This is a genomic window from Rhodothermus marinus (assembly GCF_009936275.1).
Lineage (GTDB): Bacteria > Bacteroidota > Rhodothermia > Rhodothermales > Rhodothermaceae > Rhodothermus > Rhodothermus marinus_A.
The window spans coordinates 1,209,179-1,266,849 of record NZ_AP019797.1 but is presented as its reverse complement, the minus strand read 5'-3'; the positions used below and the strand labels follow the sequence as shown (position 1 = coordinate 1,266,849).

Here is a 57,671-nt window from a genome sequence, read left to right as displayed (position 1 = left end):
TCATCAGACGGGTCACCCGTGCCACGTAATCGAAATCCACACGGTCGGGCACGTCGCCGTAGGCGATGCCGTTCTCGACGCGCACGTCCTGATGCTGGCGCGTGTAGGATTCGTTGGGCTCGGTGAGTCGGACGGCCGCAAAGCCGCGCTCGTTGAACGGAATATGGTCGCCGCCCCTCAGGAAGCGGTCGCGCCGGAAGATCAGCTTCACGTGGAGCTCGGGCACATAGCGCGCGCCGATCTCGTGCAGGTAGCGGGCAAGCTGGCGGGACGGACTGTCGTTTTCGCCGCCGATAGCCTGGCGCAGACGGGCCTGCTGCAGCGTTTCGGCCGAGGGCACTCCTTCCGAAAAGACGCGCACCGTCCGGTTGTCGCGCACGCCGTTGTCGCCCTCGGTATTGCCGATGATGTCCAGCGTGAACATCCCGGCCACGTTCCAGCCCAGCGAGTCGGCCATGGCCGCCAGATGTCGGGCGCCGAGGAGCCCCTGCTCCTCGGCCGCCATCGCCACGAACAGAATCGTGGCCGGAAAGCGCTCACCGGCCAGCACCCGGGCCATTTCCATGACGGCGGCTGTCCCGCTGGCGTCGTCCGAGGCGCCCGGCGCGTACGAAAGCGAATCCATCACGTCGCTCACGCGGCTGTCGTAATGGCCGCTGACGATGAAAATGCGGTCGTCTTCAGGATCGGTGCCGGGCAGGCGAGCGATCACGTTAACGATCTCCACGCGCCGATCCACACCGCGGCCGTCCGGTCCGTACCAGAAGCGGTCGAAAAATACCTCCATGCGTCCGCCGCCGGCCGCCGCGTAGCGTTCGAGCGTTCGTTTGATCCAGCGACGGGCGGCCCCGATGCCGAACGTATCGTTTTCGGTCGGCGAAAGCGTATGCCGCGTACCGAAGGCGGCCAGCCGGCGGATGTTCGCCTCGATCGAATCGGCCGAGACGCGCGCCAGCAACTGCTGGATGTAAGGATCCGGCTGCTTCGTTACCGGCTGCGTCTTTCCTGCCAGTGTCCATCCGGCCAGTAGCAGTACGATCCAGAGCCGTTTCATGCCCCCATCCTGAATGCCGGTCAATTTTTTCCAGAACATACAAAACGGCCGAATAAAGTAGGAGCGGACCGACGCGATCACCCCGCATGTTCGACGGGGCGGTAGCATTTCTGGGGAAGAATCTCATAGTTTCCGGTCGCAAGAATGCTCTGCGCCGGAATTTTCCATGCGACGCTGGACGTCCATCCTGCTCGGGGCCGTTCTGACGGCGGCCTTCATTGGTCCGGGCACGGTCACCACAGCGGCGGCCGCCGGGGCCGGCTACGGGCTGGCTCTACTGTGGGCGCTGACGTTCTCGACGCTGGCCTGCTGGACGCTGCAGGAGGCGGCCGCCCGGCTGGCCATCTGCTCGGGACGTCCGCTGGCCGAAGCGCTGCGCGATCAGTTCGACGGCTGGAAAGGCGTGGCCGTCCGATTGCTGGCGCTGGGCGCCATCGTGCTGGGCAATGCGGCCTTCGAGGTGGGAAACGTACTGGGCGCCGTGGCCGGACTGGAGCTGGTGTTCGACGTGCCTCGCCGTCTGCTGGTGCTCGGCGTGGGTTTGCTTTCGGGCACCCTACTCTGGTTCGGCACGCTGCGCATGTTGCCACGCGTGCTCGGCGTCTTCGTGGCGTTCATGGGCCTGGCGTTTCTGATCACCGCCCTGCAGGTGCATCCGCCCGACGCCGCGCTGCTGCGCCATCTGGTCTGGCCCGCGCTGCCGGAGGGCGCCGGCCTGCTGGTGGTAGGGTTGATCGGCACCACCGTCGTACCCTACAACCTGTTTCTGGGCTCCGGGCTGGCCCGGGGCGAGCCGCTGGACACTACGCGCTTCGGGCTGGCCGTGGCCATCGTCGGCGGCGGCCTGATCTCGATGGCCGTGCTGGTGGTCGGCACGGCGGTACAGGGCACCTTCACCTACGCGGCCCTTGCCGACACGCTCGGTCGGGTGCTGGGCACCTGGGCCCGCACCCTGTTCGCGCTGGGACTCTTTGCGGCCGGCTTCACGTCGGCGCTGACGGCGCCCATCGCCGCCGCCATCACGGCCCGGGGCCTGCTGAGTGCACCGAACGCCTCGGAGCACGACCGCACCTACCGGCTTACCTGGCTGGTGGTATGGGGCAGCGGCGTGCTCCTGAGTCTGCTGGACCTGCGGCCGATCCCGGCCATCATCACGGCCCAGGCACTCAACGGCGTGCTGCTACCGATCGTGGCCGTATTTCTGTGGATCGCCACCAACGATCCGCGCCTGATGGGACGCGACGGCCTCACTTCGCCCGGGCTGAACGTGCTCGCCGGCCTCTCGGTCGGGATCGCCGTGTTGCTCGGCCTGCGCAACCTGCTGGCCGCATTGCAGGCGGCCGGCGTGGGTCCGGTACTGTCGGAGTCGCTGCTGCTGAAACTGGCCGGCGGCATTACCTTCTTTTTGCTACTGCTTCTGGGTCGCTATCTGTATCGACTGCGTCGTCTTGCCCCATGAGCATCCGCGTAGGTATCGACATCGGAGGGACCTTTACGGACTTTGTCGTTTTCGACGAAACGGACGGGCGCCTGACTACCTTCAAGATCTTCTCCACGCCGGACGATCCGGCGCGTGCCGTGCTCGAAGGCCTGCAGCAGGTGCCAGCGGCCGCACGCCAGATCGTGCACGGCTCGACCGTCGCCACGAACGCCCTGCTGGAACGCAAAGGCGCGCGCACGGCCTTCGTCACGACGGCGGGCTTTCGGGACCTGCTGCATATCGGCCGTCAGAACCGGGCCGAGTTGTACGATCTGGCCGCCCGACGGCCCGAACCGCTCGTGCCACGCACGCTGTGCTTTGAAGTGCCGGAACGCGTGGGTCCCGACGGATCGGTGCTTCAACCGCTGGACGAGACGGCCATTCCACCGCTGATCGAGGCGCTTCGGTCGGCCCGCGTGGAGTCGGTCGCCGTCTGTCTGCTTTTTTCTTTTGCCCACCCGGACCACGAGCAACGGCTGGCGCGCGCACTGCGGGAAGCCGGCTTCGTGGTGGCGGCCTCCAGCGACATCCTGCCCGCTTTCCGGGAGTACGAGCGGGCCAGCACCACGACGGCCAGTGCCTACGTGGCCCCCGTGCTGGATCGTTACCTCGGCCGCCTCGAAGCCGCGCTGGGCGGCACGTTGCGCGTGATGCAGTCCAGCGGCGGCCTGATTCATGCCCGCGAGGCCCGCACCCAGGCCGTCCGCTGCGTGCTCTCGGGACCGGCCGGCGGCCTGATCGGCGCCCGCTTCGTGGCCGAGCTGTCCGGCACCCGCCACCTGATCACGTTCGACATGGGCGGCACGTCCACGGACGTGGCGCTGGTGCCCGACGCCCTGCCCCTCACCACCGAAGGTACCATCGGCGGGCTTCCCATCGGGATCCCGTTGCTCGACATCCACACGGTCGGGTCCGGTGGCGGCTCCATTGCGCGGGTCGATCCCGGCGGCGCCCTGCGCGTGGGGCCGGAAAGCGCCGGTGCCGATCCCGGTCCGGTCTGTTACGGACGCGGCGGCATCGAACCCACCGTGACCGACGCCCACCTGGTGCTCGGCCGCCTGCGGCCGGATGCCTTTCTCGGCGGCCGCCATCGGCTGGACGCCGAAGCCGCCGAGGAGGCCCTGACGCGACTGGCCCGAACGCTGCGCCTGGACGTGCCCCCCGGCCTGACGCCCGCTCAGGCGGCCGCCCGGGGCATCGTGGCGGTGGCCGAAGCCCACATGGCCCGGGCGCTCCGCGTAATCTCGGTCGAGCGTGGCTACGACCCGCGCGATTTCGTGCTCGTCTCGTTCGGCGGCGCCGGCGGCCTGCACGCGGCCACGCTCGCCCGGGCGCTGGGCATTCGCCGCGTGCTCGTGCCCGCCCAGGCTTCGGTGCTCTCGGCGCTGGGCATGCTGGCCGCCGACGTGGTGCGCGACTATGTCCAGACCGTCATGCTCCCAGGCACCACGTCGTCGGAAGAACTGCGTCGGCGTTTCGATCCGCTGGTCCGCCAGGGACGCGAGGAGCTACGCGCCGAAGGCTTTGCGTCGGGTCAGATCCGGATCGAACGCCTGCTCGACGTCCGCTATCCCGGCCAGAGCTACGAACTGACCGTGCCCTTCGGCCGCGGCTGGATCCGTGCCTTCCACCGACTGCACCGGCGGCGCTACGGCTATGCCACGCCGGACCTCGTGCCCGAGATCGTCAACCTGCGCGTGCGGGCTACCGGACCGATCGCGCCGCCCGCGCTCCCGACGGTCGAGGCGGGCGATCCCGTTCCGCCCTCCGAAGCCCTGCTGGACAGGACCCCGGTCGTGCTCGAGACGAGCCGGGCGGACGTCCCCTTCTTCGACGCCACCCGCCTGAGCGCCGGCAACCGACTGCTCGGTCCCGCCGTGCTCGTACGCCCCGATACGACCATTTACCTGCCCCCGGAAACCACCGCCCACGTTGACCGCTTCGGCCATGTCTGGATCGATACCTGAAATGGACCCGGTTCGGCTGGAAATTTTTCGCCACCTGCTGGCCGCGGTGGCCGAGGAAATGGGCGCCGTGCTGCGCCGCACCGGCTTTTCGCCGAACATCAAGGAGCGCCGCGACTATTCGTGCGCGCTGTTCACGTCCGATGGCGAACTGGTGGCCCAGGCCGCCCACATTCCCGTACATCTGGGCGCGTTGCCGCTGTCGGTGCAGGCCTGTCGCGAAGCATTTCCCGAGCTGAAACCGGGCGATGCCGTGCTGCTCAACGATCCGTTCCGGGGTGGCACGCACCTGCCGGACCTGACGCTCGTTTCGCCGGTGTTCGTCGAAGGGAAGTTGCTCGGTTTCGTGGCCAGCCGCGCCCATCATGCCGACATCGGCGGCATGGCACCGGGCTCGATGCCGCTGTCGCGCGAAATCTTTCAGGAAGGGCTCATCATCCCGCCCGTTAAGCTCATGGAGCGCGGCCGCCCGAACCGGGCCGTGTGGGAATTGCTGCTCGCCAACGTGCGCACACCCGACGAGCGGCGCGGCGACCTGCGTGCGCAACTGGCCGCCAACGAGCGGGGCGTCCGGCGCCTGCAGGAGCTGGCCGCCACCTACGGCCCCGATACGCTCCAGGCGGCTTTTTCGGCCCTGCTGGATTATGCCGAGCGGTTGATGCGCACCCTGCTGCAGACGCTGCCTGACGGCACCTGGCGCTTCGAAGATGCGCTCGACGACGACGGGATCGGCGAAGCGCCCCTGTGGATCCGGGTCAAGCTGACCATCGCGGGCGACACGGCCACGATCGACTTCTCCGAGACCGATCCCCAGTGCGCGGGTAGCCTGAACGCCGTCCGTGCCATCACGGTCTCGGCCGTGTACTATGTGTTCCGGGCCTTGCTGGGCTACGACGTGCCGGCCAACGCGGGCTGCCTGCGCCCCCTGCAGATCGTTACCCGGCCCGGCACGCTCGTCGATGCTCGACTACCGGCGGCGGTCGCCGGCGGCAACGTGGAGACCTCCCAGCGGATCGTCGATGTGCTGCTGGGCGCGCTGGCGCAGGTCTGCCCCGATCGCATTCCGGCCGCCTCTCAGGGTACTATGAATAACCTGACGATCGGCGGACTCGACCCGCGCACCGGCCGTTACTACGCCTACTACGAGACGCTGGCTGGCGGCGCCGGGGCCCTGCCCGATGCCGATGGCACCTCGGCCGTGCACACGCACATGACGAACACGCTGAACACGCCCGTCGAGGCGCTGGAGTACGCCTATCCGCTCCGCGTAACGCACTATGCGATCCGGGACGGGTCGGGCGGCGCCGGCCGCCATCGGGGCGGCGACGGGCTCATCCGGGAGATCGAGCTGCTGGCGCCGGCACAGGTTACCTGGCTGACCGAACGGCGGCGACGGCCGCCCTACGGACTGGCCGGCGGCGCGCCGGGCCAGCCCGGCCGCAACCTGTGGATTCACCGGGGCGAGGTGCGCCAGATGCCCGGAAAGACCAGTTTTCAGGCCGAAGCCGGCGACCGCATCCGCATCGAAACGCCCGGAGGCGGCGGCTGGGGCCCGCCTGCATAGTTTTCAGGTTCCGGAGCAACCGCACCGCAATGCGGTGCAACCCGATGCAGCGATTTCACAGCAGGCGTCTCGCTTTATTGAAGCGCCTCGATGCGGATTTTGCGGAGGCCCAGTTCGGCCACCGAGCGGCCATCGCGGAACGGCATCCAGAACAGCCCCGAAAGCCCGCCCGTACGCATCTCACCGGCCCGCAGCGTATCGGCCACCCAGGCTACCTCTTCGCTTCCGTCGTCAGCCCGGAAGACCACCTGAAAGCGACAGGCCACCGGAAAGTCGTTACGATTGTGCAGGCGGAGCACCACGCCCTCGTAGGAACTGCCTCTTTCCGCGTAAAACAGATAGGTAATCTCCACGCCCCGGTAAGTCAGCAGCGGTTTCCAGACGGCCGTCCACCAGGATTCTTCCTGCGCGATCGCCCGCAAGCCCATCAGGCTCCACACAACAGCTCCCAAAAGCACCGTTTGCAGCCCCCCACGTCTCACTGTCTTCACCCGCCTTGCTGCACTGCCTTAAAGAAAAGGGCCGCCCCTTGTGTCGGCCCCTTACCGAAGAAATTTCGAGCGTTGATCTCAGAAGCCCTTTGCCTGCTGTTCGATCAGCTGGCCGAGGCATTCGACGGTACGGGCGTAGCCCGGTACGAAGTGGCCGTTGATCAGCACGGTGGGAACGCCCCGCACGCCGATCATGCTGGCCTGCCGGCTCTGCCGTTGCATGTATTCGTTGAAGACACCCTCGTTGATCTGCCGGGCCAGCTCATTTCGGTCCATGCCGATCTCCTCGGCGATGTCGAGGATTTCTTCCAGCGTCAGTCCGCCCGAGCGCTGACGTGCGAACTGCGCCTCCAGCATGGCTTCATATTTTCCTTCCCGGGCGGCGGCGTACAAGGCGGCCACCTGCGGAATGGAAAACTGCCAGAGCGGGATCGGCTTGAAGACGAAATAGGCCTGCAGCCCGTAGCTTTCCACTACCTGCTTCATGATCGGGTGCAGGTGCTTGCAGTGCGGGCAATTGGGATCGAGGTATTCGATGACGACCACCTTCGCGTCGGGATTGCCCGCCGTGGGGTCGTTCATCATGATCAGGTCGCGGAAGTAGCGCACCGGCGGCCGCTCTGTATCGAAGCTGCAGGTCTGCGTGGCCGGTTGCGCCTCGGTCACGGCGTCGGCCGTGGTGGTCGAGGTTTTCGGCGAAAGCGCGTCGTTCAGGTAGACGTCGGCGCCCATGAGCAGCAGCGCGGCCAGCGCCAGTCCGCCCAGGGCCAGTCGTTCGGTGCGGATGCGTTCCGGTCGTTCCATAGTAGCCGGTCGAAAGGTGAACAGTTCGTAGGCCTGCAGGCCGGCCATCGTCAGCACCAGCCCGGCGGAGACCAGGCACAGCGCACAGAACGTGGCCAGCTCGAATGCCTGATAATAGAGCAGGTAGAGCGTGTAAAGCAACCCGACGCCGAGCAGTCCAGCCCGGATCAGCTTGTACCGATGCCGGTGCAGGGCCGGACGCAGCAACGCCAGCGCGCTCAGCAGCGCCACGGCGGCGTAGAACAGTGCGCCCCAGATCGTATTCGAGACGCCCAGCAGCGTGCCGGCCGCGCTCTGCACCACCGAGGCGCAATCGAAGGCCTTTTCCAGCGGTGCCAGGCTCGCCACGCCGAAGCAGCCTTCTTCGAACTGGCGCTGCTGCTGCACCCAGAGGTGCGTCGTGTCGAGCAGGCCCAGCAGCGCCAGGCCAAAAATCAGGCGGTTGAGTCCGGCCCGGCGGTTGCGCAGGCGTCCGCGCAGATCCGACAGATTTCGAGCTGCCATCACTCCGGCAAGATCATTTCAGGCTTCAGGGTTAATGAAGAAAATTACGTCAGGGTTTCGATTGCGCATCGAATGTCGGTAACTTCCGGAATGTATTTTTGAAAGCAGGGTCCGGTAGCACCGAGAGTGTCGAACGATCCGCCGGTTATGGCCCGCCGTAATCACGTCGATCCGGCCCAGGTTTTTCGGCTGTTCTATCCGCGCACATTGCTGGCCTGGACGCAGAACTTCGACTGGCGCATCACGGGCCGCTGGATGTTTTACTCGGCCATTATCGGCGTGCTGGGTGCGCTGGCCGCGCTGGTCTTCGGCGAGCTGGTAACCCTGCTGACCCGGCTGATCCTGATCGAAGGGGCCGGGTATCCGGTGCCCTTCCCCCGAGGCGAAGGCGGCACCGACATTTTCGATCTGGAACAGGTACTCCATCCTGCCCGTCGCTGGCTGCTGCTGATCGCCCCCGCGGTAGGCGGTCTGCTTTCGGGCTGGATCGTCTTCACCCTTGCGCCCGAGGCCGAAGGCCACGGGACCGACAGCGTAATCCGGGCCTTTCATCGGGGGCGTGGCTTTATGCGCCTTCGCGCCGGGCTGGTCAAGATCGTGGCTGCGGCGCTGACGATCGGATCGGGAGGAAGCGCCGGCCGCGAGGGGCCGATCACCCAGATCGGCGCCACGCTGGGGTCATGGCTGGCCCAGCGGTTGCACCTGAGTGAACGGGAGCGCCGGCTGTTTCTGGTGGCCGGCATGGCGGCCGGTCTGAGCAGCATCTTCCGCTCACCGCTGGGCGGTGCTTTCTTCGCCGTCGAGGTGCTCTACCGCGAAGACATCGAGAGCGAGGCGCTCATGCCCGCCATCGTGGCCAGCATCACCGGCTATTCGCTCTACACGAGCATCGAGCGGTCCGGGACCGTCTTCGTCACCCCGCGCTTCGAGTTCGTCAGTCCGCTCGAACTGCTCCCGCTGATCGGCTTCGCGCTCTGCTGCGCCATCGTGGGCATTTTTTACGTGCGCGTCTTCTACGGCACGAAGCGCCGCATCTTCGATCCAATGCCCCTACCGCCCGCCCTGAAGCCCGCGCTGGGCGGCCTGCTCGTCGGCGCGATCGCCTTCTTCTTCCCGGCCATCATGGGCTCGAGCTACGGCTGGCTGCAGCAGGCCATCGATGGCAACCTGCCGCTGGGCTTCATGGCGCTGCTGGCCCTGCTGAAAATTTTCGCCACCTCGCTGACGATCGGATCGGGGGGCGCGGGCGGCACCTTCGCCCCGTCGCTGGTGATCGGCGGTATGCTGGGGGGACTCTACGGGGAAGGGTTGCACCGGCTGTTTCCGACGCTGATCACCCAGCCCGAAGCCTACGTGTTGATTGGCATGGGGACGTTCGTGGGCGGCGCGGCCAACGTGCCCATCGCCGCCACGATCATGATTTCGGAGATGACCGGGAGCTACTCGCTGCTGGTGCCGCTGATTTTCGCGGGCGTGATCACCCACCTGGTGGCCCGCCGGTGGAGCCTGTTCGAGGAACAGGTGCGCACGCACAACGACTCGCCCGCCCACCGTGCCGAACTGTTGCCCGATCTGCTGCGCCAGATTCCGGTGGCGGCGGTCGTCGAGCGCGTGCCTTACTTCCACACGGTCGAGCCGGGTCATACGCTGCGCGAGATGCTGGACGTGTTCACGCGCACGCGGGAAGTCGTGCTGCCCGTCGTGGCGCCCGGCAGCGGCCGCCCGCCCCGCTACCTGGGGCTGGTGCTGCTTGAAGACCTGCAGTCGCTGCTGCGCGAGGCCGACGCGCTCAGCCCGCTCATCGTCGCCCAGGACGTACAGGTGCCCTTCGAGGCCGTACGACTGTCCGACACGCTCGAAGACGCCCTCAACCGCTTCCTGGAGACGCGCTATCCGGAGCTGCCCGTGCTGGACGAGCGCGGCGAAATCGTGGGCTTCCTGCGACCGCACCAGCTCATCAGCGAATACCACCGGGCCCTGCTCCGCCACCTGCAGCAGACGCCGGAAGTCGAGGCCCGCTCATGAGCGAGCTTTTTTCCTTTCAGGAACAGGACCTGCTCTACCGGCTCGCCCTGGCGGCGGCCGGCCTGGTCATCGTCTTCGTCCTGGTACGCGTGAGCATCCGGCTGCTCACGCGCCGCATCGACGATCCGGACCGCGTCTATCGCATCAGCCGCCAGATCCGACGCACCGGCGCCGTCGTCATGCTGGGGCTGCTGCTGGTGATCTTTTCGCCCCGCCCGACCGAACTGGTGGCCATCCTGACGGTCGTCGGCGCCGGGCTGGCCATCGCGCTGCGCGAAGCGCTCCTGAGCGTGGCCGGCTGGCTTCGGATCGTGCTGGTCCACCCCTACCAGCAGGGCGACCGCATCGAGATCAACGGCGTGCGCGGCGACGTGATCGACATCCGCGTCATGCGCACCACGCTCATGGAAATCGGCGGCTGGGTGGACGCCGACCAGAGCACCGGCCGGCTCGTGCACGTTCCGAACGCCTGGGTCTTTCTCTATCCGGTCTACAACTACACCCAGGGCTTTCGCTTCATCTGGAACGAGCTGTCGGTGACGGTCACCTTCCGAAGCGACTGGCAGGCCGCCCGCGACATCATGGAATCGCTCGCGCGCGAATCGACGGCCATCGTCGAACGCCAGGTGGCCGAAGAAATTCGCCAGATGTCCCGGGAATTTCTCGTACATTACAGCATCCTGACGCCGTTCGTCTACGTGCGCATCGTGGAGAACGGCATCCAACTGACGCTGCGCTACCTGTGCGAGGCACGCAAACGTCGGGGCACCGAGCACGCGCTGACGGTCAGCATCCTGGAAGCCTTCCGCCGGCACGGCGGTATCGAACTGGCCTACCCGGCCGTGCAGGTGGCCCTGCCCGACACGCCCCAGTTTGGACCGCTACCGCCGACCGACCATGACGCCTCAGGAACTCGCCCGCCTGATCGACCACACGGCGCTTAAACCCGACACCACGGAAGCCCGCATCCGCACGCTCTGCGACGAGGCGCGCCGCTACGGCTTTGCAGCGGTCTGCGTCAACCCCTGTTACGTGCCGCTGGCCGCCGAACTGCTACAGGGTAGCGCGGTGGCCGTCTGCACCGTGGTGGGCTTCCCGCTCGGGGCCAACCGCACGGCCATCAAAGCGGCCGAGGCTGAACAGGCCATCCGGGACGGGGCGGCCGAGCTCGACATGGTGCTGAACATCGGCTTTCTGAAAAGCGGCCGGCTTCAGGAAGTGCTGGAAGACATCCGCGCCGTGGTGGACGTCGCCCGGGCGGCCAGGCCACCGGCAGGACGCGATCGGATTCTGGTGAAAGTGATTCTGGAAACGGCCCTGCTGACCGATGCGGAAAAAGAAACCGCCTGCCGACTGGCGCTGGAGGCCGGCGCCGATTTCGTGAAAACGTCCACGGGCTTTGCCGGCGGAGGTGCCACCGTCGAAGACGTTGCGCTGATGCGTCGGGTGGTGGGCGACCGGATGGGCGTGAAGGCGTCGGGCGGAATCCGCACGCGCGCGCAGGCCGAAGCGCTGGTGGCCGCCGGGGCCAACCGGCTTGGCACCAGTGCAGGGGTCACCCTGATTCAGGACACGGCTTCCGATCCGGAAAGCTACTGAGGCCATGAGCGATGCAGCGGCCGATCGGTACGAGACCGCCCGCGCGCTGCTCCGCCGCTACTGGCGACACGACGATTTTCGTCCGGGCCAGTGGGAAATCATCCAGGCGGTGCTGCAGGGACAGGACGTGCTGGCCGTGCTGCCGACCGGCGGCGGGAAGTCGGTCTGCTATCAGCTCCCGGCCCTGCTGCTGGACGGCCTGACGCTGGTCGTTTCGCCGCTGCTTGCGCTCATCGAAGACCAGGTGGCCCGCCTCCGGGCGCGGGGCATCCCGGCCGCCTTTCTGCACGGGCAACTCGCGCCGCACGCGGCCGAGCAGTGCTGGATCGATGCGGAGCACGGCGCCTACCGTTTGCTTTATGTAACCCCTGAACAGCTCACCACCGCCCGTTTCGAAGCACGGGCCGGACGGCTGCGCGTGGCGCTGCTGGCCGTCGACGAAGCGCACTGCGTCAGCGAATGGGGGCCACAATTCCGTCCTGCCTACCTGCATCTGCCCGAGGCCCGTCGGCAACTGGGCGATCCCCCGCTGCTGGCACTCACGGCCACGGCCACCCCGCGCGTGCGCCAGGACATCGTCGAAAAACTGGCGCTGCGCACCCCCCGGATCATCGTGCGCGGCTTCGACCGGCCCAACCTGGTCTGGTCCGTGTTCGAAACCGCCGCCAAAGCGGAACGCGTCCGGGCCGTACTCCGGGGCGTGCCCGGCCCGGGCATCCTGTACTGCGCCACGCGGCGAAGCGCCGAACGCTGGACCGAGACGCTACGGCGGCTGGGCGTCGAGGCGGTCTGCTACCATGGCGGACTGTCGGCGGCCGACCGGGCGGCCGCCTCCCGGGCCTGGCGGGAGGGACAGGCCCGCGTGGTAGCCGCCACCAGCGCCTTCGGCATGGGCATCGACCGGGCGGACGTCCGCTTCGTTCTGCACGCCGAACTCCCCCCATCGCTCGAAGCCTACTACCAGGAGGCCGGTCGGGCCGGACGCGACGGTCGGAAAGCCTACGCCGTGCTGCTCTTTCAGGAGAAAGACATCGACCTGCAGCGCCAGTTGATCGCCCTGAGCTATCCGGCGCGCGACGTGGTGGCCCGCATCTACGAGGTGGCCTGCAGCCTGGCCCAGGTGCCCGTGGGCACCCGCCCGAACCATCCCGTGCTGTTCGACGCCGAACGTATCGCCTGCATCGTGGGCGTCCCGCCGGGTGCCGTGCGCCACACGCTGGAGCTGCTCACGCGCCAGGAAGTCTGGGAGCCGATCTGGCTGCCCGCCCACTACGTGCTGCTGCGCCTTCGGGGGACGCCGAACGACTTTCGGCGCTTTGCGGCAGCCACGAACAACCCGCGGCTGGCCCGCTTCGTCGAAGCGCTGCTGCGTGCGATCCCGGCCGACGCCTTTTCCACCTGGTGGCCGGTCAGCCTGCGCCGGCTGAGCCGCCGCACCGGGGTGGAACGCGAGCGGCTGCTGCGCGGCCTGGATTTTCTGCGGGAGCGTGCGTTGCTCGACTGGCTCTCGTCCGACCGCGCCCGCCTGGTCCGCCTCAAAATCGCCCGCCCTCAGCGCCTGAGCATCGACGACCGCCTGCTGCGGCAGGCCCGCGAGCAGGCCGAAGCGCGCCTGGAAGCACTCGTCCGCTACGCCCGCACCACGAGCTGCCGCCGCCACTTTCTGCTGACCTACTTCGGCGAATCGGCGCCCGAGCGGTGCAACGCCTGCGACGTGTGTCTGAAGCGATCCGGACGTCGGAATTCCCCCGACCTGTAGCAGCGGCTCACCGTGGCGTGGCCTCGCTGCCGTAGTGCTCCAGCATCAGCCGCTCCTGGATCTGCTGATAGAGCTGACGAAAAGCTTCGGGATCGCGTGCGTAGTGCTGCAGCCGACGGGCCACCGTGGCCGAATCCAGTCCGTAACGGGCCAGTACCGAATCGCGAAAGGCGGGCGTCACGTCGCCCACCACGGCCTGCCGGGCCGAAAGCAGGTGCAGCTCGACGAGCACGTTCACCAGCGTGCTATCGACCGCCGTCGTTTCGGATCGCGTTCCGCCACAGCCGGCCAGCAGCAACCCGGCCGCCAGCAGACCAATTGCCATACGATTTGTCCTTCGCATGAAAATCAGAGATTGCAGGAGCAGGCCATGGTGTCTGCTCGAAGATACCGCCTACGAACCCTTCGCTTCCATGGCAAAATACGCTTCCAGTTCCGCCTGCACCACAAAATCGACCTCGTACTGACGCTCCCACTGCACCGCCACCCATTCCGGCCCCTTGAGTGTCGGTTCGTCGGCACTGGCATAGATGGCAGGTAGGGACAGTGCCGCCAGCACCTGCTGCACCAGCGTGGTCTTCCCTACCTGACGCGGTCCGGCTACTTGACGGGGCTCCTTCAACCGCCGCAGCAACTCCACATAGTGCGAACGCCGGTAAGCAGGAAGCGGATAAACTTCCGACGTTGCCAGATACAATTTACTCAATGTGCTGAGTAAATTTACTCAATACACTGAGCAAATTGCAACGACGCTCCTGGTGTGCGTCATATGATTTCCGGGAAATCATAGTGCATGTGAGAAAGCACGGGCGCACACTGCGGTGCGCCCCTACAGATCCTTGGCGTTTTCCCTATCCCGTAGGGGCGGACCCCTGTGTCCGCCCGATCATACCCGCCGGATCACGTCCGCCACACGGGGTGTGGCCTCCTCATGCACCAGTAAATCAGCGATCCCATATCACGCCGGCATCTTCCCAAAAAAACAGCGGCGGGCCGCCGGAGCAACCCGCCGCCGAACAGGGTCTATTCCGCGAAAGGGCTCAGGGAATCACCTTGTTGAGCGGGTATTCGATGATGCCCTCGGCGCCGGCGCGTTTGAGTTCGGGGATCAGCCGGCGCACTTCTTTTTCTTCGATGATCGTTTCGATGGCCACCCACTCCTCGCCATCGGCCGCCAGCGGCGAGATCGTCGGCCGCCGCATAGCGGGAAGCATTCGGACGATCTTCTCCACATCGTCCTTGCGGGCATTCATCTTCAGGCCCACCCGGCTTTCGGCCCGGATGGCCCCCTCCATCAGCATCGCGATGTTTTCGATCTTGCGACGCTTCCAGGGGTCCTGCCAGGCCTGCTTGTTGGCGATGAGCTGCGTGTTCGACTCCATGAGCACCTCCAGAATGCGCAGCCGGTTGGCCCGCAGCGAAGCGCCCGTCTCGGTCACCTCGACGATGGCATCCACCAGCTCCGGGCACTTGGCCTCGGTGGCCCCCCAGGAAAACTCCACCTCGGCCTCCACGCCCCGCTCGGCCAGCCAGCGCCGGGTCAGGTTGACCACCTCGGTGGCGATGCGCTTGCCCTGCAGGTCCTGCACCGAGCGGATGTCGGAGTCCTCGGCCACGGCCAGCACCCAGCGCACCGGCCGCATGCTCTGCTTCGAGTAGATGAGGTCGGCCACCGTGACCACGTCGGCGCCGGTCTCCATCACCCAGTCCTTTCCCGTAATGCCGGCGTCGAAAACGCCGTCTTCGACGTAACGGGCCATTTCCTGAGCGCGCACGAGCATGGCGCTCAGCTCCTCATCGTCGGTCGAGGGAAAGTAGGAGCGCTCGCTGACGCTGAACTTGAACCCAGCTTTTTCGAGCAGCTCCAGCGTGGCCTGCTGCAGACTTCCCTTGGGCAGACCCAGCCGCAACACGCGACGGGGCTGTTCGTCAGGCCGTTCCGTTCGGGTCAGCGTAGCCGTTTCGGTGGACATAGGGCAACGTCTGGTTTAGGGTTGTTGACTACGGAGAAGCGGGTGTTTCGGACGCCACGTCCTCGCGCGTCCGAAACGTATAGGCAATGACTTCCATCTGGCGCAGAAACTCGCGCTTTTCAAAACCGGGCGCGAACACCATCCCGTCGATCATGTAAATGCGTCCGCTCTTCTGATCGTAGAAGGTGTAGTTGACGAACGGGCCGCCCATGCCGGCCGGAAACAGTCGCCCGTCGTCCAGCTCGGTCACCATGTGCCAGAGCCCGCGCGTCTCGTAGCCGTAACGTCCCAGAAAATCGATCTGGCGCGTCTCGAGTGGCTGGCGGTAGTCGATCTGCACGAAGCCTCCGGCATTGCCCTGCAGGTAGCGGCGCGTGAGTGAGTCACGCGTGGCATAGATCCATTCGGGCGTCAGCTTCGCCGGATCGGCGTTTTCTTCGTAATAGACAAACAGGCTCCGCCAGGTGTCGGGCAATACACGCCGCAGCCAGACGAAACGCGTCGTGTCGAACACCAGCACGTAATCGTGCTGCACGTTCACGGCAAAGCCGTGGTGGGCCATGAGCGTGTCTTCGATGTCGAACTGGCGGCCCTTTTCGAACATCTCGATGGCCAGCCGCTCGCGGGCGATCGCGTCGAAGTCTTCCCGCAATTTCGGCGTGGCCCGGCGGATCGCCTCGACCAGTTGCGAGTCGGTCTCGGCGACGATGAAATAGACGAGCTGGCGCCGTCGCCACAGATCGCGTCGAGGTACGACGGCGGGCGCTCCCATTCGAACGGTCTGCAGCGCTTCGGGTGAAAAGGCCTGCTGCACAAGCCGCGAGATCTGACTCGAATCGCGCAGGGCGGCCACGAACAGTACGTTTTTGAACTTCTTGACGCGATCCAGATCGTCCTGAGTGCGCGGTTCAATGGGACGCAATTGGAAAAACGGCTCCGGATTGGGCAGCGTCTGCACGTAGTAGCCCAGCGCCATGCGCAGCGCCTCGCCAACGGGTCCGGTCCACAGCGTCGAGTCGATCACCACCTGAATCTCGCCGTTTTCGCCGATGGCAAGCGGCCGGTAGTCCACGTTGCCGCAGCCGAGCAGAAACGACAGGCATGTGATTCCGAAAAATAAAGCAGGGCGCCGGGGCATGACGATCTCGCGTCGGGTGAGCGTTACGCGCGTGGAACGTTGCCGCATGGCTCAGGTGCCCACCTGGACCGGCGTGCCGTACTTCAGCGCATGCACGAACCGGCGCACGGACGCCAGCCGCTCCTCCGGCGTAAGCGCCGGATCGTCCCAGAGCCGCTCGACCAGTCGGATCAGCGCCGAACCCACGATGAAGCCGTCCGTGTGGCAGCTCAGGCGCCGGGCGTCTTCGTGCGATTTGATGCCAAAGCCCACGAGCAACGGATTTTGCTGGATCTGGCGGCGGGCCCGCTGCAGGTAGGCCTCGACGGCCGCATGATCGGGCAACTGGCTTCCGGTCAGTCCGGTCACCGACACAGCATAGACGAAGCCGGTGGCGCGCTCGTCGATCGCCCGGATGCGCTCGTCCGGCGTGTTCGGGGCGATCAGATAGACCATGGCCAGTCCCGCCTCGCGGGCGGCTTCGTCCAGTTCCGCGCTTTCTTCCGGCGGCAGATCGGCCAGGATCAATCCGTCCACGCCCGCCTGTGCCGCATCGCGGCAGAAGGCCCGGTAGCCGTAGCGATAGATCGGGTTGACGTAGCCCATGAGCAGCAGCGGCGTCTGGCTCCGCGCCCGAAACCATTCGGCCGTGCGGAAGGCGTCGGTCAGGCGCACGCCGTGGCGGAGTGCCCGCTCGCTGGCACGCTGGATCGGCACGCCTTCGGCCAGCGGATCGCTGAAGGGCATGCCCAGCTCGATGAAATCCGCGCCGGCCTCGTCGATGACCTCCAGCAACGGGCGGGTGCTCTCCGGATCCGGAAACCCGTTCGTCAGAAACAGGCCCATGGCCTTTTCACCACGGGCCCGCAACGTTGCAAACATCGATTGCAGGCGGTCGATCATGTTTCTGTTCTGTCGTCAGCTGATGAAATACCGATCCTGTTGCCAGCGTGCGGGATTCTCTGCAATGTAACGGCGAATGGCCTCCAGCGCTCGCCTGTTCCGCACAATGTGTTCGTAATAGTTGCGTTGCCAGACAGGAGTCCCCGGCGTTCGACGCAGCCGATTGATTCGAGCCGTTACCGCCGCCTTGTAAGAACGCACGATCGTCGGGATCGAACCGGCCACCGGTCGGCCAAAGCGTTCCTCCTGCTCCGGCACCGGCTCCGGAATTCGATCCGGAATGATCAGAAGCCCGTGTACGTGGTTGGGCATTACCACGAATGCGTCCAGTCGGACGTGGGGAAAATGCACCGGGATCTCACGCCAGCAGGCGACGGCCACCTCGCCGAAACGGTTGTGTACCAGTCGGCCGTTGTGCACCTGCCCGAACAGGCAGATGCGCCGATACGTGCAGATGGTGAGAAAATAGATTCCGGGCCGGGTATAGGGATACCCCTGCAGCCGGATCGAACGCCGGTGATGCCGTTCAGGGTCGTATCGCGACGGCATGGCCGGTAACGGGCCGGTCGGCGTGCCAACCGTACCGCGTTGTTCGTGTTTGCGTGATTTTTGTATTTGTTCGATTGTAGGGGCACGGCATGCCGTGCCCCTACAATGGCATGCCGTGCCCCTACAATGGCATGCCGTGCCCCTACAACAATACGGTTATCAAACAATTCGGAATCGTGCAATGGTGCCCATGTCTTTGTCGCCGCGGCCGGACAGGTTGACCACCACGACGGCGTCCGGTCCCAGCTCGCGGGCCAGGCGGGGCAAAAACGCGATGGCGTGCGCCGTTTCCAGCGCCGGAATGATTCCCTCGGTACGGGCCAGCAGCCGCACGCCTTCCAGCGCCTCCTCGTCGGTGGCCGTCACGTAGGTGACGCGCCCCAGATCCTTCAGGTAGGCATGCTCGGGACCCACCCCCGGGTAATCCAGCCCCGCCGAGATGGAATGGGCCAGCTGCACCTGACCGTCGTCGTCCTGCAGCAGATAGCTCATGGCGCCATGCAGGATGCCGGGCCGCCCGCAGGTGAGCGTGGCAGCATGACGACGGTCAAGCCCCTCGCCGGCCGCCTCCACGCCGTACATGCGCACGTGCCGGTCGTTCAGGAACGGGTAGAACAAGCCCATAGCGTTCGAGCCGCCGCCCACGCAGGCCACCAGTGCGTCGGGCGTCTCGCGGCCGATGCGTTCGGCCAGTTGCCGCCGCACCTCGTCGCCGATCACACGCTGAAAGTCGCGCACGAGCATCGGGTACGGGTGCGGTCCCACCACCGAGCCGATCAGGTAGAACGTATCGTGAACGTTCGTCACCCAGTCACGGATGGCCTCGTTCGTGGCGTCTTTGAGCGTGCGGCTCCCGCTCTCGACGGGCCGCACCTCGGCGCCCAGCAGCTGCATGCGCAACACGTTCAGGTGCTGGCGCTCCACATCCTCGGCGCCCATGTACACGACACACTGCATCCCGAAACGGGCGCACACCGTGGCCGTCGCCACGCCGTGCTGTCCGGCGCCCGTCTCGGCGATGATCCGGGTCTTGCCCATGCGCCGGGCCAGCAGGATCTGGCCGATCGTGTTGTTGATCTTGTGGGCGCCCGTGTGGCACAGGTCCTCCCGCTTCAGGTAGATCTGCAGCCCGCCCAGCGCTTCGCTGAGGCGCGGTGCGAACGTGAGCGGCGTGGGCCGGCCCACATATTCCCGGAGCAGGGCGTGGTATTCCTCCCAGAAGCCCGGATCCTGACGCGCCTCGGCATAGGCTGCTTTCAGCGCTTCCAGCGCCGGCACCAGGGTTTCAGGCACGAACGCCCCCCCGTAGGGGCCGAAGTGTCCGGTAGCGTCCGGCGCGTCGTAGGTCAGCAGTTCGGTTTCGGCGGTCGGCATGGTCTGCGTCCCCTGCAGGAATTTTACGGTAGCTCGTTCAGCCTATGGGGCCTCCCTCGTGGCGGGGCGATGAGATGATCCGAGGCGGTCGGACACGCTCGAATCCCGGTCTTTTTTTCCCCTTCCGGCTTCACTCAGCAGCCTCCGCTTCCAGTTGTTTGCGCAGCGCGTGAAACACCTCGAAAAAGCGGGCCAGCTTGTCGAAATCCTTCTTGCCCGGGGCGGCCTCGACGCTGCTCGACAGGTCCACGCCCAGCGGACGCATCGTGCGGACGGCCTCCTCCAGGTTGTGGGCCCCGATCCCGCCGGCCAGCAGGATCGGATAATCGGCCGACAGCTCGCGCGCCAGCCGCCAGTTGAACGACTCCCCTGTTCCACCCCATAGGTTCGTCTTGTGCGTGTCGAGCAGAAAATAGGTCACCCACGGGCGGTAGGGCTCCATGAATGTCCGCAGCTGCTCGGCCGATGCGTCGTGCACCACGTGGATGGCCTTGATCACCGGCGCGTCGATCTCGGCGCACCATTCGGGCGGCTCGGTGCCATGCAGTTGCACCATGGTGAAGCCCACCTCCTCGATGGCCCGGTTCACCGCGTCGGGCGTTGCGTTCACGAACACACCCACCTTTTCGGGCCCGTGAATCCACTCGATGATCTCCCGGGCCACCTCGGGGGCCACGTAGCGCGGACTTTCCGGGTACTGAATGAACCCCAGAAAGTCCGCGCCGGCCGCCGCACAGTACCGGGCGTCTTCCAGATTCGTAATGCCGCAGATTTTGACCTTCAGCATGGGTTCTGTTGGGCTCAAACCGCCATACGGAGCATGTCGGGCGTTGCAAGGCGCCGCTGCACTTCCCGGCGCAGTCGTTCGAGCGCCTCGCCCGGATGGGGTGCCCGCATGAACGCCTCGCCGATCAGCACGGCGTCGATGCCGTGTCGACGCAGGTGCACCAGCTCGTCGGCCGTGCGCAGGCCGCTTTCGGCCACGCGGACGATCCGCTCGGGCACGTGCCGCAGCACCTGCACCGCCCGGTTGACGTCCACTTCGAAGGTGTGCAGGTCACGGTTGTTGACGCCCAGTATTTCAATTTTATCCAGATCGATCCGGTCCAGCTCCGCCTCCGAATGCACCTCCACCAGACACGACAGCCCCAGCTCGGTCGCCATGGCGTGCAGCTCGTGCAACTGCACCGGATCGAGCAGCGCGGCAATAAGCAGCACGGCGTCGGCCCCATAGGCCCGCGCCTCGACGATCTGGTAGGGGTCCAGAATGAAGTCCTTCCGGAGCAGCGGCAGATCGACGGTGCGCCGCGCCGCCTCCAGGTGCTCCAGACTCCCCTGGAAGTAGTCGGGTTCGGTCAGCACCGAGATGGCCTGCGCACCGTGCCATTTGTACTGGCGCGCCAGCTCCGGTACGTTGAACTCGCGTCGGATGATGCCCTTCGAAGGCGAAGCCTTCTTGAGCTCGGCGATGATGGCCAGTTCGCCGGTGCGCAGCGCCGGCGCCAGCGGCAGCGTGGGACTCTGATAGTGGGAACGCTCCTCCAGGAGCGCGACGGGCACGCGACGTTTGCGTTCTTCCAGGCGTTCGCGTACGGTCCGGGCAATCTGTTCTAAGATCGTCATGGCTGTTTCCTCCTGGCTACGGTGAACGATTTTCAGACGACGATGCAGCGAAAGCGAACCGAATCGATCGCTGACGTTTTCGCTTCTGGCCCCCGGCGGGGCCAGTAGTAGCATCGCCGCCTGCTAAATCGTTCATCGTAGCAGGTGCGTCGGCCTAACGGGCCGGGCTCCGTGGTCGCATGGTGCATCGCGCGATCCATGGCACTAAGCGGCAGGTTGGCGGGCAGCCTCACGGGCCACCCGGTTCGACACTTCGACCAGCTGCTCCAGGCGTGCCAGGGCCGCGCCGCTGTCGATGCTTTCGCGGGCGGCTTCCAGACACGCCTCGAGATCGTCGCCGAAACGACCGCTCACGTAGAGCGCGTAGGTTGCATTCAGCAGCACCACGTCGCGGTGCGGACCGGCCTCGCCTTCGAGCACGCGGCGCAGCAGGCGGGCGTTGGCTTCGGCGTCACCCCCGCGCAACTGCTCCAGCGGCACGCGGGGCAGTCCGAGCGCTTCCGGTTCGACGCGTCCGGCCCGGGGCGCCTCGTCGCCCCGCCGGTACTCGTAGGTGGCCGTGGGCGCCGAAAGCGACAGCTCATCGAGCCCGTCTTCGGCATGGACGGTCACCACGTGCTCGGCGCCGAGCCGGGCCAGGATGGCCGCCATCGTGGCCGCCACGTCGGGCCGGAACGCCCCCACGAGCTGGCGCCGCACGCCGGCCGGGTTGCAGAGCGGCCCCAGGATGTTGAAAAACGTCCGCACGCCCAGCGCCCGACGCACCGGCATCACGTGGCGCATGGCCGGATGGAAACGCGGTGCAAAGGCGAAGGCAATGCCCACTTCCTCCAGGCAGCGCTCGACCCCCTCCGCCCCCAGATCGATCGCCACGCCCAGCGCTTCGAGCACGTCGGCCGAGCCGGCCTGCGACGAAACCGACCGGTTGCCGTGCTTGACCACGGTCACGCCGGCTCCGGCGCACACGAAGGCGGCGGCCGTCGAGATGTTGAACGTGCCGGAGCGGTCGCCACCCGTACCGCACAGGTCGATTGCATGCGGATCGTCCACGCGCACGGGCACGGCGTACTGGCGCATGACGCGCGTAAAGCCCACCAGCTCGTCGAGCGTCTCACCCCGCGCGCGCAGCCCCATGAGCAGGCCGGCGATCTGCTCGGGCGACGCCTCGCCCCGCATCATCAGGTGCATGGCCGCCTCGGCCTCTTCCTGCGTCAGCGTGCGGCCCTCGGCCAGCGCGGTCAGGTAGGGTTGCATGGCGGTCTATCGTTGCGTTTGCGGGATCGATGTCGCACGGGCCTGATGCCATGCCTTCACCTGGCGCAGCCAGTTCGTGATCAGGCGCGGCCCTTCAGTGGTGAGCACGCTTTCCGGGTGAAACTGCACGCCTTCGATCGGATAGTGCCGGTGGCGCAGCCCCATGATCACCCCGTCCTCGGTCCAGGCCGTGATCTCCAGCACGTCGGGCAGCGTGTCGCGATCGACCACCAGCGAGTGGTAGCGCGTGGCCGTGAAGCCCTGTGCCGCTCCCTCGAAGATTCCGATCCCGATGTGGAAGATGCGGCTCGTCTTGCCGTGCATGAGCGAAGGGGCATGCACCACACGCCCGCCGAAGACCTCTCCGATCGCCTGATGGCCCAGGCACACGCCCAGGATCGGCGTGGTCGGTCCCAGTTCGGCAATGACGGCTTCCGTGATGCCCGCCTCGGCCGGACGCCCCGGTCCCGGCGAGATCAGGATCGCCTCGGGCTGCAGGGCCCGCACCTCGTCGAGCGTGACCGCATCGTTGCGCACCACGCGCAGATCCTGCGTGTGCCGCCCCAGCAGATGCACCAGGTTGTAGGTAAACGAATCGTAGTTGTCGATCACCAGAATCATGACGCCTCCGGACGATAGGTGGCGTAGTTCAGCCCGACCAGATCCCGCACCTGCTCCATCATCTCCTGCGCCCGCCGGCGGCCCTTGCGGGCCCCCTCGCGCAGCACGTCTATCACGTAGTCCGGATGCTTCAGCAGCTCGCGCCGCCGCTCACGCGCCTCGGCAAAGTGCTCGTCGATGAGCCGGATCAGCTCCTTCTTGGCGTCGCCGTAGCCGTAGCCACCCCGCCGGTAGGCTTCGGCGATCCGGTTGCGCGTTTCTTCGTCGGCGAACAGCTTGATCAGCGCAAACACGTTACAGCGATCCGGATCCTTCGGCGCCTCGAGCGGCGTCGAGTCGGTCACGATCGACATCACCTTCTTGCGCAGCGTCTTGCCCTCGTCGAAGATGCCGATCGTGTTGCCGTAGCTTTTCGACATTTTCCGGCCATCAATGCCCGGCACCACGGCCACCTCTTCCCGGATGAGCGGCTCCGGAATGGGGAACAGCGGCCGATCCGGCGGGCAGAACGTCCGGTTGAAGCGCTGCGCGATGTCGCGGCATATCTCGATGTTCTGCTTCTGGTCGGCGCCGACGGGCACGAGCGTGCCCCCGTAGATCAGGATGTCGGCCGCCTGCAGCACAGGGTAGTTGAAGAGCCCGGCATTGGCCGGCAGGCCCTGGGCCACCTTGTCCTTGTAGGCCACGCCCTTTTCGAGCGTGGAGACCGGCACCAGGTTGTAGAAGATCCAGGCCAGCTCGGTCACCTCGGGCACGTCGCTCTGCACGAAGAGCGCGGCCTTTTCGGGATTGAAGCCCAGGGCCAGGTAGGTGACGGCCGCTTCGAACGTGTAGCGCCGCAGCGCCTCCCGGTCGTGAATGGTCGTCAACGCGTGGTAGTTGACGATGAAGAAGTACGATTCGTACCGCTCGTGCAGCTCCAGATGCTGGCGAATCGCCCCGAAGTAGTTGCCCAGGTGCAGCTCGCCGGACGGCTGGATGCCCGAAACCACGATGGTCCGGGTGGCCGCACCGGCCGGCTGCGCCGTCTGCGGGGCCGTTGCCGTCGTTGCCGTACTCATGACGTCGCCAGGGTCGCTGGTTTCGGGTAGCGTCGGGCTACTTCCTGCAGGTAACGCAGGCGCTCCTCGCTGTGCTGACGTACCAGGTTCAGCACGGCTTTCGTGCGGATCTGATGGTTGAGCTTGAGCTCATCGTTCACGCGCTGCAGAAAGCGCCGCTCGGCCTCCAGCAGGCGGTGGATCATCTCGGCCGGATCGGTGCCCAGGTTGAAGTCGTCCGGCTCCATATCGACGCCGCTGTAGGCCGTGCCGCCCGCGCTGAAGACCACCTCGGCCAGCTTGCCGACGTCCACGCGGGCGATCTTCTGAAACTGCTCCAGCCGCTCGGCGATCTCGGCATCGCCGATCGTACGGATCACGTAGTCGTGCTGATGATTGAGCGCAATGTGCTCGCGGATGAGCGGGTTGATCCGCTCGACGGTTTCCTGGCGGGAGAGCGACTTCCCGATCCCGCCTTTGTTGAAGATCAGTTCTTTCAGCGAAGCCATGGTCGGTTCGGGGTTGGTTTTTAAAGCAAACCGGACGCGGCGACGCGCATGGCCTCGACCAGCGCCCGGGCCTTGTTAACGGTTTCCTCGTACTCGCGTTCGGGGTCGCTGTCGGCCACGATGCCCGCCCCGGCCTGGACGTAGATCGTGCCGTTGCGAACCACCATGGTGCGGATGGCAATGCAGGTGTCCAGATTGCCCGAAAAATCCATGTAGCCCACCGCCCCGGCATAGACGCCGCGCCGCGTGGGCTCCAGCTCGTCGATGATCTCCATGGCCCGCACCTTGGGCGCGCCGCTGACGGTGCCGGCCGGAAAGCACGCCGCCAGCGCATCGAGCGCGTCGTAGCGCGGATCGAGTTCGCCGGCCACGAGCGACACCAGGTGCATCACGTGCGAGTAGCGCACGACGAACGCGAAACGCTCCACCTGAACCGTCCCGAAGCGGCATACACGCCCCAGGTCGTTGCGGCCCAGATCGACGAGCATCAGGTGCTCGGCCTGTTCCTTGGGGTCGGCTTCCAGCTCAGCCTCCAGCGCCCGATCCTCTTCGGGCGTGCGGCCGCGCGGCCGCGTGCCCGCAATGGGCAGCACCTCGGCCCGGCCGTGCTCGACGCGCACGAGCACCTCGGGCGACGAACCGATCAGCGCCAGGTCGCCGAAATCGATATAGAACAGGTAGGGCGACGGATTGACCTGGCGGAGCGCCCGGTACAGATTGAAGCGGTCGCCCGCGTACGGCGTGGCAAACCGCTGGGAGAGCACCACCTGGAAAATATCGCCTTCGTAGATGTAGTCTTTGGCGCGGCAGACCGCCCGGCAGAAATCCTCCCGCGTGAAGTTCGACGTGAGCGGCGTCTCGGGGAGCGAGACCGGCTCGGGGGCCTCCAGCGGCGCGTGCGAAAGGGTGTCGGTGAGCGCGTCCAGACGGGCGACGGCCTCGTCGTAGGCCGCACGCAGGTCGGTGTCGGGTGCCACGAAGACGCCCGCCATGAGCACGAGCTGGTGCCGCACGTGGTCGAAGGCCACCACCGTGTCGTAGAAGTTCCAGCGGGCGTCGGGCAGCCCCAGGTCGTCGGGCGGCGGGGCGGGCAGACGCTCCAGCTGTCGGATCATGTCGTAGCCCAGGTAGCCCACGGCCCCGCCCGTGAAGCGCGGCAGTTCGGGCACCTGCACCGGGTGGTACCGACGGAGCAATTGCCGCATGGTCGCGAAGAAGTCGTCCGGACTTGTCTCGGGCGCGGCACCCGCCCGTTGCAGCGTCACCTGTCCGTCGCGCACCTCCACGGTCAGGTAGGGCCGCACGCCCAGGAACGAGTAGCGGCCGAGCTTTTCGCCGCCTTCGACGCTTTCAAGCAGGAAGGCGCCGGGCTCGTGCCCGCGCAGTTTCAGAAAGGCCGACACGGGCGTGAGCAGGTCGGCCCCCAGCCGCCGGAAGACCGGCACGAACAGGTGCGTATGGCCGGTCGACCGGTGCGTGTCGATCAATGCCTGAAAGCGCTCGAACGTCATGGCACCTAACGAAAAAAGCCCACCGCGAAGCTTGCGGTGGGCCGACTGATTTCACTACGGAATGCACGATTTCAGGCACGTGCGCGGCCCACCGCGGCGGTGCTAAACCACCACCAGCCAAAATAGTGGGCGCTATGATACGCAACGTGCCGCATCGTGGCCTTAAAGATACAACGAGATCGCTCACTTGCACAACCCTTTCCTTGAAAAATCGGCAAACCGTGCCGTGGCTTAAAGACGTGTGCTTTCGCAGAAGCATGTTCTCAGACAGCGCAACGTTTTTCAGTACTTCGACCCGACAGGACCGCTTGTAGTACGCCACGAAGGCGTCCGCCGAAGTGGCGCTTTTTCCTGACGGCACGCCGCTTCGCTTCGTGCCTGACTACAGGCAAGTATCCGCTGGTAGTAAGCCACAAGGTGACGACCCGGCGTCGGCGTTCCATCCCGGCCCTTTCAAACACCCGTCCCCTTGCCGGCCGCACCCCACCCCCGACACGTCGATACTATGGTAGAGAAACGCACTCCGCGTTGCGTCCGGATTGCTTTCCTCGCCGGCCATCTCGACTACATCCAGTTCTCCCTAATGCTTTCAGTCTCGGCGCCTTCACCGGGTGCGCCATAGTGCCCATATGTTCTGAAAATTTGAGCCGTTGCTTCCCGAAGCCCCTCTTGACAAACTGTGTGTGTGTGTGTGTGTTAATTAGGGGTGCGTGGTCGGTCGTCCGGCCCGCACCCCCGACGGCCGGCCTGGGGCCAATCGGGTGCGAACCGCCAATCTCAAAGGAGGTGGGTCATGAGACGGTTGCTGTTGATCTCGTCCATTGCTGGCGGTCTTCTGGGCGGTAGCCTTTTCCTGTCCGGCAATTCATCGAAAGCCTTGTGTGCTACGAATGGAGGGTTCTGTAAAGAGGCGGGATGTGTAGGCGGAGGTGTAAATTGTTACTCTCCACCACAAGGCGGAATGTGCTACACAAAGGCAAACATTATTATGGAGTAAGTTTTTGAAAGCCTGATTGAAAGGTCAATGAAGGGCCTACCCATCTGGACGCGTGCAGCGGCAAAGGGGATACTGCTGTGCCTCTTTGCCGCTGCTTTCCTTTCACCTTCTGACCGCACCTACCGCTCTGTGCAGTGGGAGTTGCTGTGGCAAGTGGACGAACCCGAACTGCTCCATCCTAGCCAAGTGGAAGTCGGGCCGGACGGACGCGTCTATGTGATGGACTACGGCGACATGCGACTCCGGGTTTTCACTCCGGACGGCCAGCTGCAACGCATCATAGGCCAGGGCGAAGGACAGGGGCCGGGTGAATTCAGCCACCCGATCGACTTCGCGGTCGATGCGCAGGGCCGCGTCTGGGTGCTGGACGCCACCACGGCCCGGGTGACCGTCTTTGCAGTAGATGGAGCGCTCGATACGCTCTGGATGCTACCTTTTCCCGCCAGCCGGCTGGCCATCTCGCCTGACGGACGGCGTTACGTGCTCTTTCCGCTCTCGCCACGGCGCGAGGGTGCCTTCGCCCTGTTCCGTGACGGCCACCCGCTCGGCTTTTTCGGACAACTGGCGGCTGACCAGGTCCCTCGCTGGATTGCCTTCGACGGCTTATTGATGGGGGATCAAGAGGGCTTTTACTACACGGCGGTTCGTGCAGGCTGGGTCGCCTCGTTCGGCTGGGACGGCCGCGTGCGCTTCTCGCGGACCGGCATCGATCCCGTTCCCTTCCCTCAACCCGAACGCACGCCGGAAGGCGGCCTGCGCCTGACCCCACGGCATCGCTTCGTATCGTACGACATCGCTCCGGGGCCACACCCGGAGACGTTCGCCGTGCTGGGCCTGATACCGGCCGACGGGCGCTATCGCGCCGTCCTCGACATCTATCACCGACAGGACGGCCGCTACTGCTACAGCATGCAGCTCCCCCGTGGTGGTTCGTCGTTCACCTTCTACCGGGACCGGCTCTACCTGATCAACGAAGTCGCCCTCCTGGCATACCGGCTGCAGGGTGATACCGTCTGTTCTCCAGAAAAGTAAATACCGGTTCGGACTGCATCCCTCATTCTGGCGGGACACTCTGGCTTAAGCAATTGTAACAACTGCATCTGAAGCCCTGAACAAAGCAGGACGCCCGATTAATTTTCCCGGGACCTTTCCGGGCACGAACGTCCGATCTCCGGCAGCCATGCGTCGGTTTTTTCGAGCCCCGGTCGTAGTCATCCTGCTACTCGGCGGCGGACTTGCCCTGGCGCTGCTGACCTCCTCCAAGGGCCCCTCCGAAGCTCGGCTTTCCGATCGCCTTCCGCCACCACAACCGCAGGACCGAACCGAGCGCCTTTTCCCGGAAATCACCTTCGAACGACTCCGGGTGCTGGGCGACCGCCCCGAAACGTTCCTCAACAACCCGGACTTTGTGCGGCCGGGACCGGACGGTTCGTTTTCGACCGGGGCGCCTCGCAGGTGGTCCGCTTCGCCCCACAGACCAGGCAGATCCTGCAGCGCTACGGACGCGGCCCCGGACAGGGGCCGGGCGAATTTGCCATGGTCAGTGACTTCGAAGTGGATAGCGAGGGCCGGGTTTACGTGTGCGACGCGAGAACAGCCGTATCTGGCTGTTTGCCCCCGATGGGCGCCTCCTGGCCTCCCTGCAGCCGAAACGTCGCCCTTACCACCTGGCCCTGCTGTCCGGGCAACTGCTGGCCGTGGAGCCGCTCGATCCCTACCACGACGCCCTGTTTGAACTCTATCGACTGGAAAGCCGGGACGGCAGGTATCGGCTGGTCTATCTGGATCGCTTCGGGGAGTTTCTGGAAAGACAGGAGACCGTGAGCCTGCTACTGGACGGCCTGATTACCGGTGTCGATAGCTTCTTTGTGTACACGCCCCGGCGGATCGGCTGGATCGCGGCCTTTCGGCCGAACGGCGACCTGAAATACTACCGCACCACGATCGAGCCTGTCCCGATCCCGAAGCTGGTCCAGCGCGGCAGCGCACAATGGGTAGATCGAAGTGCTCCCTCCTCAACATACGCAACCTCCGTCGATCGGCAGTATGTGTACCTGTACAAGGGCCGCAACGCGGACAAGACCTTTTACCAGATCGATGTGTATGACGCGCAGACAGGCACGTACCGGTTCACGATTCCGTTTCCGGAGTGGGCTGGAATGCTTTACGTGCGCGACTCGCTGATCTACGCCTCGCAGGATACCGTGGTAACGATCCGGCGCTGACGCTCCGTCCCGGCCCTTTCAAACACCCGTCCCCTTGCCGGCCGCACCCCACCCCCGACACGTCGATCCATGGCAGCGAAACGCACTCCGCGTTGCCGGCTCGCCCTTTTCGCCGGCCATTTCGACTCCATCCAGTTCTCCCTAACGCTTTCAGTCTCGGCGCCCTTCACCGGGTGCGCCATAGTGCCCATATGTTCTGAAAATTTGAGCCATTGCTTCCCGAAGCCCCTCTTGACAAACTGTGTGTGTGTGTGTGTTAATTAGGGGTGCGAGGTCGGTCGTCCGGCCCGCACCCCCGACAGCCGGCCCGGGGCCAATCGGGTGCGAACCGCCAATCTTTAAGGAGGTGGGTCATGAAAGGGTTACTGCTCTCCGTTGCCATGGTGCTGGGCTTCCTGGCATTTTCCCCACAAGCACCTGCTAAAGAAACTCCTATTTACCCACTCCTTGCTACCTACGCAGCACTGAACGCCAAATTCTCTACATCATGTCTACTGACAAACGAGTGCTGTTCTTCCGTTGGTTTTTTGATATTCAAAAAGAAAAGCTGTTGCACCTGTGATGGTCCATGCAGTGCCAGCGGAGGCGATTGTGAGTGCCTTTCCCGGCCGCAGTAGTGACCGTAATTCCTGAAACAAACCCTCCGGGCCGGTTTCGCCCGAAACCGGCCCGGAGAAAATACCTAACACAACCAGTAATAAGTTTTGATCACGATGTACCGAGTTGGCTTGCTCACAGGATGGCTGCAGGTGCTGCTACTGACTTCGGCGGTTGCGCAGCCGGTTCTGACGCCGCAGCGCCTGCTCGAAAATGAACGCGTCGGTGCAATCCTGGGCCTGGCACTCGACCACGACGGTCGCCTGTATGTGGCCGACCCGGTGAACCGATGCGTGCATGTCTTTTCCGAAACGGGCACCTATCTTCGACAGATCGGCCAACCGGGCATGGGACCGGGGGAGTTTCAGGCACTGGCCGCCATGGTGATCCGGCACAATCAACTCTACACACTGGACGTCGAGACGCGACGCCTGACCCGATTCTCCCTGGACGGCACCCTCCTGGGCACGCTGTCGATTCAAGCCCAGGAAGAAGAACCTACCGTGAGCGCCGATCTATTGCTAGGCGCCCGTGGCCTGTGGGTTGCCGCCGACAGCCAGGTCTTCATTCTGACAACCCGTCCTTTTGCCGATCCGACCCAGGCAGCCCGCCCGATCGTGACCGTCCGTCCGCTGAACCCCGACGGCACACTCGGTGCCCCGGTGCTCGAACTACCCGACACCCCGCGGCATGTGGAGTACATGGAAGGCGGCGTGCGGGTCGATCTTGTCCCGCTGGGCCCGCGCCCGGTGATCGCGCTCACGCCGGACGATCAGTTCGTCTACGGCTACACCGAACGGCTGGAAGTGTATCGCAAGCCGCGCAACGGTCCGCCTCAGCTGCTGATCCGCCAGGATATACCCCGCGTCCCCATCTCCGACGCCATGCTGGAAGCTTACCTGCAGGAAATCGGAGTCACGAATCCAGAAGCCATCGCCCGCAATCGCCGCATTGCACCGAAGCACTTATCGGCGTTTCAAGACCTGATCGTAGACGATCAGGGACAGATCTGGGTAGCGGTCAATACGCCGGAATCCGTCGAAAGCGGACAGACCGAATACTGGGTCTTCGGCCCGGATGGACAGCTCCGGCGCAAACTCCGCCTGGACCGCGTGGCCTATTTCTACCTGATCCGTCAGGGGACCGGCTATGCCCTCACGGCCACAGACGAAGGCGTTCAGCAGATTGCCGTGTATGCGGTGAAGTAAGACGATTTCCGGGAAATCATAGTGAGAAAGCACGGGCGCACACTTCGGTGCGCCCCTACCAGATCCTTGACGTTTTCCCTATCCCGTAGGGGCGGACCACTGTGTCCGCCCAGTCTGTTCGTCAGATCATGTTGGGCAAATGGAGGTGCCATCATGCATCAGTGAATCAGCGATTAAGACCGGCAAGAAAAATCTGGTGAATCAGGGCGGCAAATCGGCCGGGAAAGCCGCTCTTTCGGAACCCCTTCGACGCAATGCCTTTCTGCTCTGGAGACTTCCGGGGCAATCAAGCAGCGATCATGGCAGGGGTTCTGGGACAACTGGCCGTCCTGTCGGCTTTCGTGGCGTGCCTGCTGGCCGGGCTGGCGTATCTGCAGGCCGCCCGCCGGCGCGAAGCGTTCGACTGGCTCCGCCTGGCTCGGGGAAGCTGGGGCGTGATGTTCGGGGCCACGGGGGTGGCTTCCGCCGTACTCCTCTATCTGATCCTAACGCACCAGTTTCAGTACGCCTACGTCTATCAGTACTCGTCGCGCGACCTTCCGCTGCACTACCTGATTTCTTCGTTCTGGGCCGGACAGGAAGGCTCGTTTCTGCTCTGGATTCTCTATACGGGTCTGATCGGCTTCGGGCTCATGCGCTGGTCGGGGCGCTTCGAAGCGCCGGCCATGGCCGTCGTGGCACTCAGCCAGGCGTTTCTGCTGTCGATGATCGTGGGGTTGAAGCTGGGGCCCCTGGCGATCGGCTCCTCGCCCTTCCAGCTTCTCGTCGAACGCTTTCCGGACGCGCCGATCTTCCGCCAGAATCCCGCCTTCGTGCCGGCCGACGGCAACGGCCTCAACGACCTGCTGATGAACCCCTGGATGACAGCCCATCCGCCGACGCTGTTCGTGGGCTTCGCGGCCATGGTGGCGCCGTTTGCGCTGGCTGTGGCCGCCCTCTGGCAGCGGCGCTACCGCGACTGGATCCGCGTGGCCATGCCCTGGATGCTTTTCGCCGTGCTCGTGCTGGGCCTGGGCATCCTGCTGGGCGGCTACTGGGCGTACGAGACGCTCTCGTTCGGCGGCTACTGGGCCTGGGATCCCGTGGAAAATTCCTCGTTCGTGCCCTGGCTGACGGGTGCGGCAGCCCTGCACGCCATGCTCATCCAGCGGCGCAGCGGCCGCGGCTACCGCATGGCCCTCGTGCTGAGCCTGATCAGCTACGTGCTGGTGATCTACTCGACGTTCCTGACGCGCAGCGGCATTCTGGGGGATCTCTCCGTGCACTCGTTCGTCGATCTGGGCCTGCACAATCAGCTCGTAGTGTGGATCGCCGCCATGACGCTGCTGGGCGGCGGCCTGCTGCTTGTGCGTTACCGGGAGCTTCCGGCCCCGGCCGAAGAGCCACCGCTGCTCTCGCGGGAAGCGCTGATCTTCGTCGGGGCGCTGCTGCTGACCGTCACCGCCCTGGTGATCCTGGTGGGCACGAGCGCGCCCATCCTGGGCAAGCTGTTCCGAGACAACCCGGCCAGCGTCGCCACCTCGTTCTACAACCAGTGGACGCTTCCGCTGGCCGTGGTCTTCACGTTCCTGATGGGCGCGGCCCAGCTCATCTGGTGGCACAAGATGGACATCGAGATGGCGCACCGGCTGTTGCTGCGACCGCTGGCGCTCTCGGTCGTAGCCACGCTGGCCGTGCTGCTCCTGACACCGTTCGTCGAATACACGGTGCGTCCCCCCATCGCCGCTTCAGGCAGCCCGATGGCGCAGGCCGGCGTGCTGGGCGGTCTGACGCAGCTCTGGCAGGCCTACGGCTTCAGCCTGCTGCTCTTGCTGCTCGTTTTTGCGGCGTTTTTCGCCTTCTTCGGAAATCTACAGGTGCTCTGGCGCATCGCCCGGGGCAACCCGCGTCTGGCCGGCGGCGCGCTTTCGCACATTGGCCTGGGCGTGATGCTGCTGGGCGTGGTGGCCTCCAGCGGCTTCAGCCTGCCCCTCCCCCACCGGGACGTTCCCCCGGCCCTGCGCGACGACGAGCGCACCAACTTCGTGCTCGTGCGCGAGGAGGCCCGCCGCGTGGGCGGCTACGAGGTGCGCTACGAAGGGCGCGGCTTCACACCGGAAGGCCATGCGTTCTACCGCCTGTCGTTCACCGCACCCGACGGCCGCACCTTTACGCTCGAGCCCGTCGCCTACCAGAACCGGCGGGGCGAGTGGATCCTGCATCCCGACATCAAACTGGGGCTCTGGAAAGACCTGTTCGTGGCCGTCTCGCCCGCCGAGATGTTCGAGCAGGATTCGACTTTTTCGGAGAACGGCGGCGAGCTGGTGCTGGCCCGCGGCGATTCGGTCGTGCTCGGCCGCCAGGAGTTCGCCCTCCGCTTCGTGGGCTTCGACACGCAGGTCGATCCCTCCCTGCTCCCCGACAGTACGGCCATCGCAGTGGCGGCCGTACTGCACCTGACGAACCTGCAGACGCAGGAGACGCGCACGCTCCGGCCCGTCTATCTGGTGCGTGCCGATCGCTCGGTGCAGTACATCCAGACGCGCGTGCGCGACTGGAACCTGGCCGTGACGTTCACGGGCATGAACGTCAGCTCCGGCGAGATCACGCTGGCCATCGAAGGCGTCGAGGTGATGCCCGACGACTGGATCGTCGTGCAGGCCTACGAAAAGCCGCTGATCAACCTGGTCTGGCTCGGCTTTCTACTGATGAGCGGCGGCATCGGGCTCGCGCTCGTGCGCCGCGCCCGCGAACTCCGGCAGATCCTGCGCCGCCGCTGACGCATCGCGCCGGCGTCGCCGCCGGATTTCCCGGCGCCAGGCGCGGTTGAGCAATGCATAGTCGCGCGCCTGCGTCGCTTCGTCCACGCCCTGCACGCACAGAAAGCCATAATCGACAGGCGAAAGGCTTCCCAGCGGCGCGCTGCTCAGGTTCAACAGGCCGGCCCGCGTCAATCCCGGAAAGAACGCCCCGTAGCGCTGGCCCAGCACGCACCGCGCGCCGTCGGCCAGCTCCAGCCGATCCAGATCGACGTGCCGGTACCAGCCGGGATCGACCCGGTCCAGATAGGCGGCGCCCCGGACGGCCCGTCGGCAGGCAGACGCCCAGGAAACCGGCTCAGCATGGCGTCGCAACCAGCGCAGCATCATTCGCGGCCGAAGTTCAGGTCCACAGGCTCCGGATGTTCGACCCAGTCCGCCACGAAAATGTTCGTCTCACGCGAGGGCTCCCCCCGGGCATTGCGGTTCGAAGCGAAAACGAGCCGCTTGCCGTCGCGCGAAAACATCGGAAACGCGTCGAACGTACCCGAATGGGTGATCTGCTCCAGGCCGGTGCCGTCCAGCCGAATCAGAAACAGATCGAACAGCCGCCCGCCCTCGGTGTGGTGGTTCGAGGCGAAGATGATCCGCTCGCCGTCGGGGTGAAAGTACGGCGCCCATTGCGAACCGGGTAGCTGGATTACCCGACGCGGGTTGCTTCCGTCGGCATCGGCCACGAACAGATCCATGTCGGTCGGTTCGACGAGCCCCTGTGCCAGCAGCCGCCGGTAGCGCTCGGCCGCCTCGCCGGTGGGGCGGCTGGCCCGCCAGACGATCCTGCTTCCGTCCGGTGAGAAGAAGGCCCCACCGTCGTAGCCCAGCTCGTGCGTGAGCTGTAGCAGCTCGCCCGTCTGCAGGTCGTAGCGCCAGAGTTCCAGGTCGCCCGTCCGGCTGGAGGTGAAGACCACGTAGCGGCCGTCCGGCGAGACGGTCGCCTCGGCGTCGTAGCCGGGCCCGCCGATGAGCAGCTCGGGCTCCGCGCCCGTCGTGTCGGTTATGTAAATGTCGTAGGTGTCGTAGACGGGCCAGACGTAGCGCCCTTCGGCCGTGCGCTGCACGGGTGGGCATTCAGGGCCGGCCGCGTGCGTCGAAGCGTAGAGCACACGCCCGTCCGGCAGAAAGTAGGCGCACGTGGTGCGGCCTTTCCCGGTCGAAAGCAGCCGATAGCGCTCGCCGTTGGCGAGCGGCCTGCCATCGGCCCGCATCAGAAAGATCTGGTCACAGCCCTGTGGATTGATGGCCGCCCAGTCGCTCTGAAAGACCAGGTAGCGGTCGTCGTAGCTCCAGTAGGCCTCGGCGTTGTTGCCACCGAAGGTCAGCTGTCGGATGTTGCGCAGGTGTACCTCGCCCGGAAAGCGGAGCGAGTCGGATGCCGGATCATAAGCCTCTGCAGGCGGGGATGAATTCGGTGTGCAGGCCGGAACGATCAGCAGACTGATCAGAAAAACGCTACGTACTGTCAGCATGGCATACTTCCGTGGATGGTCTGAATCTTGTCGGCGCTCGGCGCCGGTTGTTTTCCGGAAAAAACCAACCCGGTGGAACGATGCAAGGTACGAACGCGACGGTTTATGAAGTAACGGATTTTCAGCGAGACGTTCTGGAAGCCAGCTATCGGATGCCCGTCCTGGTGGATTTCTGGGCGCCCTGGTGCGGCCCCTGCCAGATTCTGGGCCCCGTGCTCGAACGCCTGGCGCAGAAATACGCCGGCAAGTGGAAGCTGGTGAAGGTCAACACGGACGAACATCCGGAGCTGGCCATGCAATACGGCGTCCGGGGCATCCCGGCCGTGAAGCTGTTCGTGAACGGCGAGGTCGTGGGCGAGTTCGTAGGTGCCCTGCCGGAGTATGCCATCGAACAGTGGCTGGCCGAGGTGTTGCCGGACGAAAACCGGGCGCAACTGGAGCAGATCGAACAGCTCCTGGACGAAGGAAAACTCGCCGAAGCCGAACCGCTGCTTCGGAAGCTGCTGGCGGCCGATCCCGGCAACGACAAAGCACGCGTGCTGCTGGCCCGCATCCGGGTCTTTGACGATCCGGACGAAGCGGAGCGGCTGCTGGAGAACCTGGACATCGCCGAAGCCGCCTACCTGCAGCAGATCGAAGGCATCCGTACCATCGCCCGGCTGCTTCGCCTGAAGGATCAACCCGAATCGTTGCCGGAAGGCCCGGGACGCGACTTCTACCGCCAGGCCATCGAAGCGCTGGCCCGCAAGGACTTCGACACGGCCGTCGAGCGGCTGATCGACGTGCTCCGCAAAGACCGCTACTATGACGACGACGGGGCCCGCAAGGCCGGTGTGGCGATCTTCACGCTGCTGGGCGCGCGCCATCCGGTCACGCAGCGCTGGCGCCGGACGTTCGACATGTGGCTCTACTGAGCCTCAGGGACCGCTCAGCGCGCGGATCAACGCGTAGTAGGTGCGGACGGCCTGCACGTATTCGTCCACCGCAACGCGTTCGTCCACCCCGTGGATGGTGGCGAGCAGTTCGGGCGTGATCTGCGCGCCGATGAACCGATACACGTTCGGGCTCAGTGCCGTGAAGTAGCGGGCGTCTGTGGCGCCCGGCACCAGATAGGGCGCCACGATAGGCGGCGCGTCGGCCCGTGCCTGTCGGATGGCGGCCACCACCCGCCGGAACGCCTCGCCCTCGAAATCGGAGACCGGCGACGGGTCGGTGGCCGTCTCTTCGAGCCGGCGCACCTGCACCGGCAGGTCTTCGAGCAGTGTCCGCACGCGCTGCTCCACGCTTTCGACCGTCTCGCCCGGGTAGATCCGGAAGTTTACCACGGCCCGGGCCTGCGTCGGCAGCACGTTTTCTTTGACGCCCGCCGCAAAGATGGTCGGCGCGGTTGTCGTGCGCAGGCTGGCGTTGCCGGCCGGCGAGCGGGCCAGCATCCATTTCACCACCGGTCCGAAAAGCCACAGGTTGGCCAGCACCACGCGCGCTCCGAAGGTGGCGTAAGGCGCCAGCCGCTCCAGCAGTCCCCGGGTGGGTCCGTCGAGTCGTGCCGGAAAGGGGTTGTCCTCCAGCGTCACGATGGCCCGGCTGAGCGTCCCGATGGCCGTCTGCGCGGGCGGCGTCGAGGAATGTCCACCCGGCGCTGTAGCCGTCAGCTCCAGGCTCACGTAGCCCTTCTCGGCCACGCCCACCAGCGCCACCGGTCGGTTCATACCCGGAATGACGCCGTCCACCACGAAGCCGCCTTCGTCCACGACGGCGATCAGCCGGACGCCCCGTGCCGCCAGCAGCTCGGCGATCTGCCGGGCGCCGTGCCATCCGCCCACTTCCTCGTCGTGCCCGAAAGCCAGGTAGATCGTTCGCACAGGCCGAAACCCGTCGGCCAGCAGGTGCTCGACCGCCTCCAGCACGCCCAGCACGCTGATCTTGTCGTCCAGCGCCCCGCGCCCCCAGACGAACCCGTCGGCCACCACGCCGCCGAACGGCGGGTGTGTCCAGGCCTCCGGCGTGGCAATCGGCACGACGTCCTGATGGCCCATAAAGACCACAGCCGGCAGCGTCGTGTCCTGTCCGGGCCAGGTGTAGAGCAGGCTCAGCCCACCGATGATCTCCCGACGGAGATGGGCGTGCACCCGGGGAAAATTTTCTTTCAGATAGGTGTGCAGTGCCCGAAACGCACTGCTGTCGATGCGCGCCGGATCCTGATTGGATACGGTGGGAAACCGGAGTGCACCGGCCAGCCGCTGCGCCAGCGCCTCCGCATCGAGCGAGACCGCCAGCGGCTCCAGATTTTCAGTCGATTCAACCTGCTGACCAACCCGCCAGGCCCGCACCAGCAGCACGACGATCAGCACGAGCAACAGCCCGAGTGCTCCGATCAGGACTTTCAGCAGCGGCTTGCGCATCATCCGCATAGACAGGTTTTCCCCAAAATAGCCGCCTCCGAGCCGCCTTGCAACCATTTCTCGAACCGCTACCAGCGCTGAAGCTGCGCTTTTTCGCATCCTTTTGCAGAGTTCGCCATTGCACCCGGGGCGCCGGGCCTTGTATTTTGCCAGGGCCGTTTGGGGAAATTCTCGGAAGCGTAGAACGTCTGAAGGTGGTGCATACTCCGGTCATCGGAATTCTGGGCGGCGGTCAGCTCGGCCGCATGACGGCCCTGGCGGCGATCCGTATGGGATTGCGCGTGCGGTTTCTGGTGCCGAAGCCGGCCGGTCCGGCCGAAGGGCTGGGCGAGGTGATCGTGGGCGACTGGAAAGACCCGGACGTGCTGCGTCGCTTTGCCGAGGGCTGCACGGTGGTGACCGTCGAAAGCGAGTGGGCCCCGGCCGATGTGCTGGAGCCGGTGCTGCCCGAAGGCACCGCACTCTGGCCGAAGGCCGAAACTGTCCGGATCATCCGCGACAAGGGACGTCAGAAGCGTGTGCTGGCCGAGGCCGGCCTGCCACTGCCCGCGTTTGCCTGCTGCGCCACGCTGGAAGAAGCGCTGGCGGCGGCCGAACGGTTCGGCTATCCGGTAATGCTCAAGCGATACCGGGGCTCCTACGACGGCTACGGCAACTTCACGGCCCGCTCGCCCGAAGCGCTGAAGACCGGCTGGGCGCAGCTGGCCCAGGAAGACGGCCTGCTCGTCGAGGCCTGGGCGCCGTTCGTGCGCGAGCTGGCCGTGCTGGTGGCCCGGAGCCCGAGCGGCGAAGAAGTGATCTACCCGGTCGTCTACACGAAACAGGAGGATCACCGCTGCTATCTGGTTCAGGCGCCCGCCGAGATCGATCCGGCCGTGGCCGAAGAGGCCCGGCGTGTGGCCCGCGCCGCCGTCGAGGCCGTCGGCGGCATCGGCATCACGGCCGTGGAGCTGTTCGAGCTGGCCGACGGACGCATCCTGATCAACGAGCTGGCGCCGCGCCCGCACAACACCGGCCACTACACGATCGAAGGGTGCTACACCTCTCAGTTCGAAAACCACGTGCGCGCCGTGCTCGACTGGCCGCTGGGCTCGCCCGAACTGCGGGAGCCCGTAGCCGTCATGGTGAACATCCTCGGCCGGCGCAGCAGCGATCGGATCGACCTGCGCGGCCTGCCCGAAGCGCTCCGGATCCCCGGTGTGGCCGTGCACCTGTACGGCAAGATGCAGGTGCGTCCCGGCCGCAAGATGGGCCATGTGACGGCCACCGGTAGCGACCCGGAAGAGGTGCGCCGGCGCGCCGAAACGGCCGCCGACCTGATCGCCCGTTATCTCTGAACCAGCCTGCCGACACCATGCCTGCTTCCACCACACCGCTGGTCGGCATCGCGATGGGTAGCGAATCGGACCTGCCCGTCATGGAAGAAGCCGCCCATGTGCTCGAGGAATTCGGCGTACCCTACGAAATTCGCGTGCTCTCGGCCCACCGCACGCCGCACCGCATGCTGGAATACGCCCGCACGGCCCACACCCGGGGCCTCAAGGTGATCATCGCCGGGGCCGGCGGTGCTGCCCATCTCCCCGGCATGATCGCTTCGGCCACGCCGCTGCCCGTGATCGGCGTGCCCGTCCCCACCCGTCACCTGCAGGGACTCGATTCGCTGCTGTCGATCGTGCAGATGCCTGGCGGCGTGCCCGTCGCCACCGTGGCCATCGGACAGGCCCGCAACGCCGGCCTGCTGGCCGTACAGATCCTCGCCACGGGCGACCCCGAATTGCTGCAGCGGGTCGTGGCCTACAAGCAGGCCCTCATCGAAAAGGTCGAACAGATGGACGCCCGCGTGCAGGCCCGCTTCGCGCCGGAGTCCTGAGCCTCGTCAGGCCGGCTGCTGCGCCTCGTCCCACACCACCCGGGCAAAGCGGCGCTTGCCCACCTTGAGCACGAAGGGGGCCCGCTGCGCCAGGTCAATCTCCAGGTGCTCGTCGGTAACGCGCTCGCCGTCGATCGAGACGGCCCCCTGCCGGATCAGCCGCCGGGCCTCGCTTTTGGACGGCGCCAGTTCAGCCTGCACGATCAGGTTGACCAGCGCAATGCGCGTGCCTTCGTCCGGCGTGGGACGGAACGGCTCCAGATCTTCGGGCGCCTCGCCCCGGATGATCGTGCGCTCGAAATGCTCCCGCGCCCGGTTGGCTGCCTCCTCGCCGTGGTACATGCGCACGATCGTCCAGGCCAGCTCGTGCTTGGCGTTGCGCGGATCGCGCTCGGCGAATTCTTTTTTGGCCGGAAGCTCCTCGGTGGGGATGTCCGTGGCCAGCTCGAAGTAGCGATAGATGAGGTGATCCGGGATCGAGAGCACCTTGCCGTACATTTCCTCGGGCGGCTCGGTGATCCCGATGTAGTTGTCCAGCGACTTCGACATCTTCTCGACGCCGTCGGTCCCCTCCAGGATCGGCATGAGCAGGCATACCTGCGGCTCCTGGCCGTAGGCCTGCTGGATGTCGCGCCCCACGAGCAGGTTGAAGCGCTGGTCGGTGCCGCCCAGCTCCACGTCGGCCTGAATCTCCACCGAGTCCATGGCCTGGGCCAGCGGGTACAGGAATTCGTGAATGCCGATCGGCTCGCCGGCCCTGTAGCGCTTCTCGAAGTCGTCGCGCTCCAGCATGCGGGCCACTGTGTACTTGGCCGCCAGTTCGATCACGTCCCGGAAGGTCATCCGGCCGAGCCACTCCGAGTTGTAGCGGATGATCGTTCGCTCGGGATCGAGAATCTTGGCGGCCTGCTCGAAGTAGGTGCGGCCGTTGGCCCGCGTTTCTTCGAGCGTCAGCGCCGGCCGTGTCTTGGAGCGGCCGGTCGGGTCGCCGATCATCGCCGTGAAGTCGCCGATGATCAGCACGGCCTGATGGCCCAGGTCCTGAAACTGCCGGAGCTTGCGCAGTACGACGGCATGGCCCAGGTGCAGGTCGGGCCTACTGGGATCGCAGCCCAGCTTGACGATCAGCGGCTTGCCGGTGCGGTAGGAGCGCTCCAGCTTCTGGACCAGCTCCTCTTCCGGAATGATCTCGACGACGCCGCGGCGAATCTGCCGGAGCTGTTCTTCGACGGGTGGGAACGACGGCATGGGACTTCCGAAGGTTTATCCTCGACGACTTTTGAGTACCCGTTCCAGGCGACGCCGGGCTTCCCGCTCGGCGATGTCGGCGCGGCGGTCGTAGAGCTTCTTACCCCGCGCCAGTCCGATCTCCACCTTGGCCCGGCCGTTTTTGAAGTAGATCTTCAGCGGGATGATCGTGTAGCCTTTCTGTTGGGCGGCCTGCCCCCAGCGTTCGATCTCGCGTTTGTGCATGAGGAGTTTGCGGGGCCGGAGCGGATCGTGGTTGTCGTGCGTCCCGGTGTTCCGATAGGGCGAGATGTGACAGTTCAGCAGGTACATCTCGCCGTTTTCGACGGTGCAGTAGGCGTCCTGCAGATTGACCCGCCCCTCCCGGAGGGATTTGACCTCGGTGCCTTTCAGCACCAGCCCCGCCTCGAGCGTGTCTTCGATGTGGTATTCGTGGCGGGCCTTGCGGTTGGTGGCGACGATCTTGATGTTGTCCGGCATACCGGGCAGGGTCGGGTTCAGAGCAGGGGCACCTCGTCTTCGTCCTCCTCTTCGTCTTCCTCGTCCTCCGGGATCGTGTACAGGGGCAGGTCCGGGACTTCGTCGGTAATCTGGAAATAGAACAGATATTCCCGGAATTCCGTCAGGCTGGCCATGACCAGATCGTCAAAGCGAAGACGCAGATTTTCGAGAAAATATTCGTGCAGCTCGGGCGTCATCTCGCGGGTCTGCGCCCAGACTTCCCGTCGGGCTTCGGCCGCCTTCGCCAGTCGGCGGAGCGTTTTGACCAGAAGCGGGTTGCCCTCGCCCTTGCGTACGGCAAACAGGCCCCAGACCATCGGATAGTTGGCCAGTTCGTACCACTCCTGGCCCAAATCGAGCGTCAGCGCGCCGGTCTGCAGGGCGGGCACGTCGTTGCCGATCAGCAGACAGGCATCCTCCTCGCCGCCCAGCAGCTCGTCGCGCGTGGCGCCCTCGTAGGCGATCGGCTGGGGTGTCTGGCCGTAGTGTTCCTGAAGCACTACCTGCGCGATGAACGCCTCCTGCGCGTAGCGCGGATCCAGCGCCAGCGAATTCACCTGCAGAAACCCCTGGCGCAGCACGATCCGTGCGTAGGGGTACTTCCAGGAGGAAAGCGCCACGGCTGGTAGCGCATCGACTTCATCGTTGTGCAGCAGCACGTCGAGCGTAGGCACCAGGGCCACATCGACGTCGCCGTTCAGGAGACGCGTTAGCGCCTCCGGAGCCGGGCAGCGTTCCACTTCGAGCGCTACCGGCAGCTGCACGTTACCTGCTGTCAGCCCCGATACGAAAAACTCGGCCGGTAATGTATCCCAGATGGCCAGTCGCACCATAACGTCCCTGCTTCACCGGAAAGTTTGCGTTGATGCCAATAAAAACCGCCGGCCCGGCGTTCCGGTCGGCGGTTCGGGAACTCGTTCGTCGTTGTGTTAAACGCCGGCCCGGAGGACGGGCTCCATGGAGCCTTACTCCCGTCCTTCTTCCGGCGCAACGTAGCGCTTCTCCTTGATGCGGGCCGATTTGCCGGAGCGCTGGCGCAGGTAGTAGAGCTTGGCCCGGCGCACGTGTCCCCGGCGAAGCACCTCGATCCTGGCGATCTTGGGCGAGTAGAGCGGGAAGATGCGCTCCACCCCTACGCCGTTGGAGACCTTCCGCACGGTGAAGGTCTTGCGGGCACCACTGCCACGGATCGAGATGACCACGCCTTTGAACTGCTGAATGCGCTCTTTGTCGCCCTCCACCACGCGCACGTGCACGTTGACCGTATCGCCCGGACCGAACTCCGGGATGTCGTCCCGCAACTGCGTGGCCTCGACCAGGCGAATCAGTTCGTCCGACATGATGAATCCTCCGTTTTATTCGTCGTGGGTCGTTGACGATTCAAGTTTTTCGAGCAGATCCGGACGGCGCTGGCGCGTCTTCAGCAGGCGCTGCTCCTCCCGCCAGGCGGCGATGCGTTTGTGATCGCCCGAACGCAGCACCTCGGGGACGGCCATGCTGCGGAAGACGGCCGGCCGCGTATAGACGGGCGCATCCAGCAGCCCGTCCTGGAACGAGTCGGTCAGCGCCGACTCAGCATCGCCCAGCACACCTGGGATCAGGCGCACGATGGCGTCCACCACCACCAGCGCCGGCAGCTCGCCACCGCTGAGCACGTAGTCACCGATGGACAGCTCCATCGTGACCAGAGCATCCCGCACCCGCTGGTCCACGCCCTTGTAGTGTCCGGCCAGCAATACCAGGTGCTGGCAGAGCGACAGCCGATTGGCCAGCTCCTGGTTGAACACCTGGCCGTCGGGCGTCAGATAGATGACCTCATCGATCTTGTGTCCCTCGCGGGCCGCCTCTTCCTGGATGGCTTCGATGCAGCGAAAGATGGGCTCCGGCTTGAGCACCATGCCTCCGCTGCCCCCGTAGGGGTAGTCATCTATCTGCCGATGCCGGTCCGTGGTGTAGTCGCGCAGGTCGTGCACGCGGATGTCCACGAGCCCGCGCTCACGCGCCCGCCGGATGATGCTGTATTCCAGCGGCCCCCGGACCAGATCGGGGAATGCCGTCACAATGTCAATGCGCACGGCTTGCTGCTCCGTTTTGCCTCCCCTCAGTCCAGCAACCCTTCGATCGGGCGTATAACGAGCCGCCGGCCTTCAAGGTCCAGCTCCCGCACGAAGACTTCGACGTCCGGCACCATCGCATTGGGGCGGCCCGGACGGCCCACCACATAGATCAGGTGGGCGGGCATCTCCAGCACTTCGATGACGGTACCGACGGTCTCGCCCGCTTCAGTCTCCACCCGCAACCCGATCAAATCGTGCAGGAAGAACTCCCCTTCGGCCAGCGGGGGCAGGTCGGCCTGCCGGGCGTAAACCCGCAGCCCCCGGAGCGCCTGGGCCGCATCGCGATCGGTGACCTCGGCCACCTGCAGCAGCACGATCAGCCCGCGTCGCGTGGGCTGGTACTGCACACGCTCCAGACGCACCGGGCGGGCCGTCTCCGGCGAACGCCCGACGTAGATCGTCTCCAGCGTTTCAAAGCGCGTGGGATCGTCCGTTTCGGGAACCACCTTGAAGGCACCCCGGACGCCATGCGCCCGGGCCACATAGCCCATTAGCAGCAACTCGTCCGGATCTACCCGCTCCATGGTGTTCCCCTACCCCTACGATCGACTGTACGGCGTACTCAGGACGCCTTTTCTTCTTCGTCGCTCGCCGACTCCTCGGTTGCCGCTTCCGGTTCGGCAGGCGTTTCCGCTTCGGCTTCGGTGGCCTCGGCCGCAGCCTGCTGCTCAGTTTCGGCACGGGCTTTCGCCTCCGCCTCGGCCTGCTGCCGGGCCAGTTCCGCCTCCAGCTCGGCGGCCCGCCGCTCCTCTTCCAGCGCCGCCTGCTTCAGCTGCGCCACGGTCGGCTTCGCCTTCTTCATCAGCTTCTCGTACTGGAGGGCGCGGTGCTCGGCCACCGCCTGCTGGATCTCTTCCTCCGACTTGCCTTTGCGGCGCAGGTGCATGGCCAGCAGAATGCCCTCCCGCCGCAGAATGCTCTGCACCGTCTCGGTCGGCTGCGCCCCCCGCTCCAGCCAGTAGATCACCCGGTCGGCTTTCAACTCGACCGTGGCCGGCTCTTGCAGCGGATAGTAGCGCCCGAGATCTTCAATGAAACGCCCATCCCGCGGCGACCGCGCATCGGCCGCCACAATGGCGAAAATCGGAAGATTCCTCCGACCCAGTCGACGCAAACGTAGTCTGACCGCCATAGGCCGTAATCGCTCCCTGGTTTATTCCGTGAGGTTATCTTTAACTTCGGTTACAGTCTACCACCCAGCAACTGCCGCAGATCGACTGCCCGGCCCTTGCCCATCAGCTTGGACATCGACTTCATCATCTTGCGCATCTCCTTGAACTGCCGGAGCAGCTGGTTTACGTCACTGACCTCCATGCCGCTGCCCCGCGCAATCCGACGACGCCGACTTGCATCGATGATGTCCGGATTGCGCCGCTCTTCGGGCGTCATCGACAGAATCATCGCCTCGATGTGCTTGAAGGCGTCGTCGTCCACGTCCAGATCCTTGACGTAGCGCCCCAGGCCGGGGATCATGCCGATGAGCTCGCGCAGCGAGCCCATCTTTTTGATGCGCTGCAGCTGCTCGTAGAAATCTTCCAGATCGAAGTCGGCCGAGCGCAGCTTGCGGTGCAGCTTTTCGGCCTGGCGGGCATCGTACTGTTCCTGCGCGCGCTCGACCAGCGAGATCACATCGCCCATGCCCAGAATGCGCTGGGCCATGCGATCCGGGTAGAACGGCGTGAGCGCATCGAGCTTTTCGCCCGTCGAGGCGAACTTGATCGGTTTGTTGACGACCGAACGGATCGAAAGCGCCGCACCGCCGCGCGTGTCGCCGTCGAGCTTCGTGAGCACGACGCCGTCGAAGTCCAGCCGCTCGTTGAAGGCTTTGGCCGTGTTGACGGCGTCCTGGCCGGTCATGCTGTCGACCACAAACAGGATCTCGTGGGGCCGCACGGCCTCTTTGATCTGCTCGACCTCCTGCATCATCGCTTCGTCGATGTGCAGGCGGCCGGCCGTGTCGATGATCACAATGTCGCGGGCCGTGCGACGCGCCTCCTGCACCGCCTCGCGGGCAACGCGCACGGCATCCTGCACCACCTGCCCGTTCTCCTCGATGGAGTAGACGGGCACGTTGATCGAAGCGGCCAGCGTTTTGAGCTGCTCGACGGCGGCCGGACGGTACACGTCGGCGGCCGCCAGCAGCGGCGCCCGGCCCTTCTTTTTAAAGTAAAGCGCCAGCTTGGCGCAGAACGTGGTCTTCCCCGATCCCTGCAGCCCGGCCACCAGGATCACTGTCGGCGGCGTCGGGCTCAGGTTGATGTCCACCTGCTCCGAGCCCAGCAGCCGCACCAGTTCGTCATAGACGATCTTGACGAGCTGCTGGCCCGGCGAAACCGACGTCAGCACCTTTGTCCCGAGCGCCTTTTCCTTGACGCGCTCGGTGAACTCCCGCGCCACCTGATAGTTGACGTCCGCCTCGAGCAGGGCGCGCCGGATCTCCCGCATCGTCCCGGCAATGTTCAGCTCGGTGATGCGCCCCTGCCCCGAGACGGACTTCAGGGCTGCTTCTAATTTTTCGGTAAGGCTTTCGAACATAGTCAGATCTCGCCTGCTTACAGAAGCGAGAAAATAGGGTTTTCACGATCGAAATACAACGCACAAGCGCCGGGCAGGATCACGCGATTCCTTCAAAAAGCGGAATCGGCCGGTTATTCCGCTGGATTTTCACGGGCCCGCAGCAGGTCGAGCGTTTCGACGGCATGGCGCAGGTGCGGAATCACGATGGATCCACCCACGATCAGGGCCACGTTCATGGCGTCCAGCAGCTCTTCGTCCGAAAAGCCCAGCCGCACGCAGTTGATCAGATGGTAGTCGATGCAGTCGTTGCAGCGCAGCACCATGGAAGCGACCAGCCCGAGCAGTTCTTTTGTTTTGCGATCCAGCGCGCCGTCATGATAGGCGGTTTCGTCCAGATGGAAAAACCGCTTGATGCCCAGGTGATCGGCCTCCAGGATGCGCCGGTTCATGCGGGCCCGGTAGGCCTCGAACGCGGTCAGTCGATCTTCGGGAACCCCGTGCTTTTCTCTTTCCATAAGTTTATCTTGTCTTTGATCACCCTGGTAGCACCGCTCATGTCGCTCGACACCCTGCCGGTACAGATCAAAGAAACGCTCCGCAGACAGTTTCGGGCGTTTCGGGCGAGCCTGAGCGAGGAGGCACACCGCAGGCGCAGCCGGGCGATCGTGCGCCGCCTTCAGGAGCTGCCCGAGCTGCGCGAGGCCTGCTCCGTGCTGCTCTACTGGCCGCTGCTGGAGCGGCGCGAGATCGACCTGCGCCCTCTGGCCTCGTGGCTTCGAAGTCGAGGTAAGCTGGTGGCGCTGCCGGTCGTTGCCTGTACGGATCCGCCGAAGCTCGAAGCCCGCCGCTTCGACGACCCCTCGCGACTGGAGCGCGGCCCCTGGGGCCTGCAAGAACCCCGCACCGCCCCGCTCGTTCCGCCCGAAACGCTTGACGTGGTGCTCGTACCGGCGCTGGGCGTCGGACGCAACGGCTACCGGGTCGGCTACGGCAAGGGTTATTACGATACATTTCTACGAGAGCTCTCGGCCTGCACGATCTGTCCCGTCTATATGGAGTGCCTGGTCGATGTCGTGCCCCCGGAGCCCCACGACGTACCCGTGCAGGTCGTGGTGACGGAACAGGAGGTGATTCGTCGGTCTTGACATACTCCCACGGCTAAAGCACGTGGGATTTCGGGATCAAGCGGCGACAGCCGCCCCGGGCGGTCTTACGTCGCCTACCCCGAGGGAAGATGCCCCTTCCCTGCAAATGTTCACCGCCGCGTTCTTATCACGGTCGTGCACGATGCCGCACCGCTCGCACGTCCACTTGCGGTCTGCAAGACTGAGGTCCTTCTTAACCCAACCACAACAGGAACACCTCCTGCTGCTCGGGAAAAAACGGTCCACCTTCGCAACGCGAACGCCACGCTTCCGAGCAACATGCTCAAGAATAGCAACGAATTCCGCAAAGCCGAGGTCACTGACCTTACGTCCCCAGCGGCGCTTCATGCCCTCGATGTTCAGATCCTCAAGAGCAATGAAGTCGTAGCGCTCGCAGAGCGCATGGGCCGTCTTGAAGAACCAGTCCCGACGCCGGTTCGAGATGCGATCGTAGACCTTCGCAAGGCGGACGCGGGCTTTGCGGTAGTTGTTCGACCCCCGCTGCTTGCGGCTGAGCGCGCGGTGGGCCTTTCTCACCTCCTGCAGACCGCGACGGAAAAACTCGGGCGCGCGAATCTCTCTACCGTCGCTCAGCGTGAGGAAGCACTTCAGACCGAAGTCCAGCCCCACCGGACGCATTACCGCCTCGTGTGGGGCTGGCGTCTTCGGCTGTTCCTCTGCTGTGACCACACTGAAACAGATCCAGAGTCGCCCTACGCGGTCCCGCTTGATCGTGACAGTCTTGATCTCGCCTTCAATAGGGCGAGAGCGCACGAACTTGTAGGTGTGCTTGCCAATGCGAATCCGGTTACCTCCGGGGTACTTCCAGCCGGCCTGTTTCAGAGTAAACGAGGAATACCGCTCGCGCTTCTTGAAGCGAGGCCTTCCGGCCTTCGGCTCAGAGAAGAACCGCTGGTAGGCCCTGTCGAGCCGCTCGATTACGTCCTGCACGGCCTGTGACCCGAGCTTCTGCCAGTAGGGGTTGCGTCGGCGGAGTCTGGCGATGTGCTTCATCAGCCGGTTTGCACCGGGGTATTTCCCGTAGATCCGGTAGTAGCGTCGCGTCAGCGCCACGGAGTGGTTCCAGATGGAGGCGGCCACCTCGATCTGCTCGATCAGGTGCTTATCCCGCCTGGATCGATAGAGGCAATATTTGAACGTTCTGCGCATACCAACCACAGGATATTTTGTGTTGGTGACAACCGTATGTCACAGCCCTTCAGTATGTGCAAGCGACCTGGAACACGCAACTGTCTGACACACCCCCCTTGGTATGGCGATTTCATCCCACGACCGTGTGGCGACTTCATCCCACGACCCCAAGCCGTGGGCTTTCATCGCTCCCTACCTCACCACTAAATTGTAACTTATCGTCATGCCATGCGTAAGGCGCAGAGAAGACAGTCCATCAGCACCTGAAGCAACCGCAATGGCCACGCGCACGCGCTCCCACCCGATGCATTTAGAAGCCGAAGAGGCGGAGGCGCTGGAACTCGAGCAGCTCTCCGATGCCGAACTGGAGCAACTGCTGTTCGGAGACGAAAGCGGCGCCACGCGTCGGGATTCGGTGTGGAATCTGCCCACGGTGGCCGGACTGGCCATGCTGCTGGTGGGTGTGGTGTACGTGCTGCAGCAGATGGGACTCTGGAGCGGCGTGGACGTGAGCACGCTGGTGGGCTTTCTGCCCTGGGTGGCCGCATTGCTGATCATCCTGCTGGGACTGGGCGTGCTTTCCTGGCGGCCGCGCCGGCGTCCACGCCCGCGCAAAAAAGCCAGGCCCAGGCAGCAAAAATCGCTGGACGAGTTGTTCGATCAGCCCCGGAAGGTCTTCGAAGAGCTGCGCACCACGTTTTCTTCCGGTAAGTCCACTACAGCTCAGACGACCGCCGAAGCCACCACCACTTCGCCAGCGGAAACGAAGTCCAAACGCCTGGTCAAGTCGCGCGACCGGATGCTGGCGGGCGTCTGCGGCGGCATTGCCGAATACCTCGAATGGGATCCCACCCTGATCCGGGCGCTTTTCGTGCTGGGCGCCATCTTTTCCAGTGGCTTCCCCTTCATCATCGTGTACTTGATCCTGGCCTGGATCATGCCCGAGCCGGACCCGCTTGAAAAATCGAAGGACGACGAGCCACGCATTACCATTTTGCCGGAGTGAGCCGATTGGCCTGAAACTTTCGAACGTGCTGTGGCGTGTATCGTGCTGCTTCGGGCAGCCGCTGCAATCCACGGAAGCTTCAACGAGCACGGCTTGCCCGGACGTTCTTCGAGGTTGTAGTTTACAGTCCTGCAAGTGGTCCGGTAGTTCAGTTGGTTAGAACGCCGGCCTGTCACGCCGGAGGTCGCGGGTTCGAGTCCCGTCCGGACCGCTAAAAAGCATACAACCCTGGCCTTCAGGCCAGGGTTGTATGCTTTTTATTCCAGTTTTACCAGTCTTCCCTGAAAGCTTTGCGTTTTTCCAGAGTCGAGCCGAAGCTGCACCTGATAGATGTATAAACCGACCGCCAGGGACCCTAAATACAGCGGTACCTGACGCCGTGCGCCAGCCGACAACGCAGCCAAAGACCAGCGACGAACCTGTCGACCTAAAACATCATACAGCACCACCTGCGCTTGCGCACTCACGGGCAAATCCAGCACCAACACCACGTAATCAGAACGCACTGGATTCGGATAATGCCCATAGAAAGCCAGCGTGGTCGGCAGCTTTAGCTCTTCGATAGCTACAGGCACTTCACGCTCTACTGCGCCAGCATCGCAGGCATTCCCCTGGGGACGAGTCATCCCCCGCTGGTCCATAGTCACCAGGTTGTTGTCAAGGTCCGTACAGTCTGTTACTGCGTCAACGGCCGCGCTGCTTGGGCCAAGGAGGAAGATCGAAGCGAAGCCGTCGTCGTTAGCAAGCGGCTGCAGGTTAAGTTCATCGGCGCTGACCACCGTAAAGTCTGAACCGCATGAACTGTCGGTGGCGAAGTTAACACCGAAAGCGTTCAGCGTACCCGAGCCCGAGCAGTTGCTTGCTATGTTGTTAGCTATGATTGAGTTTTTGACTTGGACGGTTGATTCCGGCCCATTTTGGATTACACCTCCGCTGTTGTTCACAATGGTAACGAAACTGGCGTATATGGTCCCTCCCTCATTGTAGAGAGCTCCGCCGCCCACATTATCCGCAAAGGTACTATTGGTTATGATCACTCGGCCCGCATTGCGGATGCCGCCCCCTGAGGAGACGCCATCTGCACAGCCATTTCGTACTGTCACATTTTGCAACGTAAGACGGCCTCCGCTCTGGACATCGAAGATGCGGAATTCGCCCGTTTCGGTTTGGCTGTTGGCGTTACAGGTCAGCGACAGGTCGCGCTGCACCGTCGCCCCGTTGCCCTGAATGATGATATCTGCAATGATGTCCAGATCATCCTCAGCTGCTCCGTTTTCCTCTCCCACTGCTGCATCCAGCGACAGGTTATAGGCCTGCCCCGCCTGTAGCACAATAGTGTGAGGTCCCCCGCCCAGGGCATTCGCTTCCATTACCGCCGCACGCAGCGAACAAGCACCGTTACCGTCCGCGCAGATGCCGTCCCCAAGGGTGGCGTCCGTAGCATCATCGTTGCGGGTAACCTGGAATCTTCGAGCTCGCTCAGTTACCATAACTGTAAGGGGTTGCCAGCGAGCGATACTGCCTGAAATAGCCTGTATTTGTAGATTGTAGGTGCCCGGAGTTATATCGGATGCCGCCATCACCGTTGCAGAAACCACTATCGAATCAGTAAGCACCTGTACAGGCGCGGGATTGGTACTGATGATCGTAATACCCGGCACTCTCCTGCCACTTTGATCTACTAGCATCAGGCTCACGATTCCTGAAAAACCATTCTTCGGGGTAAGCGTAATCTGGAAGTTCTGCATACCGCCCTGCATAATGTGCAGATGGGTCGGATTCGGAGGCGAAAGCGTAAAGCCAAATTCAGGCGGTTGGGTGCATATTACAGGCGTTTCTATCGCTGGATTCTGATCGAATACGATCCGAGCGTTATTACAGGTATGCCAATCCGTCAGAAGCAAAGTGCGTGGCGCTATTGTAAACGATACGCTCCCATCACCTTCAGGAGGACGAACATTGGGCGGCAAAAATCCCGCAAAAGGATCCTTAGGCAGCTCCCCCGTTTCTGGATCTATGGACGTTAGCCGCCACGTTACCCGCGCCGTAACGGTATCCAGACCAGCCTCTATTTGCACAAGTAGAGGCTGGTCTGGACGAAGATCCAGCGTGGTACTATAGCTTTTCGCTCCAGGTGGCGGTGTCGCAGACCAGCGCCCGAACATGATAGGACCCAGCGCAAAAGTGCGCAGATCCATGTGCTCCGGATCAAGTTGATCCTCAATAACCACTTCCTGAGCTGGGGCTGTTGCCGTCTCAAGGTTTTCGAAAAATATCGTATAAGCCAGGGGTTCGCCTGGAGACGCTACGAGTGGACCGGCTTTATCGTTGGGATCCATGCTGCCTACAACACGCACCCTTCGCACTTTTCTTTTGATTTCATCCTCATATGCTTGTTTAAGAGCAGCATAAGCATAGGGTGCAATAAATAAGGTCTCAGAGGGCAGAGGTGAAGGTAATTCTTCTACGAGCCCATCAAGCCGAACAAACCCTTCATACCCTTTATAAACGTTTCGGGTAAGCCCCGAGAGTCCCAGTTCTTCTGGAGAGCCAAACAACCAGCGCACATCCCCAGAAGCCACCCAATTGCCCAGTTGAACAACTCCGAAAGTGTGCTCGCCAACATCATCCATACCTTCTCTTGTCTGCAATAGCAAATCGAATTGAGCAACTGGTTGCTGCGTATCAAAGAGGCTGAAAGTATGAAAACCAACAGACAGATCAGCCTTTCCTAAGAAGTTTGGAGGGTCAACCAAACTGCCTTCGCTAGCCGGGTTACAGGCAAGCACACGTGATACGGATCCCAAATATTCATCAATTAAAATCTCATTTATTTTATTTCCAAAGCTTTCACCAATCATTATAGTCCGATCAGGCGGGATATATCCGGCCTCTTTAAAGTCCACTCCCAGAACATTACCACCCAACCCACCAAATCCACTATTCCGCAGGTCATTTCGAAGTAAACTAGCAGCTGGCGGAATGCCGTTTGCTCCTACCCACCATGGATCCGTTTTCCATCCATTAATTGAACTGATTGTAGCTAAAGGTGTCCAGTTGAGAATAAACACATTACAATCAGGACACTGCTGTTTCACTGCAACACCTAATTTCACGAATCGGTCTTCTGGATTATTAATATCCATGCCACCGAGGCCATGTGTTATAATAACAGCTCGGCTTGGATTTTCCGTAATGGATCCTACCGCATAAATACCCAAACCGCTTTCTCTGGTAGAGAGATACTCGATCTCGATATCAGAAATGGCACTATGAAAAGACAATGTTTTGGGGGCGCTCAGAGTGTCATCCAACAGGACAGACCATACAGCGGCAACAGAAGCAAAGGCCAGTGCTTTATCGACCTCCAGTGGTTTACCTTGCCCGCGAGATCGCAATAGAAACTGCAATACACTATCCCATGAACTACCAGCCATTTGCTGTAATAAGTATCGAGCCTTCTGCCACGTTTCTGGCGAAACCGCTCGTGGTGGGGGGAGTGCTTCCCAGGGAAAATTGCTCCCTGAAACTTCAAACATACGGGCCTGTAGTTCCAGTTCACCAGGCATATTGGGCGCTTCCACAATAACGGGTAAGGTCCATGACTGACCTGCTCCCAGAGAAAGCGCCTCACCCATCAGAGACCCTGCAAGCAGAACAAGCTCCGATCGTGGGATGTCGAACACGTCTGTTTGTAACCAGGCCTGTTCATCCCCCGAAACGCTCAGAAAAATCAACTTGGCGCTTGTATCGACCGTCCCGCTGTTCCCGTAGAAGATGTTAATACGCTGCGCCCTCCCCATACGGAATACTTCTCGGCTAGCGACATCTAACCAGGGAGTTGCTGTGCGACCACTTCCTTGGGTAATGGTGAAGGCCCCTCGCAAAAACGTGTACGTTGTATCTGGATTGTTAACGTGGATATCATATACACCAGGTAGTTTTCCCCTTAAATCAAAAGAGATCTGTACGGTACTGGAACCTTCAGTAGAAAAGATTCCAAGATTCTGACCAGGTATTTCTCCACCCGGACCATCCAGATAGATAGAAGCTCCCTCCTGGACGTTACAACAACCGAGCGTTACAGTGACTGAACCTATATTAGCACCCTGTATCGGGAACAAACTTGTGATTCGGGGCCAATTTCGACAACGTCCAATTCCGGCACAACCTCTGAAACAGTCTGCATCCAGACAGTCCACGAGGCCATCCCCATCATCGTCGCGATTATTTTCACAGTTCTCTCCACATTCTCCAACGCCAGCACAATCAGCATCCTCGCAATCTATCAAACCATCACGGTCATCGTCTACTCCATTTCCACATTGTTCTGGAACAATACTTCCCCGAAAGATGAAAACCACATCGTCATAATCTCGATCTCCACCTCCGTATAGATCCTCAAAACCTACGATCGCTTCGCCTTCGGCTATGAATTCTACAGCTGCATGCGGAATCCCGTCAGGATTGCGTTCTCCAGGACCCATTTTGAAAGTCCACCCCGTCTCTCGAACGACAATTCCAAACACCAATTCCACACCAGGGTCGAATGGCCCCAGATTAACGACAAGGCCTGCATCACGATTGGTGGCAATAAACTGAGGCGGCCCAGGTTCAAAAAGCCACAACTCACTGGTGTAGAAGGCGATGCCTGCTGGAGCAACCTCTACCTGCACTTCGCCGCCTGCGGAAAACAGCTGTCCTCCAATCACACGATCCTGATGGGCACCTGCAACCGCTATGCCTGACGCTTTTTCTTCCAGAAAAGATGCTGGCGTATAACCAACCCCTGTGTTAAGGGCGCCGGCGGCGGCGATCGCTATCAGTGCCAGCCCAATGATCCTTTTTGCGCAAATTTTGTGCACTACTGTGCCCGCTTGATCCATCTTCATTGCACACAGAAATTTTCAGAAACAGCCCAATGCCAACTTTAGCAACCTGCACTTGCGCCGTCAATCACCCGAACGGGGGATGGCCTGAAGGAAAGCGCAGCACTTTGGCCAATCATTACCGAACCGAAACGGCCTGAATTCTGGTCGTAAACTGCTCCACTCGTCGCGCCGGCTGGCTCTGCTTCCGCTCAATGCTGAAAATCGGAAACCCATCCCTCCCCCGAACGGGTGATTGTGATGCCAGAACACCGTGGTTACCTTTCGTTGCGGTTGCCGGGCGATGAAATTGTCTTCAGATTCCACGAACCGATGTGCAGATTACTTTTGCTCGTGCTTCTGCTGAGCACCAGTTCCTGTCGCAGCACGAAGCCCTGGCTTTCCTGGGGAGAGGGCGGCGGCTTTACCGGGCTGCAACAGGGCTACACCGTCTGGCGTGACGGCACCATCGAAATGTGGCGCCAGAGCCCGGGGGATCCTCCTCAAACCCGAACCCGGGGCAAACTGCGTCGAACACAACGACAACAGATCGAAGCAGTCTACAGACAATTACAGACACTCCCGGCTTACAACTCCCCCGGCAATTACAGTCGCTTTATCCGCCGATATACGTCCCGCGACACAGCGCAATGGGTCTGGAGTCCATCCGATACCCATGCGGTCACGCGCACGCTTCAGATGCTCTATGAAATGCTAAACCAGAATGTCCGGCAGCCATGAAGCGCACACGATGCTCTTTTCTGGCAGGGGCCCTGCTGCTTCTGGTACTTCCCCTGCAGGCTACGGCCCAGAAATCGCTACGCGATGGACGTCCGTTGCCGCCGCTGCCCGAACGGCTGGACTTTCCGCTTATCGAAACCTCGCAACAACTCCAGCAGCTACTCGCGCAGCCGCGTGGTTCGCTACTCCGCTACGGCCGCCCGGTTGGTCGGCTGACGTTTCGTACGCTGCCGGGCAAAAAGCCAGTCCGTTTGCAACAACTGGAGGGGCCAACAATTCACCGCGCTCCCAATGGCACCGTTCGCTGGATGAGCGGTCGCCTGGACCAAGTGGCCGGTAAGCGCGCACAGGATGTATCTCGACAGGTCATGGACTTTCTCCAGCGTCATCGCCGACTGTTCGGGCTGGAGAACCCGCGCGAAGAATTACGCCTGCAGGATGTCAGTCGGGACGCGCTGGGTTATACCCACTTGCGCTTTGAACAACGCTACCGGGGCTACCCGGTCTGGGCGGCAGAGCTACGGGTGCATGTGGATGCCGGAGGTCAGATCTATGCGGTGAACGGCACCTATGAACCCACACCCAGCGGGCCATCTGCACCAACGCCCTGGCTGACCGCCGCCGAGGCCTATGAGCAGGCCGCGGCCGATCTGCGGCGAAAAGGACGCTGGCAGCCTCCCGGTCCGGCACTTCGCGACGCGCTGGGGCTCGACGAACAGCCGCCTCAACTCGTCTGGTACCGTCATCAGGAAAGCGGATGGCGGCTGGCTTACGAGGTGGACATCCGTCCCAACTGGGTGGAACGTTACACCTACCTGATCGACGCCCAAACAGGCCAGATTCTGCACACTTTTGCCAACTACTGTACCCTCAGGCCGACCGAACCCGGCGCCATCCCGGACGCACCGGAGATTGCCTATACCCCATTACCCAGCCTGCAGGGCCAATTCGTCGATGCGCAGGCGCAGGATGTGCTTGGCAATACCCGCACACTGCGGGTTTATTACGATCCTGCCTCCGGCTACTTTATGATCTGGGATCTGCCGTCCTTAGACCTGAGCGGCTCACGCCTGCCCGATTCGCCTAAAGGCGGTGCCATTGTACTGAATGCCGGAAACCGCGACCTGAATCAAAACACCAACCTGATCCCGGTCTCGTCCTCGAACAATACCTGGAGCGACCCGGTCGCCGTCTCGGCTCACTGGAATCACTATCAGGCCTTTACGTTTTTCCACACTCAGTTCGGGCGGAATGCCATCGATGGTCAGGGGGGCACCATCCTGTCGGTCATTCACGTGACCGACGGCGGCCGTCCCATGGACAATGCCTTCTGGAACGGGCGCGTCATGGCTTATGGAGACGGAGACCGTGAATTTCTTCCGCTGGCCGGTAACCCCGACGTCGGCGTGCACGAGATGGCTCATGGCGTTATCGAACACACGGCGAATCTGGTCTATCAGTTTCAGTCCGGTGCCCTCAATGAATCCTTTGCCGACGTCTTTGCCGCGCTGGCTACCGGCGATTTTCTGATGGGTGAGGGCATCGTGCGCCCGGAGACCGGGAAGCAGGCCCTGCGCGACCTGAAAAATCCCGGCGGCGATCACGTCCTGAGCCGCCAGCCCGCCCATATGTCCGAGTATCGCAATCTGGATATCAATCAGGATAACGGCGGCGTACACATTAATAGCGGCATTCCGAACCGGGCTGCAGCGCATATCATCGAACAGATCGGATCTGAAAAAGGCGCCCGGATCTACTACCGGGCGCTGAGCCAGTACCTGACGCGCAACAGTCAGTTCGGCGACCTGCGGAAAGCCGTCGAGCAGGCCACAAAGGACCTGTACGGCGAAGGTACCGAACTACAGGTCGTGCGCCAGGCTTTTGATATGGTCGGGATCACGCCGGAGGTGGGCCAGGGCGGCGATCAGGGTAACGATATACCCGCGCCGCAGGTACAGAGCTCGCTGATTTTCTTCGTGCTCTGGGATCCCTGGTTCTATCAGTACGAAGGAGAAATCGGTCTGATCGATATGACCGATCCGAATAATGTGCAGCTCGGCGTGATCGACGTCGTACAGGCGCGCTTTACCCAGTACGATGATGGAAGCCTCGATGTCGCCCAGCTCTCGGGCACCCGGGACGGTAGCTCCCTGTGGTTTGTCAACCCCGAAGGCTATCTGACGGCGATCGACCTGAACAGCGGAGAGATCTACGAATTCGACTTCTATCTGGATCAACCCGGCGATCTCTGGAACGCCTCGATCAGTCCGGATGGAGGAATCGCCGCCATTGTTTCTGCCCACGAGAATGACGCCACGCTGTATTTCTGGGATGGTGAAACTGTCTATCAGCTCCCGCTGGAGCCTACCAGCACGATGTACGTGAAGGTGAAAACGATTGCCTATCCCGACGTGGTCAACTGGTCGCCCAACCCTGCCGTCCCCCGCATTGTGTTCGACGCACTCAATCGCATCCAACTGGGCGGTCGTCCTTTCAGCTACTGGTCGGCCTACGAAGTCGATTTTTCCAGCGACCAGATCTACACGCTGCTGCCGGCCCAGGAACCGACTATCAGCATCGGCAACCCGATCTACTATCCGTTGAATCCGGATCTACTGGCTTTTAACCTTGTCGTGAATGATACCATTGACGTGGTGCTGGCCGACTACGAGCAGGGGAAACTTCTGGTTGCCGGCTTTCCTGAGCGTACCAAGGGTGTGGTTATCGATCCACTACGTCCCTGCTTTTCTCCAGATGGGAATTTCCTGATGGTCACCAGTCCCCGGAACGGCTGGATCCTGTTGGACGATGGCCAACAGCTTGGCTACCTCAGCGTATCCGAAACGTTCTCAGCGATCCCGTTCAACGCGGTCTGGCTCGGACAGCTTGGCCCATCGCGCCAGAATCGCCCTCCGGTCGCCTCGCTTCAGACAGACACCACCGTTGGGCTGGCTCCGTTAACCGTGACCTTCGATGCGTCGGGATCTTCTGATCCCGACGGTGATGCCCTGAATTTCCGCTGGGATTTCGGCGATGGGGCCACCGGTAGCGGCCCACGCCTTACCCATACGTTTCAGACGCCGGGGCAGTACATG

At 63.6% G+C, this 57,671-nt stretch carries 49 protein-coding genes and 1 tRNA gene (2 of these 50 running past the window's edge); 19 read left to right on the top strand and 31 right to left on the bottom strand.

Annotation, left to right across the window (positions count from 1 at the left end):
• Window positions 1-1,054 carry the 5' portion of a M28 family metallopeptidase gene (locus GYH26_RS05585; protein WP_174238095.1) on the bottom strand. 314 nt of this gene lie to the left of the window's left edge, so only the first 1,054 of its 1,368 coding nucleotides appear in the window; its start codon is at window positions 1,052-1,054; the stop codon falls past the left edge of the window.
• A 166-nt stretch (window positions 1,055-1,220) separates the two neighbouring features.
• On the opposite strand from GYH26_RS05585, the gene GYH26_RS05580 reads away from it, so the two are divergent.
• From GYH26_RS05580 to GYH26_RS05570, 3 genes are read left to right on the top strand one after another with little or no spacing between them, the layout of a single operon-like run.
• Entirely contained in the window at window positions 1,221-2,513 is a 1,293-nt protein-coding gene (locus GYH26_RS05580) for an NRAMP family divalent metal transporter (protein ID WP_161540811.1), read from the top strand.
• A complete protein-coding gene (locus GYH26_RS05575; protein WP_161540810.1) occupies window positions 2,510-4,501 on the top strand; it encodes a hydantoinase/oxoprolinase family protein in 1,992 nt (663 codons plus the stop codon). Before GYH26_RS05580 ends, GYH26_RS05575 begins: the two co-directional genes overlap by 4 nt.
• A gap of 1 nt (window position 4,502) precedes the next feature.
• Window positions 4,503-6,062, top strand: a complete 1,560-nt coding sequence (locus tag GYH26_RS05570; RefSeq protein ID WP_161542376.1) for a hydantoinase B/oxoprolinase family protein — start codon at window positions 4,503-4,505, stop codon at window positions 6,060-6,062.
• A 74-nt stretch (window positions 6,063-6,136) separates the two neighbouring features.
• On the opposite strand, the gene GYH26_RS05565 is transcribed toward GYH26_RS05570, so the two are convergent.
• Window positions 6,137-6,490, bottom strand: a complete 354-nt coding sequence (locus GYH26_RS05565; RefSeq protein ID WP_161540809.1) for a hypothetical protein — start codon at window positions 6,488-6,490, stop codon at window positions 6,137-6,139.
• A gap of 141 nt (window positions 6,491-6,631) precedes the next feature.
• Window positions 6,632-7,861 (bottom strand): vitamin K epoxide reductase family protein, encoded by a 1,230-nt coding sequence (locus tag GYH26_RS05560; RefSeq protein ID WP_161540808.1) that lies wholly within the window; start codon window positions 7,859-7,861, stop codon window positions 6,632-6,634.
• A 147-nt stretch (window positions 7,862-8,008) separates the two neighbouring features.
• Here GYH26_RS05560 and GYH26_RS05555 point away from each other — a divergent pair, with 147 nt between their 5' ends.
• The 4 genes from GYH26_RS05555 to GYH26_RS05540 are packed head-to-tail and all read left to right on the top strand — an operon-like array spanning window position 8,009 to window position 13,244.
• On the top strand, window positions 8,009-9,886 hold the full coding sequence (locus tag GYH26_RS05555) for a chloride channel protein (RefSeq protein WP_161540807.1): 1,878 nt from the start codon (window positions 8,009-8,011) through the stop codon (window positions 9,884-9,886).
• Window positions 9,883-10,830, top strand: coding sequence for a mechanosensitive ion channel family protein (locus tag GYH26_RS05550; protein ID WP_161540806.1), 948 nt, complete (start codon window positions 9,883-9,885; stop codon window positions 10,828-10,830). The genes GYH26_RS05555 and GYH26_RS05550 overlap by 4 nt, the downstream gene beginning before the upstream one ends.
• Entirely contained in the window at window positions 10,784-11,485 is a 702-nt protein-coding gene (deoC, locus tag GYH26_RS05545; RefSeq protein WP_161540805.1) for a deoxyribose-phosphate aldolase, read from the top strand. Before GYH26_RS05550 ends, deoC begins: the two co-directional genes overlap by 47 nt.
• A gap of 4 nt (window positions 11,486-11,489) precedes the next feature.
• On the top strand, window positions 11,490-13,244 hold the full coding sequence (locus GYH26_RS05540) for a RecQ family ATP-dependent DNA helicase (protein WP_161540804.1): 1,755 nt from the start codon (window positions 11,490-11,492) through the stop codon (window positions 13,242-13,244).
• A 7-nt stretch (window positions 13,245-13,251) separates the two neighbouring features.
• On the opposite strand, the gene GYH26_RS05535 is transcribed toward GYH26_RS05540, so the two are convergent.
• The 14 genes from GYH26_RS05535 to trpE all read right to left on the bottom strand — a co-directional run bounded on the left by GYH26_RS05535 (window position 13,252) and on the right by trpE (window position 25,718).
• Window positions 13,252-13,569, bottom strand: coding sequence for a DUF4296 domain-containing protein (locus GYH26_RS05535; RefSeq protein WP_014067381.1), 318 nt, complete (start codon window positions 13,567-13,569; stop codon window positions 13,252-13,254).
• Between the two features lie 69 nt (window positions 13,570-13,638).
• Window positions 13,639-13,950: an ATP-binding protein gene (locus tag GYH26_RS15065; RefSeq protein ID WP_014067382.1), complete on the bottom strand. Its 312-nt coding sequence runs from the start codon at window positions 13,948-13,950 to the stop codon at window positions 13,639-13,641.
• A gap of 334 nt (window positions 13,951-14,284) precedes the next feature.
• Window positions 14,285-15,217: an ATP phosphoribosyltransferase gene (gene hisG / locus GYH26_RS05525; RefSeq protein WP_014067383.1), complete on the bottom strand. Its 933-nt coding sequence runs from the start codon at window positions 15,215-15,217 to the stop codon at window positions 14,285-14,287.
• 28 nt (window positions 15,218-15,245) lie between these two features.
• Complete coding sequence (locus tag GYH26_RS05520) at window positions 15,246-16,403, bottom strand: DUF4837 family protein (RefSeq protein ID WP_161540803.1); 1,158 nt, start codon at window positions 16,401-16,403, stop codon at window positions 15,246-15,248.
• Between the two features lie 3 nt (window positions 16,404-16,406).
• The gene (gene trpA, locus GYH26_RS05515) at window positions 16,407-17,237 is read right to left on the bottom strand and encodes a tryptophan synthase subunit alpha (protein WP_161540802.1); all 831 of its coding nucleotides are present in this window, start codon (window positions 17,235-17,237) and stop codon (window positions 16,407-16,409) included.
• Window positions 17,238-17,252: 15 nt separating this feature from the next.
• Window positions 17,253-17,786, bottom strand: a complete 534-nt coding sequence (locus GYH26_RS05510; RefSeq protein WP_161540801.1) for a transposase — start codon at window positions 17,784-17,786, stop codon at window positions 17,253-17,255.
• 159 nt (window positions 17,787-17,945) lie between these two features.
• On the bottom strand, window positions 17,946-19,160 hold the full coding sequence (trpB, locus tag GYH26_RS05505) for a tryptophan synthase subunit beta (protein ID WP_161540800.1): 1,215 nt from the start codon (window positions 19,158-19,160) through the stop codon (window positions 17,946-17,948).
• Window positions 19,161-19,290: 130 nt separating this feature from the next.
• Window positions 19,291-19,947: a phosphoribosylanthranilate isomerase gene (locus tag GYH26_RS05500; protein WP_161540799.1), complete on the bottom strand. Its 657-nt coding sequence runs from the start codon at window positions 19,945-19,947 to the stop codon at window positions 19,291-19,293.
• Window positions 19,948-19,961: 14 nt separating this feature from the next.
• Window positions 19,962-20,783 (bottom strand): indole-3-glycerol phosphate synthase TrpC, encoded by an 822-nt coding sequence (gene trpC / locus GYH26_RS05495; RefSeq protein WP_161540798.1) that lies wholly within the window; start codon window positions 20,781-20,783, stop codon window positions 19,962-19,964.
• A gap of 204 nt (window positions 20,784-20,987) precedes the next feature.
• Complete coding sequence (trpD, locus tag GYH26_RS05490; RefSeq protein WP_161540797.1) at window positions 20,988-22,037, bottom strand: anthranilate phosphoribosyltransferase; 1,050 nt, start codon at window positions 22,035-22,037, stop codon at window positions 20,988-20,990.
• A 6-nt stretch (window positions 22,038-22,043) separates the two neighbouring features.
• A complete protein-coding gene (locus GYH26_RS05485) occupies window positions 22,044-22,658 on the bottom strand; it encodes an anthranilate synthase component II (RefSeq protein WP_161540796.1) in 615 nt (204 codons plus the stop codon).
• Window positions 22,655-23,719, bottom strand: coding sequence for a tryptophan--tRNA ligase (gene trpS / locus GYH26_RS05480; protein WP_242006608.1), 1,065 nt, complete (start codon window positions 23,717-23,719; stop codon window positions 22,655-22,657). Before trpS ends, GYH26_RS05485 begins: the two co-directional genes overlap by 4 nt.
• Window positions 23,716-24,207 (bottom strand): hypothetical protein, encoded by a 492-nt coding sequence (locus GYH26_RS05475; RefSeq protein WP_161540795.1) that lies wholly within the window; start codon window positions 24,205-24,207, stop codon window positions 23,716-23,718. The genes trpS and GYH26_RS05475 overlap by 4 nt, the downstream gene beginning before the upstream one ends.
• Before the next feature lie 20 nt (window positions 24,208-24,227).
• Window positions 24,228-25,718, bottom strand: coding sequence for an anthranilate synthase component I (gene trpE / locus GYH26_RS05470; protein ID WP_014067393.1), 1,491 nt, complete (start codon window positions 25,716-25,718; stop codon window positions 24,228-24,230).
• Between the two features lie 1,024 nt (window positions 25,719-26,742).
• On the opposite strand from trpE, the gene GYH26_RS05465 reads away from it, so the two are divergent.
• The 4 genes from GYH26_RS05465 to ccsA all read left to right on the top strand — a co-directional run bounded on the left by GYH26_RS05465 (window position 26,743) and on the right by ccsA (window position 33,504).
• On the top strand, window positions 26,743-27,747 hold the full coding sequence (locus GYH26_RS05465; protein WP_161540794.1) for a 6-bladed beta-propeller: 1,005 nt from the start codon (window positions 26,743-26,745) through the stop codon (window positions 27,745-27,747).
• 548 nt (window positions 27,748-28,295) lie between these two features.
• Window positions 28,296-28,940: a hypothetical protein gene (locus GYH26_RS05460; RefSeq protein WP_161540793.1), complete on the top strand. Its 645-nt coding sequence runs from the start codon at window positions 28,296-28,298 to the stop codon at window positions 28,938-28,940.
• Window positions 28,941-29,653: 713 nt separating this feature from the next.
• Window positions 29,654-30,745: a 6-bladed beta-propeller gene (locus GYH26_RS05455; RefSeq protein ID WP_014067394.1), complete on the top strand. Its 1,092-nt coding sequence runs from the start codon at window positions 29,654-29,656 to the stop codon at window positions 30,743-30,745.
• A gap of 299 nt (window positions 30,746-31,044) precedes the next feature.
• Window positions 31,045-33,504, top strand: coding sequence for a cytochrome c biogenesis protein CcsA (gene ccsA / locus GYH26_RS05450; protein ID WP_161540792.1), 2,460 nt, complete (start codon window positions 31,045-31,047; stop codon window positions 33,502-33,504).
• Here the strand turns inward: ccsA and GYH26_RS05445 are convergent.
• Both GYH26_RS05445 and GYH26_RS05440 read right to left on the bottom strand, forming a co-directional pair.
• Window positions 33,427-33,873, bottom strand: a complete 447-nt coding sequence (locus GYH26_RS05445; RefSeq protein ID WP_014067396.1) for a hypothetical protein — start codon at window positions 33,871-33,873, stop codon at window positions 33,427-33,429. The genes ccsA and GYH26_RS05445 overlap by 78 nt on opposite strands.
• Window positions 33,870-35,009, bottom strand: a complete 1,140-nt coding sequence (locus tag GYH26_RS05440) for a TolB family protein (protein ID WP_161540791.1) — start codon at window positions 35,007-35,009, stop codon at window positions 33,870-33,872. Before GYH26_RS05440 ends, GYH26_RS05445 begins: the two co-directional genes overlap by 4 nt.
• Before the next feature lie 80 nt (window positions 35,010-35,089).
• Between GYH26_RS05440 and trxA the strand changes: the two genes are divergently transcribed.
• Window positions 35,090-35,923, top strand: coding sequence for a thioredoxin (gene trxA, locus GYH26_RS05435; protein WP_161540790.1), 834 nt, complete (start codon window positions 35,090-35,092; stop codon window positions 35,921-35,923).
• A gap of 3 nt (window positions 35,924-35,926) precedes the next feature.
• Here the strand turns inward: trxA and GYH26_RS05430 are convergent, their stop codons facing one another.
• Window positions 35,927-37,414, bottom strand: a complete 1,488-nt coding sequence (locus GYH26_RS05430) for a M20 family peptidase (protein WP_242006607.1) — start codon at window positions 37,412-37,414, stop codon at window positions 35,927-35,929.
• A gap of 194 nt (window positions 37,415-37,608) precedes the next feature.
• Between GYH26_RS05430 and GYH26_RS05425 the strand changes: the two genes are divergently transcribed.
• Together GYH26_RS05425 and purE are read left to right on the top strand one after the other, a co-directional pair.
• A complete protein-coding gene (locus tag GYH26_RS05425) occupies window positions 37,609-38,748 on the top strand; it encodes a 5-(carboxyamino)imidazole ribonucleotide synthase (protein ID WP_161540788.1) in 1,140 nt (379 codons plus the stop codon).
• 17 nt (window positions 38,749-38,765) lie between these two features.
• On the top strand, window positions 38,766-39,281 hold the full coding sequence (gene purE, locus GYH26_RS05420; RefSeq protein ID WP_014067403.1) for a 5-(carboxyamino)imidazole ribonucleotide mutase: 516 nt from the start codon (window positions 38,766-38,768) through the stop codon (window positions 39,279-39,281).
• Window positions 39,282-39,287: 6 nt separating this feature from the next.
• Here the strand turns inward: purE and tyrS are convergent, their stop codons facing one another.
• The 9 genes from tyrS to GYH26_RS05375 all read right to left on the bottom strand — a co-directional run bounded on the left by tyrS (window position 39,288) and on the right by GYH26_RS05375 (window position 46,179).
• On the bottom strand, window positions 39,288-40,529 hold the full coding sequence (gene tyrS, locus GYH26_RS05415; protein ID WP_014067404.1) for a tyrosine--tRNA ligase: 1,242 nt from the start codon (window positions 40,527-40,529) through the stop codon (window positions 39,288-39,290).
• Window positions 40,530-40,544: 15 nt separating this feature from the next.
• The gene (smpB, locus tag GYH26_RS05410) at window positions 40,545-41,009 is read right to left on the bottom strand and encodes an SsrA-binding protein SmpB (protein ID WP_014067405.1); all 465 of its coding nucleotides are present in this window, start codon (window positions 41,007-41,009) and stop codon (window positions 40,545-40,547) included.
• A gap of 17 nt (window positions 41,010-41,026) precedes the next feature.
• Window positions 41,027-41,863: an MqnA/MqnD/SBP family protein gene (locus GYH26_RS05405; RefSeq protein ID WP_161540787.1), complete on the bottom strand. Its 837-nt coding sequence runs from the start codon at window positions 41,861-41,863 to the stop codon at window positions 41,027-41,029.
• Between the two features lie 132 nt (window positions 41,864-41,995).
• Entirely contained in the window at window positions 41,996-42,370 is a 375-nt protein-coding gene (gene rplS / locus GYH26_RS05400) for a 50S ribosomal protein L19 (protein ID WP_161540786.1), read from the bottom strand.
• 15 nt (window positions 42,371-42,385) lie between these two features.
• Window positions 42,386-43,105 carry a tRNA (guanosine(37)-N1)-methyltransferase TrmD gene (trmD, locus tag GYH26_RS05395; RefSeq protein WP_161540785.1) on the bottom strand — a complete coding sequence of 240 codons (720 nt, stop codon included), beginning with the start codon at window positions 43,103-43,105 and terminating at the stop codon, window positions 42,386-42,388.
• A 26-nt stretch (window positions 43,106-43,131) separates the two neighbouring features.
• On the bottom strand, window positions 43,132-43,671 hold the full coding sequence (gene rimM / locus GYH26_RS05390; RefSeq protein ID WP_161540784.1) for a ribosome maturation factor RimM: 540 nt from the start codon (window positions 43,669-43,671) through the stop codon (window positions 43,132-43,134).
• Window positions 43,672-43,709: 38 nt separating this feature from the next.
• Window positions 43,710-44,279, bottom strand: coding sequence for a 30S ribosomal protein S16 (gene rpsP / locus GYH26_RS15645; RefSeq protein ID WP_161540783.1), 570 nt, complete (start codon window positions 44,277-44,279; stop codon window positions 43,710-43,712).
• 50 nt (window positions 44,280-44,329) lie between these two features.
• Window positions 44,330-45,682, bottom strand: a complete 1,353-nt coding sequence (ffh, locus tag GYH26_RS05380) for a signal recognition particle protein (RefSeq protein ID WP_161540782.1) — start codon at window positions 45,680-45,682, stop codon at window positions 44,330-44,332.
• Window positions 45,683-45,795: 113 nt separating this feature from the next.
• Window positions 45,796-46,179, bottom strand: coding sequence for a carboxymuconolactone decarboxylase family protein (locus tag GYH26_RS05375; RefSeq protein WP_161540781.1), 384 nt, complete (start codon window positions 46,177-46,179; stop codon window positions 45,796-45,798).
• A gap of 9 nt (window positions 46,180-46,188) precedes the next feature.
• On the opposite strand from GYH26_RS05375, the gene GYH26_RS05370 reads away from it, so the two are divergent.
• Entirely contained in the window at window positions 46,189-46,809 is a 621-nt protein-coding gene (locus tag GYH26_RS05370) for a 5-formyltetrahydrofolate cyclo-ligase (protein ID WP_242006606.1), read from the top strand.
• A 36-nt stretch (window positions 46,810-46,845) separates the two neighbouring features.
• On the opposite strand, the gene GYH26_RS05365 is transcribed toward GYH26_RS05370, so the two are convergent.
• Window positions 46,846-47,979, bottom strand: coding sequence for an RNA-guided endonuclease InsQ/TnpB family protein (locus tag GYH26_RS05365; RefSeq protein ID WP_161540780.1), 1,134 nt, complete (start codon window positions 47,977-47,979; stop codon window positions 46,846-46,848).
• 259 nt (window positions 47,980-48,238) lie between these two features.
• Here GYH26_RS05365 and GYH26_RS05360 point away from each other — a divergent pair, with 259 nt between their 5' ends.
• Together GYH26_RS05360 and GYH26_RS05355 are read left to right on the top strand one after the other, a co-directional pair.
• The gene (locus GYH26_RS05360; RefSeq protein WP_174238071.1) at window positions 48,239-48,967 is read left to right on the top strand and encodes a PspC domain-containing protein; all 729 of its coding nucleotides are present in this window, start codon (window positions 48,239-48,241) and stop codon (window positions 48,965-48,967) included.
• A 137-nt stretch (window positions 48,968-49,104) separates the two neighbouring features.
• Window positions 49,105-49,178 (top strand) — tRNA-Asp (locus GYH26_RS05355).
• A gap of 46 nt (window positions 49,179-49,224) precedes the next feature.
• Here the strand turns inward: GYH26_RS05355 and GYH26_RS05350 are convergent.
• Window positions 49,225-53,859, bottom strand: a complete 4,635-nt coding sequence (locus tag GYH26_RS05350) for a choice-of-anchor Q domain-containing protein (RefSeq protein ID WP_161540779.1) — start codon at window positions 53,857-53,859, stop codon at window positions 49,225-49,227.
• A 237-nt stretch (window positions 53,860-54,096) separates the two neighbouring features.
• Here GYH26_RS05350 and GYH26_RS05345 point away from each other — a divergent pair, with 237 nt between their 5' ends.
• Both GYH26_RS05345 and GYH26_RS05340 read left to right on the top strand, forming a co-directional pair.
• Window positions 54,097-54,576: a hypothetical protein gene (locus GYH26_RS05345; protein ID WP_161540778.1), complete on the top strand. Its 480-nt coding sequence runs from the start codon at window positions 54,097-54,099 to the stop codon at window positions 54,574-54,576.
• On the top strand, window positions 54,573-57,671 hold the 5' portion of the coding sequence (locus GYH26_RS05340) for a M4 family metallopeptidase (protein ID WP_161540777.1). The gene runs 369 nt beyond the window's last position; the window shows 3,099 of its 3,468 coding nt (coding positions 1-3,099); the start codon lies at window positions 54,573-54,575; the stop codon falls past the right edge of the window. Before GYH26_RS05345 ends, GYH26_RS05340 begins: the two co-directional genes overlap by 4 nt.

Bases quoted from the DNA above. Each gene is read 5' to 3' on its own strand.
- trpB (WP_161540800.1), bottom strand. From the start codon at position 19,160: ATGCCGACCGCCGAAACCGAACTGCTGACCTACGACGCGCCGGACGCT.
- rimM (WP_161540784.1), bottom strand. From the start codon at position 43,671: ATGGAGCGGGTAGATCCGGACGAGTTGCTGCTAATGGGCTATGTGGCC.
- GYH26_RS05345 (WP_161540778.1), top strand. From the start codon at position 54,097: ATGCCAGAACACCGTGGTTACCTTTCGTTGCGGTTGCCGGGCGATGAA.
- GYH26_RS05430 (WP_242006607.1), bottom strand. From the start codon at position 37,414: ATGATGCGCAAGCCGCTGCTGAAAGTCCTGATCGGAGCACTCGGGCTG.
- purE (WP_014067403.1), top strand. From the start codon at position 38,766: ATGCCTGCTTCCACCACACCGCTGGTCGGCATCGCGATGGGTAGCGAA.
- GYH26_RS05540 (WP_161540804.1), top strand. From the start codon at position 11,490: ATGAGCGATGCAGCGGCCGATCGGTACGAGACCGCCCGCGCGCTGCTC.
- GYH26_RS05550 (WP_161540806.1), top strand. From the start codon at position 9,883: ATGAGCGAGCTTTTTTCCTTTCAGGAACAGGACCTGCTCTACCGGCTC.
- GYH26_RS05405 (WP_161540787.1), bottom strand. From the start codon at position 41,863: ATGGTGCGACTGGCCATCTGGGATACATTACCGGCCGAGTTTTTCGTA.
- GYH26_RS05500 (WP_161540799.1), bottom strand. From the start codon at position 19,947: ATGCTGAAGGTCAAAATCTGCGGCATTACGAATCTGGAAGACGCCCGG.
- GYH26_RS05465 (WP_161540794.1), top strand. From the start codon at position 26,743: ATGAAGGGCCTACCCATCTGGACGCGTGCAGCGGCAAAGGGGATACTG.
- GYH26_RS05580 (WP_161540811.1), top strand. From the start codon at position 1,221: ATGCGACGCTGGACGTCCATCCTGCTCGGGGCCGTTCTGACGGCGGCC.
- trpE (WP_014067393.1), bottom strand. From the start codon at position 25,718: ATGACGTTCGAGCGCTTTCAGGCATTGATCGACACGCACCGGTCGACC.
- trpA (WP_161540802.1), bottom strand. From the start codon at position 17,237: ATGATCGACCGCCTGCAATCGATGTTTGCAACGTTGCGGGCCCGTGGT.
- ffh (WP_161540782.1), bottom strand. From the start codon at position 45,682: ATGTTCGAAAGCCTTACCGAAAAATTAGAAGCAGCCCTGAAGTCCGTC.
- ccsA (WP_161540792.1), top strand. From the start codon at position 31,045: ATGGCAGGGGTTCTGGGACAACTGGCCGTCCTGTCGGCTTTCGTGGCG.
- GYH26_RS05455 (WP_014067394.1), top strand. From the start codon at position 29,654: ATGTACCGAGTTGGCTTGCTCACAGGATGGCTGCAGGTGCTGCTACTG.
- trpS (WP_242006608.1), bottom strand. From the start codon at position 23,719: ATGAGTACGGCAACGACGGCAACGGCCCCGCAGACGGCGCAGCCGGCC.
- GYH26_RS05565 (WP_161540809.1), bottom strand. From the start codon at position 6,490: ATGGGCTTGCGGGCGATCGCGCAGGAAGAATCCTGGTGGACGGCCGTC.
- GYH26_RS05560 (WP_161540808.1), bottom strand. From the start codon at position 7,861: ATGGCAGCTCGAAATCTGTCGGATCTGCGCGGACGCCTGCGCAACCGC.
- hisG (WP_014067383.1), bottom strand. From the start codon at position 15,217: ATGTCCACCGAAACGGCTACGCTGACCCGAACGGAACGGCCTGACGAA.
- GYH26_RS05555 (WP_161540807.1), top strand. From the start codon at position 8,009: ATGGCCCGCCGTAATCACGTCGATCCGGCCCAGGTTTTTCGGCTGTTC.
- GYH26_RS05350 (WP_161540779.1), bottom strand. From the start codon at position 53,859: ATGAAGATGGATCAAGCGGGCACAGTAGTGCACAAAATTTGCGCAAAA.
- GYH26_RS05485 (WP_161540796.1), bottom strand. From the start codon at position 22,658: ATGATTCTGGTGATCGACAACTACGATTCGTTTACCTACAACCTGGTG.
- GYH26_RS05365 (WP_161540780.1), bottom strand. From the start codon at position 47,979: ATGCGCAGAACGTTCAAATATTGCCTCTATCGATCCAGGCGGGATAAG.
- GYH26_RS05360 (WP_174238071.1), top strand. From the start codon at position 48,239: ATGGCCACGCGCACGCGCTCCCACCCGATGCATTTAGAAGCCGAAGAG.
- GYH26_RS05535 (WP_014067381.1), bottom strand. From the start codon at position 13,569: ATGGCAATTGGTCTGCTGGCGGCCGGGTTGCTGCTGGCCGGCTGTGGC.
- rpsP (WP_161540783.1), bottom strand. From the start codon at position 44,279: ATGGCGGTCAGACTACGTTTGCGTCGACTGGGTCGGAGGAATCTTCCG.
- GYH26_RS05520 (WP_161540803.1), bottom strand. From the start codon at position 16,403: ATGCGGCAACGTTCCACGCGCGTAACGCTCACCCGACGCGAGATCGTC.
- trxA (WP_161540790.1), top strand. From the start codon at position 35,090: ATGCAAGGTACGAACGCGACGGTTTATGAAGTAACGGATTTTCAGCGA.
- GYH26_RS05570 (WP_161542376.1), top strand. From the start codon at position 4,503: ATGGACCCGGTTCGGCTGGAAATTTTTCGCCACCTGCTGGCCGCGGTG.
- smpB (WP_014067405.1), bottom strand. From the start codon at position 41,009: ATGCCGGACAACATCAAGATCGTCGCCACCAACCGCAAGGCCCGCCAC.
- GYH26_RS05475 (WP_161540795.1), bottom strand. From the start codon at position 24,207: ATGGCTTCGCTGAAAGAACTGATCTTCAACAAAGGCGGGATCGGGAAG.
- GYH26_RS05510 (WP_161540801.1), bottom strand. From the start codon at position 17,786: ATGCCGTCGCGATACGACCCTGAACGGCATCACCGGCGTTCGATCCGG.
- trpC (WP_161540798.1), bottom strand. From the start codon at position 20,783: ATGACGATCTTAGAACAGATTGCCCGGACCGTACGCGAACGCCTGGAA.
- tyrS (WP_014067404.1), bottom strand. From the start codon at position 40,529: ATGCCGTCGTTCCCACCCGTCGAAGAACAGCTCCGGCAGATTCGCCGC.
- rplS (WP_161540786.1), bottom strand. From the start codon at position 42,370: ATGTCGGACGAACTGATTCGCCTGGTCGAGGCCACGCAGTTGCGGGAC.
- GYH26_RS05375 (WP_161540781.1), bottom strand. From the start codon at position 46,179: ATGGAAAGAGAAAAGCACGGGGTTCCCGAAGATCGACTGACCGCGTTC.
- deoC (WP_161540805.1), top strand. From the start codon at position 10,784: ATGACGCCTCAGGAACTCGCCCGCCTGATCGACCACACGGCGCTTAAA.
- trpD (WP_161540797.1), bottom strand. From the start codon at position 22,037: ATGCAACCCTACCTGACCGCGCTGGCCGAGGGCCGCACGCTGACGCAG.
- GYH26_RS05440 (WP_161540791.1), bottom strand. From the start codon at position 35,009: ATGCTGACAGTACGTAGCGTTTTTCTGATCAGTCTGCTGATCGTTCCG.
- GYH26_RS05575 (WP_161540810.1), top strand. From the start codon at position 2,510: ATGAGCATCCGCGTAGGTATCGACATCGGAGGGACCTTTACGGACTTT.
- GYH26_RS05445 (WP_014067396.1), bottom strand. From the start codon at position 33,873: ATGATGCTGCGCTGGTTGCGACGCCATGCTGAGCCGGTTTCCTGGGCG.